54 protein-coding genes, 2 tRNA genes and 1 pseudogene (1 of these 57 running past the window's edge) are annotated in these 56,918 nt (G+C 69.7%); 25 read left to right on the forward strand and 32 right to left on the reverse strand.

What is annotated here, in order from left to right; all coding sequences use genetic code 11:
• Both G406_RS46610 and G406_RS56780 read left to right on the forward strand, forming a co-directional pair.
• Positions 1–783: HNH endonuclease signature motif containing protein (locus tag G406_RS46610; RefSeq protein WP_156934833.1), on the forward strand; the 783-nt coding region annotated here is incomplete at its 5' end.
• Between the two features lie 177 nt (positions 784–960).
• Positions 961–1,335: a hypothetical protein gene (locus tag G406_RS56780; RefSeq protein ID WP_156934834.1), complete on the forward strand. Its 375-nt coding sequence runs from the start codon at positions 961–963 to the stop codon at positions 1,333–1,335.
• A 98-nt stretch (positions 1,336–1,433) separates the two neighbouring features.
• On the opposite strand, the gene G406_RS46615 is transcribed toward G406_RS56780, so the two are convergent.
• Positions 1,434–1,670, reverse strand: coding sequence for a three-helix bundle dimerization domain-containing protein (locus tag G406_RS46615; RefSeq protein ID WP_037076449.1), 237 nt, complete (start codon positions 1,668–1,670; stop codon positions 1,434–1,436).
• Between the two features lie 202 nt (positions 1,671–1,872).
• Here G406_RS46615 and G406_RS0113150 point away from each other — a divergent pair, with 202 nt between their 5' ends.
• The 3 genes from G406_RS0113150 (at position 1,873) to G406_RS0113160 (ending at position 4,050) form a co-directional block, all read left to right on the forward strand.
• A complete protein-coding gene (locus G406_RS0113150; RefSeq protein WP_028934198.1) occupies positions 1,873–2,352 on the forward strand; it encodes a DinB family protein in 480 nt (159 codons plus the stop codon).
• A 167-nt stretch (positions 2,353–2,519) separates the two neighbouring features.
• Entirely contained in the window at positions 2,520–3,284 is a 765-nt protein-coding gene (locus G406_RS0113155) for an oxidoreductase (protein WP_028934199.1), read from the forward strand.
• Positions 3,285–3,321: 37 nt separating this feature from the next.
• Positions 3,322–4,050: an SDR family NAD(P)-dependent oxidoreductase gene (locus G406_RS0113160; protein ID WP_028934200.1), complete on the forward strand. Its 729-nt coding sequence runs from the start codon at positions 3,322–3,324 to the stop codon at positions 4,048–4,050.
• Positions 4,051–4,053: 3 nt separating this feature from the next.
• Here the strand turns inward: G406_RS0113160 and G406_RS0113165 are convergent, their stop codons facing one another.
• The 6 genes from G406_RS0113165 to G406_RS0113190 all read right to left on the reverse strand — a co-directional run bounded on the left by G406_RS0113165 (position 4,054) and on the right by G406_RS0113190 (position 9,820).
• On the reverse strand, positions 4,054–4,947 hold the full coding sequence (locus G406_RS0113165; RefSeq protein WP_028934201.1) for a LysR family transcriptional regulator: 894 nt from the start codon (positions 4,945–4,947) through the stop codon (positions 4,054–4,056).
• A gap of 120 nt (positions 4,948–5,067) precedes the next feature.
• Positions 5,068–5,152, reverse strand: a tRNA-Ser gene (locus G406_RS0113170).
• Positions 5,153–5,198: 46 nt separating this feature from the next.
• Positions 5,199–5,978, reverse strand: a complete 780-nt coding sequence (gene budC / locus G406_RS0113175; RefSeq protein WP_028934202.1) for a meso-2,3-butanediol dehydrogenase — start codon at positions 5,976–5,978, stop codon at positions 5,199–5,201.
• Between the two features lie 34 nt (positions 5,979–6,012).
• Positions 6,013–7,716, reverse strand: coding sequence for an AMP-binding protein (locus G406_RS0113180; protein ID WP_051342033.1), 1,704 nt, complete (start codon positions 7,714–7,716; stop codon positions 6,013–6,015).
• Between the two features lie 17 nt (positions 7,717–7,733).
• Positions 7,734–8,795: a DODA-type extradiol aromatic ring-opening family dioxygenase gene (locus G406_RS0113185; RefSeq protein WP_028934204.1), complete on the reverse strand. Its 1,062-nt coding sequence runs from the start codon at positions 8,793–8,795 to the stop codon at positions 7,734–7,736.
• Positions 8,792–9,820 carry an amidohydrolase family protein gene (locus G406_RS0113190; protein ID WP_028934205.1) on the reverse strand — a complete coding sequence of 343 codons (1,029 nt, stop codon included), beginning with the start codon at positions 9,818–9,820 and terminating at the stop codon, positions 8,792–8,794. Before G406_RS0113190 ends, G406_RS0113185 begins: the two co-directional genes overlap by 4 nt.
• 72 nt (positions 9,821–9,892) lie before the next feature.
• On the opposite strand from G406_RS0113190, the gene G406_RS0113195 reads away from it, so the two are divergent.
• Both G406_RS0113195 and G406_RS46620 read left to right on the forward strand, forming a co-directional pair.
• Entirely contained in the window at positions 9,893–10,609 is a 717-nt protein-coding gene (locus G406_RS0113195; RefSeq protein WP_037076481.1) for a FadR/GntR family transcriptional regulator, read from the forward strand.
• A 114-nt stretch (positions 10,610–10,723) separates the two neighbouring features.
• Positions 10,724–11,515 (forward strand): PP2C family protein-serine/threonine phosphatase, encoded by a 792-nt coding sequence (locus tag G406_RS46620; RefSeq protein WP_051342035.1) that lies wholly within the window; start codon positions 10,724–10,726, stop codon positions 11,513–11,515.
• Between the two features lie 220 nt (positions 11,516–11,735).
• Here the strand turns inward: G406_RS46620 and G406_RS46625 are convergent, their stop codons facing one another.
• The 3 genes from G406_RS46625 to G406_RS0113215 are packed head-to-tail and all read right to left on the reverse strand — an operon-like array spanning position 11,736 to position 14,022.
• Positions 11,736–13,016: a DUF2786 domain-containing protein gene (locus G406_RS46625; RefSeq protein ID WP_051342036.1), complete on the reverse strand. Its 1,281-nt coding sequence runs from the start codon at positions 13,014–13,016 to the stop codon at positions 11,736–11,738.
• Between the two features lie 5 nt (positions 13,017–13,021).
• A complete protein-coding gene (tadA, locus tag G406_RS0113210) occupies positions 13,022–13,513 on the reverse strand; it encodes a tRNA adenosine(34) deaminase TadA (RefSeq protein WP_028934207.1) in 492 nt (163 codons plus the stop codon).
• Positions 13,510–14,022 carry a tRNA adenosine deaminase-associated protein gene (locus G406_RS0113215; RefSeq protein ID WP_028934208.1) on the reverse strand — a complete coding sequence of 171 codons (513 nt, stop codon included), beginning with the start codon at positions 14,020–14,022 and terminating at the stop codon, positions 13,510–13,512. Before G406_RS0113215 ends, tadA begins: the two co-directional genes overlap by 4 nt.
• Before the next feature lie 193 nt (positions 14,023–14,215).
• Here G406_RS0113215 and G406_RS0113220 point away from each other — a divergent pair, with 193 nt between their 5' ends.
• Both G406_RS0113220 and G406_RS0113225 read left to right on the forward strand, forming a co-directional pair.
• Entirely contained in the window at positions 14,216–15,568 is a 1,353-nt protein-coding gene (locus tag G406_RS0113220) for an MFS transporter (RefSeq protein ID WP_051342037.1), read from the forward strand.
• A 43-nt stretch (positions 15,569–15,611) separates the two neighbouring features.
• Complete coding sequence (locus tag G406_RS0113225; RefSeq protein WP_028934210.1) at positions 15,612–16,835, forward strand: M20 metallopeptidase family protein; 1,224 nt, start codon at positions 15,612–15,614, stop codon at positions 16,833–16,835.
• A 579-nt stretch (positions 16,836–17,414) separates the two neighbouring features.
• Here the strand turns inward: G406_RS0113225 and G406_RS0113230 are convergent.
• Complete coding sequence (locus tag G406_RS0113230) at positions 17,415–17,618, reverse strand: hypothetical protein (RefSeq protein WP_028934211.1); 204 nt, start codon at positions 17,616–17,618, stop codon at positions 17,415–17,417.
• 431 nt (positions 17,619–18,049) lie between these two features.
• On the opposite strand from G406_RS0113230, the gene G406_RS0113235 reads away from it, so the two are divergent.
• The gene (locus G406_RS0113235) at positions 18,050–19,072 is read left to right on the forward strand and encodes a prephenate dehydrogenase (RefSeq protein ID WP_245607102.1); all 1,023 of its coding nucleotides are present in this window, start codon (positions 18,050–18,052) and stop codon (positions 19,070–19,072) included.
• Positions 19,073–19,104: 32 nt separating this feature from the next.
• On the opposite strand, the gene G406_RS0113240 is transcribed toward G406_RS0113235, so the two are convergent.
• The 3 genes from G406_RS0113240 to G406_RS0113250 form a co-directional block, all read right to left on the reverse strand.
• Positions 19,105–19,677, reverse strand: coding sequence for a putative glycolipid-binding domain-containing protein (locus G406_RS0113240; RefSeq protein WP_028934213.1), 573 nt, complete (start codon positions 19,675–19,677; stop codon positions 19,105–19,107).
• Positions 19,678–19,758: 81 nt separating this feature from the next.
• On the reverse strand, positions 19,759–19,956 hold the full coding sequence (locus G406_RS0113245; protein WP_028934214.1) for an antitoxin: 198 nt from the start codon (positions 19,954–19,956) through the stop codon (positions 19,759–19,761).
• 46 nt (positions 19,957–20,002) lie between these two features.
• Positions 20,003–20,908, reverse strand: a complete 906-nt coding sequence (locus G406_RS0113250; RefSeq protein WP_211241137.1) for an ATP-dependent DNA ligase — start codon at positions 20,906–20,908, stop codon at positions 20,003–20,005.
• Between the two features lie 51 nt (positions 20,909–20,959).
• Between G406_RS0113250 and ku the strand changes: the two genes are divergently transcribed.
• Together ku and G406_RS46630 are read left to right on the forward strand one after the other, a co-directional pair.
• A complete protein-coding gene (ku, locus tag G406_RS0113255) occupies positions 20,960–21,898 on the forward strand; it encodes a non-homologous end joining protein Ku (RefSeq protein WP_028934216.1) in 939 nt (312 codons plus the stop codon).
• A 124-nt stretch (positions 21,899–22,022) separates the two neighbouring features.
• The gene (locus tag G406_RS46630) at positions 22,023–22,796 is read left to right on the forward strand and encodes an isocitrate lyase/PEP mutase family protein (protein WP_051342039.1); all 774 of its coding nucleotides are present in this window, start codon (positions 22,023–22,025) and stop codon (positions 22,794–22,796) included.
• Positions 22,797–23,249: 453 nt separating this feature from the next.
• Here the strand turns inward: G406_RS46630 and G406_RS0113265 are convergent, their stop codons facing one another.
• The 7 genes from G406_RS0113265 to G406_RS0113295 form a co-directional block, all read right to left on the reverse strand.
• A complete protein-coding gene (locus G406_RS0113265) occupies positions 23,250–24,614 on the reverse strand; it encodes a CoA transferase (RefSeq protein WP_028934217.1) in 1,365 nt (454 codons plus the stop codon).
• A 39-nt stretch (positions 24,615–24,653) separates the two neighbouring features.
• Positions 24,654–25,913, reverse strand: coding sequence for an LCP family protein (locus G406_RS46635; protein ID WP_281172429.1), 1,260 nt, complete (start codon positions 25,911–25,913; stop codon positions 24,654–24,656).
• A 160-nt stretch (positions 25,914–26,073) separates the two neighbouring features.
• Complete coding sequence (locus tag G406_RS0113275; protein WP_028934218.1) at positions 26,074–27,036, reverse strand: pirin family protein; 963 nt, start codon at positions 27,034–27,036, stop codon at positions 26,074–26,076.
• 160 nt (positions 27,037–27,196) lie between these two features.
• Positions 27,197–28,441, reverse strand: a complete 1,245-nt coding sequence (locus G406_RS0113280; RefSeq protein WP_028934219.1) for an AGE family epimerase/isomerase — start codon at positions 28,439–28,441, stop codon at positions 27,197–27,199.
• A 75-nt stretch (positions 28,442–28,516) separates the two neighbouring features.
• Positions 28,517–28,675, reverse strand: coding sequence for a hypothetical protein (locus tag G406_RS0113285; protein WP_211241132.1), 159 nt, complete (start codon positions 28,673–28,675; stop codon positions 28,517–28,519).
• 85 nt (positions 28,676–28,760) lie between these two features.
• Positions 28,761–29,672 carry an alpha/beta hydrolase gene (locus tag G406_RS0113290; RefSeq protein WP_051342041.1) on the reverse strand — a complete coding sequence of 304 codons (912 nt, stop codon included), beginning with the start codon at positions 29,670–29,672 and terminating at the stop codon, positions 28,761–28,763.
• On the reverse strand, positions 29,669–31,210 hold the full coding sequence (locus G406_RS0113295) for a class I adenylate-forming enzyme family protein (RefSeq protein ID WP_028934222.1): 1,542 nt from the start codon (positions 31,208–31,210) through the stop codon (positions 29,669–29,671). Before G406_RS0113295 ends, G406_RS0113290 begins: the two co-directional genes overlap by 4 nt.
• Before the next feature lie 71 nt (positions 31,211–31,281).
• Between G406_RS0113295 and G406_RS0113300 the strand changes: the two genes are divergently transcribed.
• The gene (locus G406_RS0113300) at positions 31,282–31,836 is read left to right on the forward strand and encodes a TetR/AcrR family transcriptional regulator (protein ID WP_028934223.1); all 555 of its coding nucleotides are present in this window, start codon (positions 31,282–31,284) and stop codon (positions 31,834–31,836) included.
• A gap of 141 nt (positions 31,837–31,977) precedes the next feature.
• On the opposite strand, the gene G406_RS0113305 is transcribed toward G406_RS0113300, so the two are convergent.
• Positions 31,978–32,811, reverse strand: a complete 834-nt coding sequence (locus G406_RS0113305) for a crotonase/enoyl-CoA hydratase family protein (RefSeq protein ID WP_028934224.1) — start codon at positions 32,809–32,811, stop codon at positions 31,978–31,980.
• Between the two features lie 40 nt (positions 32,812–32,851).
• The gene (locus G406_RS0113310; protein ID WP_028934225.1) at positions 32,852–33,313 is read right to left on the reverse strand and encodes a hypothetical protein; all 462 of its coding nucleotides are present in this window, start codon (positions 33,311–33,313) and stop codon (positions 32,852–32,854) included.
• A gap of 284 nt (positions 33,314–33,597) precedes the next feature.
• Between G406_RS0113310 and G406_RS0113315 the strand changes: the two genes are divergently transcribed.
• Both G406_RS0113315 and G406_RS0113320 read left to right on the forward strand, forming a co-directional pair.
• Entirely contained in the window at positions 33,598–34,884 is a 1,287-nt protein-coding gene (locus G406_RS0113315) for a multidrug effflux MFS transporter (protein WP_245607103.1), read from the forward strand.
• A gap of 115 nt (positions 34,885–34,999) precedes the next feature.
• Positions 35,000–35,074 (forward strand) — tRNA-Gly (locus G406_RS0113320).
• Positions 35,075–35,090: 16 nt separating this feature from the next.
• On the opposite strand, the gene G406_RS0113325 is transcribed toward G406_RS0113320, so the two are convergent.
• Positions 35,091–35,720 (reverse strand): hypothetical protein, encoded by a 630-nt coding sequence (locus G406_RS0113325; RefSeq protein WP_156934835.1) that lies wholly within the window; start codon positions 35,718–35,720, stop codon positions 35,091–35,093.
• 494 nt (positions 35,721–36,214) lie between these two features.
• Between G406_RS0113325 and G406_RS46640 the strand changes: the two genes are divergently transcribed.
• Positions 36,215–37,039, forward strand: coding sequence for an IclR family transcriptional regulator (locus tag G406_RS46640; RefSeq protein ID WP_084216034.1), 825 nt, complete (start codon positions 36,215–36,217; stop codon positions 37,037–37,039).
• Positions 37,040–37,347: 308 nt separating this feature from the next.
• Here the strand turns inward: G406_RS46640 and G406_RS46645 are convergent, their stop codons facing one another.
• On the reverse strand, positions 37,348–37,938 hold the full coding sequence (locus G406_RS46645; protein WP_342666216.1) for a GntR family transcriptional regulator: 591 nt from the start codon (positions 37,936–37,938) through the stop codon (positions 37,348–37,350).
• Positions 37,939–38,373: 435 nt separating this feature from the next.
• Between G406_RS46645 and G406_RS58830 the strand changes: the two genes are divergently transcribed.
• Positions 38,374–38,964, forward strand: coding sequence for a COX15/CtaA family protein (locus tag G406_RS58830; protein WP_028934228.1), 591 nt, complete (start codon positions 38,374–38,376; stop codon positions 38,962–38,964).
• Positions 38,965–39,000: 36 nt separating this feature from the next.
• On the opposite strand, the pseudogene G406_RS59705 reads toward G406_RS58830, so the two are convergent.
• Positions 39,001–39,543, reverse strand: a pseudogene (locus G406_RS59705) (rhomboid-like protein); the annotation flags it as partial.
• 198 nt (positions 39,544–39,741) lie between these two features.
• Between G406_RS59705 and G406_RS0113355 the strand changes: the two are divergent.
• On the forward strand, positions 39,742–40,902 hold the full coding sequence (locus G406_RS0113355) for a CaiB/BaiF CoA transferase family protein (RefSeq protein WP_028934230.1): 1,161 nt from the start codon (positions 39,742–39,744) through the stop codon (positions 40,900–40,902).
• A gap of 344 nt (positions 40,903–41,246) precedes the next feature.
• Here the strand turns inward: G406_RS0113355 and G406_RS0113360 are convergent, their stop codons facing one another.
• Entirely contained in the window at positions 41,247–42,473 is a 1,227-nt protein-coding gene (locus G406_RS0113360; protein ID WP_051342044.1) for a S1C family serine protease, read from the reverse strand.
• Between the two features lie 244 nt (positions 42,474–42,717).
• Here G406_RS0113360 and G406_RS0113365 point away from each other — a divergent pair, with 244 nt between their 5' ends.
• A complete protein-coding gene (locus G406_RS0113365) occupies positions 42,718–43,473 on the forward strand; it encodes an HpcH/HpaI aldolase family protein (RefSeq protein ID WP_028934232.1) in 756 nt (251 codons plus the stop codon).
• Here G406_RS0113365 and G406_RS58360 read toward each other — a convergent pair.
• Positions 43,470–44,186 (reverse strand): hypothetical protein, encoded by a 717-nt coding sequence (locus G406_RS58360; RefSeq protein WP_051342045.1) that lies wholly within the window; start codon positions 44,184–44,186, stop codon positions 43,470–43,472. The genes G406_RS0113365 and G406_RS58360 overlap by 4 nt on opposite strands.
• Positions 44,187–44,474: 288 nt before the next feature.
• Between G406_RS58360 and G406_RS46655 the strand changes: the two genes are divergently transcribed.
• From G406_RS46655 to G406_RS46660, 5 genes are all read left to right on the forward strand, one after another.
• Entirely contained in the window at positions 44,475–47,432 is a 2,958-nt protein-coding gene (locus G406_RS46655) for an AMP-binding protein (protein ID WP_169736685.1), read from the forward strand.
• Between the two features lie 73 nt (positions 47,433–47,505).
• On the forward strand, positions 47,506–48,489 hold the full coding sequence (locus tag G406_RS0113380) for an esterase/lipase family protein (protein ID WP_051342068.1): 984 nt from the start codon (positions 47,506–47,508) through the stop codon (positions 48,487–48,489).
• An 89-nt stretch (positions 48,490–48,578) separates the two neighbouring features.
• Positions 48,579–49,946 (forward strand): MFS transporter, encoded by a 1,368-nt coding sequence (locus G406_RS0113385; RefSeq protein WP_245607104.1) that lies wholly within the window; start codon positions 48,579–48,581, stop codon positions 49,944–49,946.
• A 61-nt stretch (positions 49,947–50,007) separates the two neighbouring features.
• Entirely contained in the window at positions 50,008–50,526 is a 519-nt protein-coding gene (locus tag G406_RS0113390) for a hypothetical protein (RefSeq protein WP_028934235.1), read from the forward strand.
• A 53-nt stretch (positions 50,527–50,579) separates the two neighbouring features.
• The gene (locus tag G406_RS46660; RefSeq protein WP_245607105.1) at positions 50,580–51,341 is read left to right on the forward strand and encodes a class I SAM-dependent methyltransferase; all 762 of its coding nucleotides are present in this window, start codon (positions 50,580–50,582) and stop codon (positions 51,339–51,341) included.
• A gap of 14 nt (positions 51,342–51,355) precedes the next feature.
• On the opposite strand, the gene G406_RS46665 is transcribed toward G406_RS46660, so the two are convergent.
• Complete coding sequence (locus G406_RS46665; protein ID WP_156934837.1) at positions 51,356–52,513, reverse strand: phosphotransferase; 1,158 nt, start codon at positions 52,511–52,513, stop codon at positions 51,356–51,358.
• Positions 52,514–52,710: 197 nt separating this feature from the next.
• On the opposite strand from G406_RS46665, the gene G406_RS0113405 reads away from it, so the two are divergent.
• Positions 52,711–53,928 (forward strand): PucR family transcriptional regulator, encoded by a 1,218-nt coding sequence (locus tag G406_RS0113405; protein ID WP_028934236.1) that lies wholly within the window; start codon positions 52,711–52,713, stop codon positions 53,926–53,928.
• 273 nt (positions 53,929–54,201) lie between these two features.
• Here G406_RS0113405 and G406_RS0113410 read toward each other — a convergent pair whose 3' ends face one another.
• From G406_RS0113410 to G406_RS0113420, 3 genes are all read right to left on the reverse strand, one after another.
• On the reverse strand, positions 54,202–54,534 hold the full coding sequence (locus tag G406_RS0113410) for a DUF6247 family protein (protein WP_028934237.1): 333 nt from the start codon (positions 54,532–54,534) through the stop codon (positions 54,202–54,204).
• Positions 54,535–54,778: 244 nt separating this feature from the next.
• Complete coding sequence (locus G406_RS0113415) at positions 54,779–55,705, reverse strand: transketolase family protein (RefSeq protein ID WP_245607106.1); 927 nt, start codon at positions 55,703–55,705, stop codon at positions 54,779–54,781.
• 693 nt (positions 55,706–56,398) lie between these two features.
• On the reverse strand, positions 56,399–56,918 hold the 3' portion of the coding sequence (locus tag G406_RS0113420; protein ID WP_028934239.1) for a GntR family transcriptional regulator. 233 nt of this gene lie beyond the right edge of the window; 520 of the gene's 753 nt are visible here — the last part of the coding sequence; its start codon lies beyond the right edge, outside the window — the gene reads right to left on this strand; the stop codon is at positions 56,399–56,401.

Here is a 56,918-nt window from a genome sequence, read left to right on the forward strand (position 1 = left end):
GAAGCGCACTGGCTGATCAGCCACCTCGACCAAGACGGACCCGAACCCGGCGAAGACGGATGCGACGAGCTGCTCAACGAACTGTGGCTCACCCCGAACCCCGACGGCGGCGGCTGGATCAAAGGCACCCTCGACGCCGGATCCTTCGAAGAAATCAAACGCGCCGTCCTGGCCACACTCCTGCCAGAAGAAGATGAACGCAAGACCCTGCCCGAACGGCAAGCCGACGCACTCGCCGAAATCTGCTCCCACTCCCTCGACGAAGGCCGGCTACCCGCCGAAGGCGGAGTACGCCCACACGTCACCGTCATCATGACCGAACACGACCTACAGCAGAAAGCACGCGGCGCGCAGCTGGAGTTCGGCGGCAAAGCACCCGCCTCCTACCTACGCGCGATGTTGTGCGACTGCGGGATCACCCCTGTTGTGCTCGGCGGCAAAAGCCTCCCCATCGACGTCGGGTACGAGTCACGCACCGCACCCACCGGGCTCCGCAAAGCACTCTCCGTGCGAGACCGGGGCTGCGCCCACCCCGGATGCACACGGCCACCGCACTGGTGCCAGGTCCACCACGTCATCGAATGGAGCGCCGGCGGCCGGACCGACCTCGACAACTGCATGCTGCTGTGCAAACAACACCACCGCATGATCCACACCAGCGGATGGACCGTCACCATCCGAGACGGATCGCCCGAATTCATCCCACCCAAATGGCTCGACCCCACCCAAACGGCACGGCGAAGACCCACGCCACCGATGTCACTTTCAGACGCCTCCGACTAGCGAGGTTGCACCCGTTCGTACAGACCCCTGGGCGCCCGCGCAACCAATAAATAGAGCTACATCGTCGACGAGACAAATTGTGTTACATGGAGAAGCTCCCGTTTTAAAGCTTTGGCATCCAGAACCTCGGAACCTAACCTGCAAAAGCACGAACATTCTGAGATGAGGGGATGCATCATGAAACGAGGCCGCAATCTAGGACTCGCGGTACTGCTCACCAGTGGGCTCGCCGGTGCGATGGTAGCGACTGCGCCGGTCGCCTTCGCGGCGTCCGCACCTGCCGCACATACTAGCTCTGACCTGCAGCAATCAGCATTTCGCGCCGAGCCGCCGCGTGGCGACTACGCACGGGGTTACGACGACGGCCGCCAGCAGGGCGTCAAGGACGGCACCCACGACGCGAATGTCGACTGCCAGAAACAGAAGCGAGCCTCAGCTCGCGGCGCGGGTGAATACCAGCGCGGCTGGGAAGCGGGATACAACGCCGGATACGAGTTCGGGTACAACAAGACGTACAACGAGAAGTGCAAATCGGGCAAGAGCCACAAGTAATTGTCCGATGGTCGTACCGTCAATCTGACTAAAGTTGCACTCGACAGTACAAACGCCGGGCTCCCATCGTGGGGCCCGGCGTTCGTGCGGGTGAAGTCTCAGTGCCCGAGCTCACCCCGCACGGCCCGTTCGATCAGGATCGGTAAGAACGAGCGCACCGGCGCATCCGTGAACCGCTGGTACATGCGCGCGAAGGTCTCGCGCACGCGCTCCTCGGTGATCTCCCGCCTACCGGCGAGCTGCGCAATCAGACGCCCCTCGGTGTCGGCGAGCTGTTGGGCGAGCTGCCGCTCTTCCGGCGTCTCGCGGACGGGCGTCCGTTGGGCATGCGTCATCGGGAAACCTCCTGCGTGGATGAAGAGGCGACGGTGCGAGCAGTGCAGTCGTCAGCACTTACGAGCGTAGATGAAGTTGAGTGCTCAAGTAGGGCTGATGTTGTGCTTCACCTGAGAGGCCCAACCGGACAACCGCCGTCGACCGATCAGGGAGCGGTCTAAGGTCGTCGACGTCACCTTGCCGGCACTCCGGGAGACTCCGATGGGCTCGTTCGACGTGCTGCTCGACGCCGAGCGCACCCAGCTCGACGCGTTCGTCGAGGAGTATCGGAGTGCCTTCGACATGACGCTCGACGGCCTCACCGACGAGCAGGTGCGCCGCCGCCTCGTCCCGTCGGCGACGACCCTGCTCGGACTGCTCAAGCACGTGACGTGGATGCAGCGGGTGTGGTTCGAGGAGTGCGTCGGCGGCACGTCCCGCATGGAGCTCGGACTGGTGCAGAGCCCGGGTGAGTCGTTCCGGCTCACCGATGACGACACCGTCGCCTCCGTCACGGCGGCCCACCGGGAGGCCTGCGCGACGGCCAGGGCAGCGGTCGGCGACCTATCGCTGGACGCCGTCGTGACCGGTCATCGGACCGGGCCGCGCACGGTGCGCTGGGTGTACCTGCAGGTCCTGCGCGAGCTGGCCCAGCACTGCGGGCACGCCGACATCCTGCGCGAGCAGTTGCTCGCCGGCTGAGCCCTCCCGGGCCCGGTCACGGTCGCCATAGGAAACCCCTATAGGGCCCGCTCATATTTCGTCTTTGCGTACCGCTCTTTTCCGAACGTACGGTGAAAAAGTCGACGAGGCACTCACCACGAGTCGCCGAGGATTCGTCGACTCTTTTCGTCGAAAGGGCCGGTGGCATGACCACGTTCGAAAACAAGTCAGAACTCAAGGGAAAGCGGGCACTGGTCACGGGTGGTTCTCGCGGAATCGGAGCGGCCGTCGTACGCGGACTCCTGGACGCCGGTGCCGAGGTTCTCACCACCGCCAGGTCGACGACGACCGCGGCACCCGAAGGCGCCGCCTTCGTGACGGCCGACGTGCGGACGCCCGCCGGGGTGGAGGCGCTCGCCTCGGCGGCGCGGGAAGTGCTCGGCGAGGTGGACATCCTGGTCCACAACGTGGGCGGGGCGGAGCCCTACAAGGACGCATTGGCGATCCCTGACGAGGGGTGGCGGGACGCGCTCGACCTGAACTATCTCGCGTCGGTGCGGCTGGACTCCCTGCTGGCACCGGGGATGCGGGAGCGACGTTCGGGGGCGATCGTGCACGTGTCGTCGGCCGCGGTGCTCACTCCGATCGGACCGTTCCTGCACTACGTGGCGGCGAAGGCGGCACTCGAGTACTACAGCCGGGGGCTCGCCCTGGAGCTTGCGCCGCATGGGGTCCGGGTCAACGCCGTGTCTCCCGGCAGGACCGCCACCCCGGGCGGTGAGGCGACGAGAGAGCTGTGGGCGCGCCTCGACGCGGCGCCGGGCCATGGCGACGTCACGGCGCCGCCGTTGGGGCGCGAGGGCCGGCCCGAGGACATCGCCGAGGCTGTGCTGTTCCTCGTGTCCGAGCGGGCGAGCTGGTTGACCGGACGGAATCTCATCGTGGACGGCGGCGAATACCCGATGGGTTGATACCGGCTGTTCCCTCATTATGAAAGGCCGCACGACAATGGAACTACAGGGAAAAATCGCACTGGTCACCGGCGGCACTTCCGGAATCGGATTGGCGACCGCTCGATTGTTGGCCCGCGCCGGTGCCGAGGTCGTCATCACCGGCCGCGACGTCCGGCGTGGCGAGAACGCGGTGCACTCCTTACGGGAGGACGGCGTTGTCCGATTCGTTCCGGCTGACCTCGCCGACCTGGACTCGGTCACCGAACTGGCCCGCCGGAGCGGCCCGGTCGACATCCTCGTGAACAACGCGGGCGCCTATCCGACCTCGCCCACCGTCGACCAGAGCGTGGCCGACTACGAACGGACCTTCGACACCAATGTGCGCGGTGCCTACTTCCTGGTCGTCGCGCTCGCGCCGCACATGCTGGAGAGGGGCGGGGGCAGCATCGTCAACGTCACGACACTCGCGGCGGTCAAGGGCTTCCCCGGCGCTTCGGTCTACGGCGCGTCCAAGGCCGCGTTGGACTCGCTGACCCGGACCTGGGCGGCGGAGTTCGCCGATCGCGGGGTACGGGTCAACAGCGTCTCGCCCGGCCCGACCCGCACCGAAGGCGTACTGACCGAGTGGGGCGAGGGCATCGAGGACGTGGCGAAGGGTCTGGGGATCCAGCGGACGGCCGAGCCGTCCGAGATCGCCGAGGCGATCGTCTTCCTCGCGTCTCCTCGCGCCGGCTACATCACCGGCACCACTCTGCACGTCGACGCGGGTGGCACCGTCTTCTGACCCTCAGGAGGCCGGTGAGACAGCGGCCTCGGTCCACGCCTCCTGGCGCAGGAGCTCGAGCAGAGCGGTCTCCGCCGGGCCGGCTCCGTGGCGCAGCACGGCGATGACGGGCTGGGGGACGACGGGGCACACCGGTCGGACGAGGTGCTCGTAGCCCTCGGGCACCGCCGAGGCCGGAACCAGCGTCACCCCCAGCCCCTGGGCGGCCCACCGCACGGCGGTCGCGGTCTGGGACACGCGAGCGGCCGTGGTCGGGGCCAGGTCGTTGTCCCGCAGCACGGCCAGCAGCACGCCGTCGAGCGCGCTGTCCCGGTCGAACCGCACCCACGGCTCGCCCGCCAGCTCCCGCAGCTCGACCCGGCCCGAGGCGAGCAGCCGGTGCCCGGCGCCCAGCACCACGACGAACTCCTCGTCGCCGAGATGGTGGGCGTCGGCGGGGGTCCGCTCGCATGCCGCCATCAGCGCGAGATCGAGCACGCCCCGGTGGCACAGCCGTTCCAGCTCAGCGGAGCTCGGTTCCTCGAAGACGGTGACCTCCAGCCGGGGGAAGCGACGACGCAGTGCACCCAGCGCACCCGGCATCTGTCGCGTGCCGAAGCCCATCTGCGCCGCGACGACCAGCTCACCCACCAGCTCATCGGCACCGGCCCGCGCCGTCGCCCTCGCCCGCCGCGACGCACTCACCGCGACCTCGGCCTCACGCAGGAACGCACGACCGACCGCGGTGGGCACGAGCCCGCTCGGCGTCCGGTCGAACAGCTGCACCCCGAGCTCCCGCTCCAGGCCGCGAATCTGCTGCGACACCGACGGCTGAGCGACGCGCAACATCTCGGCCGCCGCCGTCACCGAACCCTTCTCGGCGATTGCCAGGGCGTACTCGTACTGACGAAGGCTCATCGACTCCCGCCCCTCCCGCTGCACTCGGCGCACTGCCCAGTGTCGCACCGCGGGGGCCGCGCGTGCGTTCCACGCAACAGAGCCCCGGTCGCCATGTTCGGCTACCGGGGCTCTGACCTGCGGTGGCGGTGGGATTTGAACCCACGGAGGCGTTAACCTCACACGCTTTCGAGGCGTGCTCCTTCGGCCGCTCGGACACGCCACCGCCGAGAACAATACCTCAGTGACCGCGGCCACCGATCACGCCCCGGCTACAGGTGCGGCTGGCCGGTGGAGGCGCTGGTCCCGCCGTCGACGGGCAGGATCGCGCCGGTCACGTAGGCGGCCGCCGAGCTGGCCAGGAACAGGACGGCGGGGGCGATGTCGGCGGGCTGGGCGACGCGGCCGAGTGCGATCCGGTTGACGAACTGCGCGTGCAGCCCGTCGTCCTCGGCGACGGCGCGGGTGATGTCGGTGACGGTGAACGCGGGGGCGACCGCGTTGAGGCGCACGCCGCGCGGGCCCCAGTCCAGGGCGAGTGAGCGGACGAAGTTGGAGACCGCCGCCTTCGTGGCGTTGTAGCCGGCCTGACCCCAGTCGCCGCGCGAACCGGACACGCTGGACACCGCGACGAGGTTGCCGCCGGACTCCGCCAGCCGGGGCAGGGCGGCCTTGGCCAGGTGGAAGAAGCCGTCGACGTTGGCCGAACGCAGCGACTCCCAGTCGGCGTCGTCCAGCTCGGTCAGCGGGCCGTTCGCGTAGCCGGCGGCATTGCTGACCACCACGTCCAGCTTGCCGAACGGGGTGATGACCTGGTCGATCAGGTCACGGACCTGCTGGCCGTCGCCGACGTCCGCCGCGACCGCCTCGGCCCGCGCCGGGTCGGCGTCCTTCAACGCCTCGTCGAGCTTGTCCTTGCGGCGCCCGGTGATGACCACGTTCGCACCGGCGGCGAGGAACGCCTGGGTGATCGCCAGTCCGATCCCGCTGCCGCCGCCGGTGATCAGCACGGTCGAGCCGGTGAAGTCGTAGGTTGTCGTGCCCTGTGTCATACCTGCTTGGACGCCACAGGGCACGGGATCATTCCTACTGGCCCTTGAGTTCGGGGAAGTCCTCCTCGCGGAACTCGCCCTCCCGCGAGCCGGTCTCCTCCTGGCCGCGCAGCTGCACGCGGCGGATCTTGCCGGAGATCGTCTTGGGCAGGTCGGCGAACTCCAGCCGGCGGATGCGCTTGTAGGGCGCCAGGTGCTCGCGGGCGTACTTGAGAATGGACAGTGCGGTCTCGCGGTCCGGAGTATGACCGGAGGTCAGCACGACATACGCCTTCGGGACGGCCAGCCGGATCTCGTCCGGCGCGGGGACCACGGCGGCCTCCGCGACGGCGTCGTGCTCGATCAGCACGCTCTCCAGCTCGAACGGTGAGATGCGGTAGTCCGACGCCTTGAACACGTCGTCCGCGCGGCCCACGTAGGTGATGTACCCGTCCTCGTCGCGGGAGGCCACGTCGCCGGTGTGGTAGAAACCGCCGGCCATCGCCTCGGCGTTGCGTTCGGCGTCGTCGCGGTAGCCGACCATCAGGCCGAGCGGGCGCTGCGCCAGGTCGAGGCAGATCTCGCCCTCCTCGGCGCGCTCACCGGACGCGACGTCGACCAGTGCCACCGCGAACCCGGGGATCGGGCGGCCCATCGAGCCGGGCTTGAGCAGCTGGCCGGGCGAGTTGCCGATCTGCACGGTCGTCTCGGTCTGGCCGAACCCGTCCCGGATGCGCACGCCCCAGGCCTTCTCGACGCGTTCGATGACCTCGGGGTTCAGCGGTTCGCCGGCGCCGACGACCTTCGCCGGTGGGTTCTTCAGCGCGGTCAGGTCGGCCTGGATCAGCATCCGCCACACGGTCGGCGGTGCGCAGAACGAGTCGACGCCACAGCGGCCGATGACCTCCAGCATGGTGGCCGCGTCGAACCGGGCGTAGTTGTAGATCAGCACGGTCGCGCCCGCGTTCCACGGTGCGTACACGTTCGACCAGGCGTGCTTGGCCCAGCCGGGCGAGGAGATGTTCAGGTGCACGTCGCCGGGTTCGAGGCCGATCCAGTACATGGTCGACAGGTGCCCGACCGGGTAGGAGGCCTGGGTGTGCTCGACGAGCTTCGGCTTCGCCGTCGTGCCGGAGGTGAAGTACAGCAGGAGGGTGTCGGAGGCCAAGGTCGCGCCGTCGGGGGTGAACTCTTCAGACTCGCCGGTGGAGGTCGCGTACTCGATCCAGCCCTCGACCTCGTCGCCGACCGCGATGCGGGTGTAGTCACCGGCGACCGCGTCCCACTTGCCGGTCTCCGCCGACGCGACGACGACGTGTTTGGCCTGGCCCCGGTCGATCCGGTCGCGCAGGTCGGACTCGGCGAGCAGTGTGGTCGCCGGGATGACCACGGCGCCGAGCTTCATCGCGGCGAGGATCATCTCCCACAGCTCGACCTGGTTGCCGAGCATCAGCACGATCCGGTCGCCCCTGCCGACGCCCTGAGCACGCAGCCAGTTGGCGACCTGCGCAGAGCGCGCGGACATCTCGGCGAACGTCCACTTCCGCTCCGAACCGTCCTGCTCGACGATCCACAACGCCGGACGGTCGGCGCTGTCCGGGGCGCTGCCCAGGTGATCGAACCAGTCGAGCGCCCAGTTGAACTCGTCCAGCTCCGGCCACCGGAAGCCCGCGTACGCGGTGTCGTAGTCCTCCCGGTTGTCCAGCAGGAACTGCCGCGCGGTCCGGAACTCGGTCAACCCAGTCTTGTCTGAGAGCACCTCAGGAACCCTAACTTTCAGCCGAAGATGGCGAAACACTTGTTCGAGTTGAATACGTCGGTCGTCACGAAGTTCGACCAGGTCAGTGGCATGCCCAGCTCCTGCATGGCGCCGGCGAGGCAGAACCAGTTGAGCATCTCGTGCTGACCGGCGTCGACGACCTGTGTGCCGGTCGTGGACGTCCAGGTGTCCCAGTCACCGGCCTCGAACGCACGGTAGAGCCGCAGGTCGGCCTCGGTGTCCGGGCGCAGGTGCCAGTCCTTGTCGTTGAGGAACGCGTGCGACCAGCTGGAGCTGGCCACCAGCGCGACCTTCTGGCCGGTGCTCGCGAACGCCCTGGCGACCGCCGCGCCCAGCTGGAAGCACCGTTTCGGTGACGGGCCGACCGGGTCGAGGCGTTCGTCGGAGATGTCCGCGAAGCGCGCCAGACCTCCTCTTCGGGCGATCGCGTGCTGGCCGTAGCAGTTCACCGTGATCGGCAGAATCTTGTACGGGAATTCGCGGCCGGCGTTGTCGTAGTCCAGGAACAGCTGTGTGTTGGCGATCGCGTGCGGGAAGTGCCCCGCCTCGCGCTTCTGATAGCTGTACGCGACGTCGAAACCGTCTTCCAGGAGGTCGTTCGCCAGCCGTCGCGCGCCGTCGGCGTCGCCGTGCAGGGTGAACGTGGTGTCCTCCGGCAGACCCCACGCGTTGGGCGCGCCCCGGTTGTACATCAGGGTGAACGGGTCGACCTCGGTCTCGCCGTAGGCGAGCACACAGAACGGCGGGACGACCTCCTCGCGGAAGTTCTCGTACTGGTCGTCGCCCCAGACCAGCACGACGTCCGGGTTGAACGCGTCCAGCGCGTGGCGACAGTTCGCCAGTCCTTCGAGCAGCTCTTTGCGGTGCCCGGCGGCCGCCACGGTGCCGCCGTCGTCCGCCCATTCGCAGCGCATCAGCTCGGGCCAGTTCGCCGGGTCCTTGTCGGCTTCCGGGATGTCCGGATCGGTGAGCGTCCACCGCAGCAGGTCGGCCATGTGCTCGTCGGTCACCGCGAGCAGCGGGTAGTGGGTGATGCCGAGCCCGAGGAACTGGTTCATCGTCGAACCTCCAACAGTGCGCGTGCGTTGTCCCGGCCGATCGCGGCCCTGAGCAGGTCGGAGAGCCCCGACTCCGACTGACCCGCTTCCGGCTGGGCCAGCACGGCCGCGGTGGGGTCTTCCTTCGCTGCGAACGGATAGTCCGTGCCCAGGTAGACATGGTCCTCGCCGAAGCGGGTCACCGCCAGCAGAAGGCTGGACACGTCGTAGGTGAGCGAGTCGCTGCACAGCCGACGGGCGAGCGCGCTGGGCAGCTGCTCGGGTGGGGTGTCCGCGTTCTTGATCAGCTCGCCCTTGTCGAGTCTGGGCAGCAGCCAGGGCAGCGTGCCGCCGCCGTGCGCGAGGCACATCCGCAGCTGCGGCCGCCTGCGCTGCAGCGCACCGCTGACCAGCAGCCCGGCCGCCGCGATGCCGGTCTCGGAGGGCATGCCGGCGCCGAACGGGATCTTCAGCCTGGCCAGTCTCGGGTCCAGCGTCACGTCCGCCGGGTGCACGAAGACCAGGGCGCCCAGCTCGGCGGCCTCGTCGAAGAACGGGTCCAGCACCGGGTCGCCCAGCTCGGTGTCGCCGATCCTGGTGCCGATCTCCACCCCGAGGAAACCCAGCTCCAGCATGCATCGACGCAGCTGCTCAATCGCCAGGCCGGTGTCCTGCATCGGGACCGCGCCGAGCGCCCGGAAGCGGTCCGGCGCGGTGGCGGTGAGCTCGGCGAGGAAGTCGTTCTGGGCGGCGGCGAGCACCGCCGCGGCGTCGGCCGGTGCGTCGTGGCAGAACGTGATCGGGGTCGGTGACACGACCTGGACGGCGACCCCGTCCGCATCCATGTCGGCGATCCGCCGAGGCGCTGACCAGCAACGATCGTCGATGTCCCGGTACGGGGCGCCGCCGAGCAGGATGCGCGCGGAGGTCTCGTCGAGCTGTTCGACGGACGGCCACCGGTAGTCGGGAGAGCTGTCGGTCAGGTCCGGCAGGCCGGGCCAGATCGCGTGCGTGTGCAGATCGATCAGCCCGTCGCGGTCGGACATGGACTACCTCCTGGCGTCGTTGCCGGAATCCTAGTACCAAGATTCAAGACTATGTGCCGTAAGATCGGTGTGGTGACCAGTACCGAGCCCGCCGCCGAGCCGGCACCGCGTGCGTCTCGCGCCCAGCAGGTCGCCGCCGAGCTAGAGGCTCAGATTCTGGCTGATCGCGCGTCAACCGGCGACCGGGTCGGCCTGCGTACCGAGCTCATCGCCCGGTTCGCGGTGAGCCCCTCGGTGATGAACGAGGCGTTGCGCATCCTGCGGGAACGCAATCTCGTCGAGGTCAAGCCCGGCCCGAACGGCGGCGTGTTCGTGGCGAACCCGCCCCCGCAGGTCCGGCTCGGCGCGATCGACGTCTGGTACCAGGGACTGACGGTCGATCCGGTGCAACTGTTCGAGGCGCGTCAGTACCTGGATGCGCTGTTCCCGACCGCCGCGATGCAACGCGCCAACCCCGACGACATCCGCGCGATGGAATGGGCGCTGGACGACATGCGCGCCGCGTCCGGCCGCGACGACGCGCGGGCGTTCCTCGACGCGAACATGCGGATGCACCTGGCGATCGCGCGCGCGTCCCGCATCGAGGTGCTGGTCGGGATGTACCAGACGATCGTCACGATGCTCACCGCCACGATCAGCCGCGCCCGGTTCATCGAGGGTTTGACCGGACCCCGGGCGCACAACCTCGAGGTGCATGCCAACCTGATCGCCGCGATCCGCGACCAGGACACCGTCCTGCTGGAGAAGACCCTGGCCCAGCACAACGAGGACATGGTCCGCGTCCGCTAAGACTTGACCTTGCTCGCGCGTGGGCAGCAGCCTGTACTTTCTCGTACAACATGTTCGCCCAGGTGTCGTTCTGGCCGCTGTCGCGTCTGGCACCTGTCCGGAAAGGGCACCACCGTGACCATCGAGGACGAGTTAGCCGGCCCGCTGACCTTGCGTTATGCCGCGCACACCGATCGGGGCCTGGTCCGGGAGCAGAACCTGGACGCCGCGTGGGCCGGGGACGGGCTGCTCGCGGTCGCCGACGGGTACGGACCGACGGACACGCCGTTGATCAGTGCGTCGGCGATCGAGGCGATGGTCGGGGCGAAGCCGTCGCCGGGTGAGCTGCTGGACAGCCTGCGCTCGGCCGCGCAGCGCGCGACCGACACGGTCCGCGAGCTGGCCGCCAGTGACGCCGCGCTGGCCAACTCGGGCACCACCCTCACCGCGCTCGCCTGGAACGACGCCGAACTGGCGCTGGTGCACGTGGGTGACTCGCGGGCCTATGTCATGCGCGACGGTCAGCTGCTGCAGCTCACCCATGACGACTCGCTCGTGCAGAGCCTCATCGACTCCGGTCAGCTGACCGAGGCCGAAGCGGAGTCGCACCCGCAGCGGGCGATCCTGATCCGCGCGTTGAGCGGCGGCGACGGCCCGCCGCCGACGATCCTGCCGCAGTACGCCCAGCCCGGCGACCGCTACCTGTTGTGCTCGGACGGGCTGCACAACGTGCTGTCCTCGCTCGACATCCGGGACACACTCGCCGAACAGCCGGAGCCGAGCGCGGCGGTCGCCGAACTGATCGAACTCGTACACAAGGCGGGCGCGCCCGACAACGTGGCCTGCGTGGTAGCCGACGTCCTGGACACCCCCACCCCCGAGTCAGCTGCCACCGAAGCCAGCAACAGCCAAGCCAGCCACGGCTAAGTTGGCTCCGCGAGTCTCCGAAGGAGTTCCGGCGAAGGCCGGCGTAGTGAATGTCCGCGACCAATGTCGCCGACTACCAGGGCGGCTCCCACGGTGAGCACAAGCGCGCGATGGGCGAGTCCTCGAGCCTTCTTTTCTGGGAGTACCCCAGCGAGCGCTCGCGCGAGCCGGGGTGGTCACAGAAAAGAGCCGCGCGGGTCAGGCCCAAGAAGACAGCGGGTCAGGCCTTTAGGGACGAGCGCACGTCCAGGTTGGCGAGGTCGGCTGCCGCTCTGCCGGCTACCCAGCCCGCTGAGCTGGAGACCGAGATCCTGCGGGTGACGATCTTCGGGAAGTACTCGGACATGCGCTCCTGGACGGCCACCTCGCGCGCGGCCAGCACCGGGAGCAGCGTGCTGTCACCGAGCGAGGCCACGACCTCCGACCGGGCGTGGTCGGACGCCTCGACCAGGCGCTCCCCGATCCGCTGCGCGTAGGAGACCAGGAACGACTGGCGGAACGACTTGGTCCGGGACCGTCCGCGCTGGTCGACCCTGGCACCGGTGGACAGCATCGCGCGGCCGGCCTGCACGAGCAGTGAGGTGGCGAGCATGTCGACGATCTCGGTGTCGGTGTCCTCGCCGACGACGGTGACGAACCCGAGCGACTGGTCGAACACGGCCTGGCAGCGGTTCGCGTTGGCCACCGCGTTGACCAGCATCGATTTGGGGCTCAGGTACGGGTTGTCCAGCCAGATGCGACGCCCACCGGTCTGGACGGCGGCGAGGCCTCGGCTGTCCTCCATCGCATCGATGACCGCGCGCTCCAGCGAGTACCGGCTCATCAGCTCCTGCGCCTTGGCGAAGAACGCGTCCGCCTCGTCCGGATAGTCGGTCGCCTCGGCCTTGGCCAGCAGCGCCCGGACCTTCGCCAGCATCTTCGGGTCCACGCCGTCGGCGGGTGGGCCCGACGGCGCCTTCGACGCGGCACCGGGACCGGTGTAGCTGCCCGGCGGCGGGATCAGCAGCGGCTGCTTCGGCAGCATGCGCAGCTGGGCGACCACCTGCAGCACCAGCTCGACCACGCCGGCCGAGGCCAGCCCGTGACGCTCGGCGTAGGCGCCCACGTACATCTCGTCCGGCCGCCACCACTGCATCGCGCCGAGCTGTGCCAGCTGGGCCTGCCAGCGCGGATGCCGGGTGGCGTCGGCGTGGCACACCGCCTCGGCGGCGATCGCGCCCACCGTGAACTCGGCGGCACGTTCGCCGATCTGGCGGCGGGTGATCTGCCAGACGTCGACCGGCTGCCATCCGTCCCGCCACAGCCCGGCCAGGCCGGTGATCAGCGTCATCCCCGAGGCCTGCGCGAACGGGGCATCCTCGACGACCTTCCCGACCAGCTCGTCGGCGACGAACGCCGCCGCCTCCGGCATGCCGTAGACCCTGCCCGAGGCCATCCAGATCGCGTCGGCCAGCGCCTCGGCGGTCACCCGGTCGCGGCGGCGGTAGCTGAAGCGGCTCATGGCGGTCAGTGTGCCGGGCGGGTACGACAGTTTCCGCGACGGCCCGCGAAGAAGTCCTCGAGCAGGCCGGCGCACTCGGACTCCAGCACCCCGCCGATCACCTCGGGCCGGTGGGTCATGCGCCGGTCGCGCAGCACGTCCCACAGCGAGCCAGCGGCGCCGGTCTTCGGTTCCCACGCGCCGAACACGACCCTGGCGACCCTGGCCAACGCGATCGCACCGGCGCACATCGTGCACGGCTCGACCGTGACGACCAGGGTCGAGCCCTCCAGACGCCAGCTGCCGAGCACGGCGGCGGCCGCGCGCAGGGCGAGGACCTCGGCGTGCGCCGTCGGGTCGGCGAGTGCCTCCCTGGCGTTGCAGGCGGCGGCCAGCTCGGTGCCGTCGGAGCCGAGAACGATGGCGCCGATCGGCACGTCGGCGGTGTCCGTCGCGGCGCGCGCCACCGTCAGCGCACGCCGCATGAGCGCCTGGTCAGCGGAGGTGACTCCGGTCAGCCGAGGACCTTGGCCATCGCGTCGGCGAAACCGCAGCGGCGGGCGATCGAGGTGAGCTGCTCGTCCGGGTAGAGCTCGAGCTCACCCGCGAGCACCTCCAGTTCGTCGGCGCCGAGACCGAAGTCCGCGACGATGCCCATGTCGCCCTCGGGCCACGGGTCGTCGTCGGCCGCGTCCTCCGGCGGCAGGTCGACCCGCAGCAGGTCGAGCACGTCGGCCGCCACGTCGTAGTCCAGCGCGGCGACCGCGTCGGACAGCATCAGCGACACCCCGCCGGGGATGGGCCTCAGCACGACGAAGAAGCAGTCGTCGACGGCGAGCAGCCCGAGCACCGCACCCGTGGAGCGCAGCTCCCGCAGCTCGGTGATCGCGGTGTCGAGGTCGGTCAACGCCTCCGGGTCCAGTTTGGTGCAGCGCCAGCGCCCTTCCTCCCGGATCGCGGCAAGCGCAAATCCGGGCAGCACCTCGTCCTGCGCCTGGGGGGCATCGCGGACAGTCTGGACGGCCATAACACCACGGTAAGCCCAGATAGGCGTGTGCTCCAAACCACATCGGAGTAAGTTGACCCATTGGTTCCGCAGTGTTCGACCAACGGCAGCCCAGCGACTCCGAACGGTGTTATTTCTGTGGCCTGACCACATATATCCGCTGGTGAGATCGCTTCGGTAAACACCGAAACAATCCGCTCCTAGGGTCGCCGGCATGGAGCTGACGACCCCTCCGCGCCAGCGGATACTCACTCTCGGCCTCGTCGCGATCTGCCTCGGCTACTTCCTGGTGATCCTCGACTCGACGATCGTGAACGTGGCGCTGCCCACACTTCGCCGAGATCTCGGCGCGGACCTGGCCGCGCTGCAGTGGGTCGTCGACGGGTATCTGCTCACGTTCGCCGCTGGACTGCTCGGCGGCGGAGCGCTCGGCGACCGCATCGGCGGGCGCCGGGTGTTCCAGCTCGGGCTCGCCGTCTTCGTCATCGCCTCGGCCGCGTGCGGTCTCGCGCCCGACGCCGCGACGCTCATCGCGGCCCGAACGGTCCAGGGCGTCGGCGCCGCGCTCGCCGTACCCACGTCGCTCGCCCTGCTACGGGCCGCCTACCCGGAGCGGACCGACCGGGCACGCGCGGTCGGGATCTGGGGCGGCGTCGCCGGGCTGGCCGCCGCGGCGGGTCCGGTCCTCGGCGGGCTGCTGGTGGACGTCCCGACGCTGGGCTGGCGGCTGGTGTTCTTCGTCAACGTTCCCCTCGGGCTGCTGGCGATGGTCCTGACCGCCCGGAGGGTGCCCGCGCCCGCCGGGAGCCCCGGTACCCGGATCGACCTGCCCGGCCAGTGCACCGGCGCACTCGCGCTGGCCGCGCTGACCTACACGCTGATCGAGGGCGACCACGGCGGGATCACCCGGGCGACCGCGGTGTCGGCCTCGGTGTTCCTCGCCGCGAGCACGGCGTTCGTTCTCCTGCAGCGCTTCCGCGCGGCACCGATGCTCGACCTGACGTTGTTCCGGTCCGCGACGTTCACCGGCGGGACGGCGGTCGGGCTGCTGATCAACCTCGGCTTCTACGGTGAGATGTTCGTGCTGAACCTCCACTTCCAGCAGACCCGCCACGAGTCGCCGCTGGTGGCCGGGCTCGCGCTGCTCCCACAGATGGGTGTGGTGGCCGTCGGCTCGGCGCTGTCCGGGCGGTTCACCGGCCGGGCGGGCGGCCCTCGGCCCACGATGATCATCGGCTTGCTCGTCGGCGCCGGTGGCCTCGCGGGGCTCGCCTGCTGCGTCGGGCTGCCCTACCCGATGCTCGTGCTGCCGCTGGTCGCCGCCGGCTTCGGCATGTCGTTCACCATGCCGGCGGCCACCAGCTCGGTCGTCGACGCGGCACCGGCGAACCGGGCGGGCGCGGCGGCAGGCGTGATCAACACGGCGCGCCAGATCGGCAGCGTCATCGGCATCGCGGTCCTCGGCGCGCTCGCCGACGGCGCGACCTCCGGACCCCGGACCGCACTGTTCGTCTCGGCCGCCGCGTTCCTGCTCGGCGCGGCGCTGGCCGTGCTCCGGTCCGCATAACCCACTCTGCCCACGGGCGTGGGACAGCTGTCACTATCTACCCATGCCCGCGCACGCCGAGCCCGACCGCCGACTGCGCGGACTGGTCGAGGCGGCGCACGCGGTCCAGCCACGCACGGTCGCGCTGCGCAGGCGGCTGCACCGGCATCCCGAGCTCGGCCTACAGCTGCCGATGACCCGCTCGGCGGTGCTCGACGAGCTCGCCGGGCTGCCGCTGCGCATCCACCCCGGCACGTCCTGCAGCTCGGTCGTCGCGGTGCTGGACGGTGAACGCCCCGGCCCGACGGTGCTGCTGCGCGGCGACATGGACGCGCTGCCGCTCACCGAGGACACCGGGCTGCCGTACGCGTCGAAGATCGAGGGCTCGATGCACGCGTGCGGCCACGACACGCACACCGCGATGCTGGCCTCCGCTGCCCGGTTGCTGTCCGAGCGCCGCGAGCTGCTGGCCGGCCGGGTCCTGCTGATGTTCCAGCCCGGTGAGGAAGGCGACCACGGCGCCAGGCAGATGATCCAGGAGGGCGTCCTGGACGCGGCCGGGCCCGCCGGGACCCCCAGCGCCGCGTATGCACTGCACATCAGCTCCACGATGCCGTCGGGCTCGGTGCAGACCCGCCCCGGCGCCATCATGGCCGCCGCCGACGTCCTGCGGGTCACCGTCCACGGGCGGGGCGGCCACGCATCGGCGCCCCACGACGCGCTCGACCCGATCCCACCGGCGGCCGCGATGGTCGGCGCACTCCAGACCATGATCACCCGCAGGGTCAGCGCGCTCGACCCCGCCGTGCTCACGATCGCCCAGATCCGCGCCGGGACCACCTCGAACGTCATCCCCGAGTCGGCGTACCTGGAAGGCACCCTGCGGACGCTGTCCGAACGCACCCGCAGACAGCTGCACGAACAACTACGTCAGGTGTGCCAGTACACGGCGGCCACCTACGGCTGCACCGCCCACGTGGAGATCGACTCCGGCTACCCCATCGTGGTCAACGACCCGGACGCCGCCGCCCGGGTGGACCAGCTGTCCAACGAGGTACTGGGCCGAGGCCGCTCGACCCCCATGGACAGCCCCATCCTGGGCGCCGAGGACTTCGCCTACGTCCTGAACCGGGTTCCCGGAGCACTGGCCTTCCTCGGCGGCTGTCCACCCCACCTGAGCCCCGAGTCAGCACCCCCGAACCACTCGAACAAGGTCATCTTCGACGAGTCGGCGATGGTCGACGGCGTAGCCCTGTACACAGCCTTCGCCCTGGATGCTCTCTCCTAGGGCCTGTTCCGCGCGGAGTTTTTCCGTGACCACCCCCTCGCTTCGCTTCGGGGGTACTCCCGGAAAAACAAGCCGACTTCGTCGGCCAAGCGCGCGCTTGTCTGGTCGCCTTCTGCCTCGCCCGTTGCGTTCTTTGCAGTGCTTCGCACTGAACCCCCTGCGGGGAGACTCGCGGGAGCGAACCGAGCCGTCTTCGCCGACCTCGCAGACCTTCCATCACACTTTGCACACCTTCATGCCGCGTCGCAGATGTTGGAACGTCTGCGACGCGACATCAAGGTGCGCAAAGTGCAGCCACAGTGATCAACACGGTCACGGGAGCGGGCCGCAGGCGCGAGGGCGCAGCCCGATGCGGAACAGGCGCGATCGGTTCGCAAGCACGTAGGGGGTGCACGCACACCTGCCCCGTCCCCGCGATCCTGGCCCGCACTTGGCGTGGTCGGGCGGGGTCAACCTGGAACCCTCGCCCCCGAACCCGTCCAACCAGGAGCGGGTGCGAGGCCGGCGAAGCCGGGGGTTGACGCCGCCCGACCACGCCAAGACACTGACCGGCCAGCGGGGACACCCTCTGATCCAGGGTCAGCCGCGATAGCCCAACCCCCGGCACAGCCGCGCGTGCGGCATGAACCCGAGATCCCCACGCCGATGCGCGGCCGAGGCCTCCCGGTGCGAGAGAACCTGAACGATCCGCGCCTGACTTCCGTTGATGATCAGCTCACCGCCGGGTACGGCGACAGGGTGGACCGGGATCAGCTGTCCGGCGGAGTCGCGGCAGCCGATCACGACTTCGCCGCAGCGTTGGCAACGGCCGTATTCCGGCCGGGTGATGGGCTGGGTGGGGTGTTCCTGTCCTCCTGGCGGTCGCGTCGGCTGAGGTACCGGGTGGGAATGTTGCGGCGGGGAGCCTTCCCGGTGGGGAGCGGGTGCAGGATGTCGCACCGCGGAACGGGGATTAGCCGCTGCCTGCATCAAAGCCTTCTCGTATCAATCGAGCCGCCTGACGTGACCGGTCCGGCTTGATCCGGTCACGCCCCCCGAGCTCGAAGGAGCGACGTTACCCAGTCGTGTCGCATCGGAAACGCGACCGAAGAGCGCAATCACGACAAGCGGTCAGCCACACGGGTTGAGTGGTTGCTTTGGTGCGGCGAGTGGAAAGATCGGCCACCCCCAGGCGCCTCACCCGTCAAGCGAGAGACGCCGTAGGCTGCCTCGCCGTGACCTCCGCACGCGACGCAGCACCCACGCCGACACCCGACGGCGACGCCCGGCCGATCTGTGTCATCGGGCTCGGACTCATCGGCGGCTCCCTGGTGCGCGCCTCGGTCGCCTCCGGCCGCACGGTGTGGTCGGCGACCGCGTCCGCCTCGACCGCCTCGGCCGCCCGCGCCGACGGCTACGACGTCGCCCAGAGCACCGACGAGGCACTGGCGAGGGCCGCCGAGGCGGACGCGCTGGTGGTGCTGGCGACACCGCTGACCGCGATCACCGAGGTGCTGCGCCGGGTCGATGCGATCGCGCCGCGCTGTCGCCTCACGGACGTGGTGAGCGTGCAGGTTGCCATGCGTGACCTGGTGGAGGAGCACGCCCCGACGACGCGCTACGTCGGCGGCCATCCGATGGCGGGCACCGCCGAGTCCGGCTGGGCCGCCGGGTCGGCGACGTTGTTCGACGGCGCGAACTGGGTGGTCGAGACCGACGACGGTGTCGACACCGGCGCGGGCAGCGTGTGGGCCGACGTCGCCGAGCTCGCCTGGGCGTGCGGCTCGCGGGTCGTCCCGGCCGGTTCCGAAGAGCACGACGCGGCGGTGGCGAGGATTTCGCACCTGCCGCACATCCTGGCCGCCGTGCTCGCGGCCGTCGCCGCCTCGGACGTCACCCACCCCGGGCGGGGCTTCGGCGTGGACCTCGGCGGTCTGCCCCTGACGCTGGCCGCCGGGTCCTTCGCCGACGGCACCCGGGTCATGGACACCCGGCCCGAGCTCGTCGTGGCCATGTGCGAGGGCAACCGGTCGGCGCTGCTGGCCGCCGTGGACGACGCACTGGGCCGGCTCGGTGCCGCGCGCGGCTCACTCGCCTCGACCGGTGGCCTCGCCGCCACGGTGAACGCCGGTCACACCGGGCGGCAGCACTGGCAGTCCGCGCGCACCGCGCCCGAGGTCCGCATCCCGACCGGCCTCAAGCCCGCCGAGCTGCGCGACCTCGGCCGCGAGGGCAAGGTCCTCACCGGCTGGTCGTGAGTGTTGAGTGTGGCTATCACCACACTCAACACTCACGAGACGCGGGTGGCCAGGTCCGGGTACTCGACGACCATGCCGTCGCCGTCGACCGTGATGTCCTTCGAGAAGTCGTTCGAGCTGAAGTTGATCGTCGACCGGCTGCCCGACGTGGACAGCGTGCGGTAACGCTGGCTGACCAGCACCACCTCGAGCGTCGGCAACGTCACGAAGACCATCGGCAACACCTGGTCACCGGACTGGCGGTGCAGACCGAGGCGCCGAATGGGCAACGCGTTGAACAGCGGGGAGAACTTCAGGTCGACGTCCACCGCACCGTCGAACTCGGCACGCGAACCGCCACCACCCGCCGAACCGGTGTCCAGCAGCCAGTAGCCGTCCTCGGTGTGGTTGAGCGTCAGGTTGCGTTCCCGCTCAGCGGTCGCGCTAGTGACCGACAGCCGGGACAGCACCCCGGCCTCGTCCACGAAGAGCCGGTACGACGCGGTGAACGCAGGGGTGTCCCGCGTTGCGCGCACCATCCGGCCCAGCGCCCTTAAGCCGGTACCGCCGAGCAGTACCCGCACGCTCTCCAGCGCGCACCCGTTCTCGCCCTGCCAGGTGAACATCGAGGTCACCGGCGTCAAGATAGCCGTAAGGCGGCGAGTGGACCGGCTAGGGGATCACTCGCCGCCTCATCGGCGCATGTGTCAGGCTGGTTCCGGCCTGTTCTCGCTGCCGCCGAAGTCGTAGTTCTGGCCCATCTCGACGACCTTGTCGATCTGCGCGTCGTGACCTTCGAACTTGCTCTTGGCGAACTCGCCCGCCTTCTCCAGTGCCTGGTCAACCTTGTCGTCGTGCTCGCCGAGCATCTCCTTGGCCTTGCCGGCCAACGATCCGAAGTCCATTCCGGGTCCTCTCCCCAGCAACAATCGAACCGCTGAATAATGCCAGCTACCGGTCGGTGCGCAATCGTGACAACACGGGAAGTCTCAGGCGGTGCCCTTCGGTCCATCCGCTGTGCGCGACCTCCACCATCAGGGTCGGTTCGCACCAGCGGGCGCCCAGCCGGTCCTCCCGGGGGAGGTCGTCGAGGAACGGCGACTCGTCCGACGGCCGCAGCGCCGCGCGGAGCGCCCGCTGGGTCTTCTCGCCCGCGACACCCGAGCCGACCCGGCCGGCGAACCGCAACCGTCCCGAACCGTCCGGATCGGGCACTCCCAGCAGCAGGCCGCCGATGCGCGACGGGTTGGTTCGCTCCGGTCGCCACGCGCCGACCAGACAGTCCTGGGTCTTGCGGTGCGGCACCTTCACCCAGCTCTGCGCGCGCTGTCCCGGCCGGTACACCGAGTCGCGACGCTTCGCCACGACGCCTTCCAGTCCCTGCGCCGCCGTTGCGGCCAGCAGCGCAGGCCCGTCGTCGTAGACCGGGGAGAGCTGCACCTGGTTCACCGGGCCGAAGTCGAGCCGCTCGAGCGTCGCGCGGCGTTCGGACAGCGGCCGTTCCAGCAGCGGGACGCCGTAGAGGCGCAGGACGTCGAACACCATGAAGATCACCGGCCGCGCCGCGACCTCGGCCGGCGAGGGGATCCGGTGGAACCGGTCGGCCAGCGTGGCGAACGAGGGCACCCCACCGGACAACGCGACGACCTCACCATCCAGCAACACATCCGGGGCGAGCTCGGTCAGGCCGGCCAGCTCGGGGAAGTGCCGGGTCATGTCGCGGTCGGTGCGACTGGCGAGCTTCATCGCCACCTGGTCGTTCGCGGTGCTCACGTCGGCGAGCAGCCGCATGCCGTCCCATTTGACCTCGAACGACCAGTCCGGGCCGGTCGGAAGGGCGCCAGGGGTGGCGAGCATGGGGTCCACGGCCTCATGCTGTCAGGTAACCAACGCGGGGAGGGAGACACCATGCGCGCGATGTGGAGCGGCGCGGTGTCGTTCGGTCTGGTCAGCGTGTCGGTGAAGATGTACTCGGCGACGGAGAACCACGACATCCGGTTCCATCAGGTGCACGGCGCCGACGGCGGCCGCATCCGGTACAAGCGGACCTGCACGGTGTGCGGCAACGAGGTCGAGTACGCCGACATCGTCAAGGGCTACGAGACCGAGGACGGCGAGCTGATCACGCTCGACGAGGCCGACCTGGAGGCGCTGCCCGCCGCGAGCGGCAACCGGGAGATCGACGTCGTCGAGTTCGTGCCCTCCGACCAGGTCGACCCGCTGCTGCTGGACCGCAGCTACTACCTGGAACCGGAGACGAAGGCCGTCAAGCCGTACATCCTGCTGCGGGAGGCGCTGCGCGAGACCGACCGGATGGCGCTGGTGAAGGTCGCGATCCGGACCAGGGAGACGTTGGCGCTGCTGCGCGTGCGTGACCGCACGATCGTGCTGCAGACCATGCTGTGGCCCGACGAGGTGCGTACCCCGTCGTTCGACATTCTCGACACCGAGGTCGAGCTGCGGCCGCAGGAGACGGCGATGGCGGCGTCGCTGGTGGACAGCCTCGGCGCCGACTTCGACCCGACCCGGTTCGACGACGAGTACCGCGATGCCATGGTCGAGATGATCGAGCGCAAGCGCTCGTCCGGTGACACGCGTGAGGCCCCGGAGCCCGCCGCCGCTGGTGCGAGCGGGGCGGACGGTATGACGGACCTGCTCACCGCGTTGCAGCGCAGTGTCGAGGCGGCGAAGGCCGGAGCGTCTCCCGAGGTGCCCGCGCAGCGTTCGAGCTCGCCGGAGGACACGCCGTCCGAGCCCGAGCCGTCGGCGAAACCGAAGCCGAAGGCCAAGGCGGCGAGCAAGTCCGCAACGAAGACACCGGCGAAGCGGACGCGCCGCACGGCGTAGCCCCACCCACCCGCGAGTCGGGCGCGTCAGCACCACGAGTCGGGAATCTTGGTGCAAGTGGTCTGGCGGAACCGTGCGGCGTTGGCCCTCCAGCCGGAGATCGTCTCGTCCTACCCTCCGGCGGGTGAGCACTCTGACCGAGCGCGCCGAACGGCTGCGCGCACTGCACCAGCCCGGTAAGCCTCTCGTACTGGCCAACGCCTGGGACCCGGTGACGGCCGCTGCCGTGGTCGACGCCGGTTTCGAGGTCGTGGCCACCACCAGTCACGCGGTCGCCGCGACGCTCGGCCATGCCGACGGCGGGCACACTCCGCCGGAAGAGATGTTCGCTGCGATCAGCCGCATCGCGGCGGTCGCGGGCGATCTGCCGGTGACGGCCGACATCGAAGCCGGCTACGGGCTGGACCCGAAGGACATCGTCGCCGAGCTGCTCGCGGCGGGGGCGGTCGGCTGCAACCTCGAGGACTCCGACGCCGCCGTCCGGAAGGTCGTCGACGTCGAGCAGCAGGCGGACCGGCTGGCTGCGGTGCGCGCGGCCGCCGATGCCGCCGGTGTACCGATCGTGATCAACGCGCGGGTGGACGTGATGCTGCCCGGTTACGGTCCGAGCGACGACCCCGCCGAGCTGCTCGCCGACGCGATCGCGCGGGGGCGGCGCTATCGGGAGGCGGGCGCGGACTGCGTGTTCCCCATCCCGATCTCGGACCCGGCGACGATCCGCGCGCTGGTCGAGGGCATCGGCGGAGCGGTCAACATGATGATGTTCCCCGGGGTGCCGAGCGTCGCGGAGCTGGCCGATCTCGGTGTCGCCCGGGTCTCCTACGGCGCGCTGCTGCACCACGAGCTGATGACGGCGCACCGCGCACGTCTGACGGAGATCGCTCCTCGGCGTCCCTGATCCCGAGGGAGCACCGGGCCTCAGGCCGTCCACCCGGACCGCGCACGGTCCACTCACCCCGCGCACCGTCCGGCGACACCGCGCGCCGCGCACACCGCGCGGTGTGGACGTCAGGTGCGCGGCGTGGGCGCCAAGTGCGCGCCGTGGGCGCCAGGTGCGCGCCGTGGGCGCCAGGTGCGCGGTGTGAGCGCCAGGTGCGCGGTGTGAGCGCCAGGTGCGCGGTGTGAGCGCTAGGTGCGCGGTGTGGCGTCCAGCCGCGTATCTGGCGCAGCCACAGGCCCGGCGACCTCAGCCCGGCCGGCGCGGCGAGGGTGGACGCCAGCAGGGCGACACCGCGCACGTCGCGTCCACACCGCGCGGTGTGCACCGTGCGCGGTGTGACTGCGAGATGCGCGGTGTCACGGCTCAGGCCGACCAGCGGCGGGGTGGCGAGGCCGGGGTGCGTTGGCCTGGTCAGCGGGGGCGCCAGGTGCCGGGGTCGGCGCCGTAGGCGATGCGGAGCGGGGGCCAGGCGAGTGGGGTGCCGTCCAGGGAACCCGGGGGCGTGACCGTCGTGACGTCGCCGTCTTCCCCGGGCAGGGTGGTCAGCCAGTCTCCTTCGGATCGCTCCCCCTCGGGGCGGGACGTCGCCGGTTGGCCGAGCAACCAGTGTGCCGTGCGCGCCAGGGAGAGCTCACGCAGCTGGGTGCCGCCGTGCACGGACTGTTCGCGGAGCGCGGTGAGGGCCGCGGCCGCGCACAGGTAGCCGGTGCCGTGGTCGAGCAGCTGGCACGGCAGTGCGCCGGGGCGCAGGCCGTCGGGGGATTCGCGCACCGCGATGCCGGTGGCGACCTGCACGATGCTGTCGAAACCGCGACGGTCGCCCCACGGTCCCTCGCTGCCCCAGGCCGACAGCGACACCACGACCAGCCCGGGGTGACGCTCGGCGAGCGCGTGGCCGTCCAGTCCGAACCGGCTGAGCGCCCCGGGGCGGTAGCCGTGGACCAGCACGTCGGCGCCGTCGAGGAGCTCGTGCAGGTGGCGCTCGCCTTCCGGGGTCGTGGCGTCGAGGAGGGCGCTGCGTTTGCCGGGCAGTCCGTCGTAGCGATGGATGGGCAGCTCGGGGCGGTGCGGTGGGTCGAGCCGTAGGACGTCCGCGCCGAGCGCCCCCAGGTAGCGGGTGCACACCGGGCCGGCGATCACCCTGGTCAGATCGAGTACCCGCACACCGGAGGCCGGCAACGGGCCGGGTCGCCGCCCTCGCGGTGCGCCGGGAGCGAGCCGCGTCGCGGTGATCAATGGCTGGGTGGCGACGACCCGGCCGTGCGGGTGCACCGACCACTGCTCGGGGGTGCGCATCGCCACGGCGATCCCGCCCGCCTCGACGACACGGTTCTCGACATCGGCCGAGGTGCTCGCCGCGATGGCCGCCGCCACGTCGTCGTCGCCGGTGACGCCCAGCGCGGTGAGCAGCGCGTCGCGGTGCCACGGGTAGTTGGCGTGGGTGCGGACCCAGCCGTCGGCGGTGTCCCAGAACCTGGACAGCGGCGCGAACCCCGGGCCGACCGGCGCGCCGTCGACCCGCAGACGACCCTCGCTGCGCACGGCGGTGGCGAGGTGCGCGGCATCCACTGCCGCGGCCCGGTGCCCTCCCGCCTGGGCGGCCGCGAGCAACGCCGCCCCGACGCAGGCCACCGCGGTGTCCGCGACCGGCAGGGCCGAGGGCAACGCGGCGTGCGGCGAGGGGCCGTTCAGAGAGAACCGGGCTGGCATCTCGGCGTCGCCGGACACCGCTCGCCAGGCATCGGCGAGCAGTCCCGGCCACGATTCGGCGGTCATGCCCTCGATCCTGACACCGTTGACCCGAGCCGGGAGCGGTCAGTTCTCAGCGGACTTCGGGATCGCCTCGTCGTTGGCCAGCGCGGTGAAGAACTGCTTGGCCTTCGTCGTGTCCCAGCGCACCACCGACGAGCCGCCGGAGGTACCGAGGCTGCCGATCGGGACCGTGGTCGTCTTGCCGTCAGGGCCGGACAGCTGGCGCATGGCCAGGGCCAGCCAGGCGAGGTTCCACACGTGGTCCTCGGTGCCGACGGTGAGCGCGCCCGGGATGGACTGCACGAGCGGCACCAGGCGGAACGGGTTGACCAGCGTCGCTGGGCTCAGGACCCTGGCCATCAGCGCGGACAGGAACTCGCGCTGGTGCTGCATCCGGTCCAGGTCGGCGCGCGGTGTCGCGCGGGTGCGCACGTAGCCGAGCGCGGTCTGCCCGTCCAGCTCCTGGCAGCCCGCCTTGACGTTCAGCCCGGCCTTCGGGTCCTTCATCGCGGACGGGATGCACATGTCGACCCCGCCGACCGCGTCCACGACACCGACGAACCCGCCGAAGCCGATCTCGGCGTAGTGGTCGATCCGCAGGCCTGTCGCCTGCTCGACGGTCTTGACCAGCAGTTTCGACCCGCCGAACGCGTACGCGGCGTTCAGCTTGTTGCGGCCGTGGCCGGGGATCGAGAGGAACGAGTCGCGGGGCAGCGAGACGAGCGTGGTGCCCGCGCTGCCGGTGTGCAGGAGCATGATCGTGTCGGTGCGCTGACCGGCGGCGTTCCCGGTGGTCAGCTGCTGTTCCTGCTGCTCGGTCAGGTCGGCGCGGCTGTCCGAGCCGACGATCAGCCAGTTCGTCCCCGAGCTCTCCGGCCTGCCCTGGTAGTCGGACTGAGCGGCGGTGCGGGTCAGCCTCGTGTCGAGGTAGCCGCCGATTCCGATGACCGCCACCAGCAGCACCAGCAGGGCGATGAACAGCCGCCTGCCCCAGTTCGGCCGGGGCCGGGGCGGTGCGGGCGGTCGGCCTGCCGGGCGGGCCGCCGGGTCGGGCATGACGGCGGTGCGTCTCGGTGGCTGGCGACCGTACTGGCCACCGGGCGGGGGCGCCCCGTACGGGGCCGGGGGCGGCGGCGGTTGCGGAGGGCGTCCGGTCAGCCCGTTGCGCCGGTAGTTCCCCGGCTGCCTCGGACGGCCCGGAGGCGGCGGCCGGCCGGACAGCGGCGGGCGCGGCGGTGGCCCGCCCCGGCCGGGCGGCGGGACCGAGCTGCCCGAACGTGGCCTGCCCCACGACCCCTTGTCCCGGTCGCGTGCCCAGTCCACCGCGTCAACCCCGCCTTCCCACGTCATCGCCCGGCCGATCCCACCGGGTCGATGTCACCCGGTTCGGCCGCCCGCCACGATACGCATTGTCGCCATCCGCCCTCGCGCGCCGCTTTCTCTTTGCGAGACGTAGTGGACGCCGTTACGGATCCATGAATCTTTATACGGTTCCATGGATAGCCGGAATCTGCCCGAAACGACCAGCCTCGAAGTCCTCGAACGCGGTCAGCACCTCGGCCTTGGTGTTCATCACGAACGGGCCCGCCCAGGCGACCGGCTCACGGATCGGCACACCGCCCAGTACGACGACGTCAAGCGCCGGGTAGCGGGACTCCTGGTGATCGGCGCCGGCGACCGTGATGACGTCGCCCGGCCCGAACACGGCCAGCTGCCCGGTCTGGATCGGCCGACGCTCGGCGCCGACCGAACCGGCACCGGACATGACGTAGACCAGCGCGTTGAAGTCCTTGCGCCACGGCAGCCGCAGCTGTGCGCCGGGGCTGATGGTCGCGTGCATCATCGCCATCGGCGTGTACGTCGATCCCGGCCCGGACACCTCGCCCAGGTCGCCCGCGATGATCCGGACCAGCGCGCCACCGTCGCGGCTGCTCACCAGAGCGGTCTGCGCGGCACGCAGGTCCTGGTAGCGCGGCGCGGTCTTCTTCAGCGAACGTGGCAGGTTCACCCAGAGCTGCAGCCCGTGGAACAGACCGCCGCTGACGACCAGCGCCTCCGGCGGCTTCTCGATGTGCAGGATGCCACCGCCTGCGGTCATCCACTGGGTGTCGCCGTCGGTGATCGTGCCGCCGCCGCCGTGCGAGTCGGCGTGCTCGAACGTCCCGTCGATGATGTAGGTGACGGTCTCGAACCCTCGGTGCGGGTGCCACGGCGTGCCCTTGGGCTCACCGGGTGCGTACTCGACCTCGCCCATCTGGTCCATGTGGATGAACGGGTCCAGCTCGGTCTGGCTCACCCCGGCGAACGCCCGGCGCACCGGGAAGCCTTCGCCCTCGTAGCCGGTCGGCGCGTCGGTCACCGACTTCACGCCGCGTTCCACGGCGTCCGGAGCGACCTCCGGGATACGAGGCAGGGTGGTGATGTCGGAAACGGTCACGGCCGGCATGTTCGGCTCCTCAGTTAGTCAAACTTTCAACTGATTCACTGAACATACCGCGGCCCACCGACATTCCCGTCTCATCTACGACCACGTTCCCCTCGTCGGGGCATGACGGATTCCGCGACTCACCCTGACGAAATCCCCGACTCGCGGGGCGGTGTGCGGGCTAGCTGGCCGCGATGCCGTCGCGCAGTGCCGCGGCGACCGAGGCGCGCAACGGCAGCTGGGGCAGCAGCGTCGCCTGCACCGCGTGGTAGGCGTCGGCCTTGCCCGGCCACACGGTCGCGGCCGGATGGTTGCCCGGGTCGAGTTCGTGGTGCCAGGAGCCGTTCTCGCGGTCGATCAGGTAGCGCTCGGCGTAGTCCCACCACGTCTGGTACCGCTGCCGGTAGGTCTCCTCACCGGTCACCGAGTACAGGGCCGCGGCCGCCGCGATGGCCTCGGCGAGGACCCAGTGCATGCGCTGGCGCACGACCGGCCTGCCGTCCCAGTCGACGGTGTAGACGAACCCGTCGGCCCCGTCGACGGCCCACCCGTCGCCCACGGCCCGCTCGAACAGGTCCCGGGCGTGGGTGACCAGCCAGTGCGGTGCCTTCTCGCCGAGCGAGGCGTGCAGGTGCAGGCACAGTCGGGACCATTCGAGGCCGTGTCCGACGGTCGAGCCGTAGGGCCGGAACGGATCGTCGGGCCGGTCTTTGTTGTACTCGGGGCGCGGGTTCCAGTCCGAGTCGAAATGCTCAGGGATCCGCCAGCCGTTGGGTGCGGCGAAGTCCCGCACGACCCGTCCGGTCATCTGCAGCGCGCGGTCGCGCCACACTTCCGCGCCGGTCGCGTCATAGGCCGCGAGGAACGCCTCGACGCCGTGCATCGTGGCGTTGACCCCGCGATAGGGCTCCAGGTCGGTGAACGTCTCGTCCCAGGTCTCGTAGACCATGGCGTCGTCACGGGACCAGAAGCGCCGGTCGATCAGTTCCAGGGACTCGTCGAGCAGGCCGCGTGCGCTCCGGTGACCGGCGATCACCGAGCTCGCGGCGGCCAGCACGACGAATGCGTGCTGGTAGAACTCCTTGTCGGTGCGCACCGGCCCACCCGAGTCGACCTCGGGGTACCAGCCGCCGTGCTCGTCGTCGTGCAACCGGCCGTGCAGCGCACCGAGACCGTGCACGACCAGCTCGGACGCACCGGGGTGACCGAGCTGCTCACCGAGCGCGTACACGTGCGTCATCCGACCGGTGATCCACAACTCCGCCGGGGTACCGGGGGCGCGGATGCCGATGTCGTCCTGCCGCCCGTAACCGCCGAGCGGGTCCCACGAGCCTTCCGCGAAGTCCAGCAGCCGGGCCGTCTCCGCGATGAGCCAGCCTGCCTGCCCCGGAGCGTCACCGGGCTGCGCGCCAAGAAGATCCGCCACGATTACTCAGCGTACCCGGGCACGGGTCTCGTGAGTGGTACGGGCACCCCGGGGCGCCCGTACCACTCACGAGTCTTACTGCAGGTCGAGCGGGGTTGCGGCGCCCTCGGGGGTACGACTCGATTCGGGTTGCTCGACGGCGGTGCCCTCGGGGTCCGGCCACTGTTCGGCACGTACCGGCGGGTTGCCGCGTACCGCCTCGGCGATCTCGCGCTCCAGTTCGTCGTCCTTCACGGGTCCGTGTTTGTCGCTGCCACGTTCCATGCGGTCGGGTAACCAGTGACCCGGACCACGAAACACCGAACCCGGATTACCTCGACTACCGGCCGAGGTGACGGTCCAGGAAGCCGGTCATCCGCCGGTACGCGTCCGGGGCGGTGCGTTCGAGGTTGATGTCGTGCCCGGTGCCGGGGACCACCATCGCCTCGACGGTCGCCGCCGGACCGTAGAAGCGGCGCTCGAAGTCGGCGAGCGCGGCGTCGGAGGAGCAGTCCGGGGTTCCCCATCCACGAGCGAATATCGTGTCCTGGTCGCCGATCACGGTCAGCACGGGGATGTTCGTCGTCCGTGACACGCCGTTGACCAGGTAGGGCAGCGCGCTGGGAATCTCGAACATGCCCGCGGTCTGCTTCAGCTGCTCGTCGAGCGCGATGACGGCCGGGTCGGCGTTCGGGACGTGGTAGAGGAAACCCCGCCAGCCGCGCCGTGTCGTGGTGTACAGCGGGCCGGGCCCGACCGGCGGCGAGTTCAGCAGCAGCTGGGAGATGCGCGCCATGTTCACCCGGTGCGCGGCGCCGGTGATGACCAACGCGTCGACGCCGGGATGGCGGCCCGCGACGAGGTAGCTGGTGACCGAACCGAAGCTGTGGCCGACCAGCGCGACCTGGTCGAACCGGGTCCCGAGGCTGCCGTCCCGCAGCGCGCTGACCACCTGCGCCACGGTCAGTGCGGCGTTGCCCCAGGTGAGCCGTCGTCCGGCGGGACGGGTGGAGCGGCCGTCGCCGAGCCGGTCGATCGCCAGGGTCGCATAGCCGGCGCGGTCGGCCGCGCGGACGTAGGAGTAGGTGTCCGGCTGGTACGGGAAGTCCCAGTAGTACCGGTCGTAGCTGTAGCCGTGCACGAGCAGCTGCACGGTCCGCGCGCCACCCGGCGGCACGGTCAGCGTGCCGGCGATGTGCCCGGAGCCGCCCTTGAACCGGACCGGGACCGCGACGTCGGTGACCGTGCTCATGGCTGGTCCCGCCACAGCGGCTCGCGCAGCGCCCTGCGCAGGATCTTGCCCACCGGGGACTTCGGTATCTCCTCGACGATCTCGATCCGTTTGGGCACCTTGTACCCGGCCAGCCGGTCCCGGACGGAACCGAGCAGCTCCTCGTCGGTGACGCTGGCCCCGGGGCGCAGCGACACGAACGCGGTGACCGCCTCGACCCAGGTCGGGTCCGGCGCGCCGACGACCGCGCACTCCGCGACGGCCGGATGGACCGACAGCGCGTCCTCCACCTCACGCGGGTAGACGTTGTACCCGCCGGTGATGATCATGTCGCTCGCGCGGTCGACCAGGTGGACGTAGCCGCGGTCGTCGGCGCGCGCCATGTCCCTGGTCCGAATCCAGCCGCCCGGGGTGATGGTCTGTGCGTTCAGCTCGGGCGCGTTGAAGTAGCCGGCCATGGCGAACGGGGCCCGCACCCGAAGCTCCCCGATCTCACCCGGTGGGACGGGATCGCCCTGCTCGTCGGCGATGACGATCTCGGCGTCCACCGCCGGATGCCCGCACGAGCCGAGCAGCGTCGGGTCGGTGTGGTCGACCTTGTCCAGCACGGTCTGGCACAGCGGCGCCTCGGTCTGGCCGTAGTACTGCACGAACCTCGGGCCGAACCGCTCCAGCCCGCGCTCCAGCATCGGCCGGGGCATCGGGCTCGCCCCGTAGATGATCGTGTCCAGGCTGCTCGCGCGCTTCGGATCGTCCAGCGCGCCGGAGGAGAACAGCAGGCCGAGCATGGTCGGCACCAGGTTGACCGTGGTGATCCGCTGGTCGTCGATGACGTCGAGGTACCGCTCCGGGTCGAAACCGGGGAGGACCACGGCGCGGCCGCCGCGCAGCCAGTAGGGCAGCAGGAACGTTCCGCTCGCGTGGACGAGCGACGCGGCGTGCAACATGGCCGAGTCGCGGCCGGGGTCGACCAGGTTCGCCAGGATGTTCGCGGTGATCGCGGAGATGCTGGCCTGGGTGTGTTGCGCCGCCTTGAGCGTGCCGCTCGTCCCCGAGGTGAACAGCACGACCGTGCGGTCGTCGGGGGCCAGCAGCACGGCCGGGTCGGTCGCGCTCGCCGCGTCCGCCTCGGCGATGAGGTTGACGTCGTCGGCGCGCTCGCGTACTCCGAGACCGGCAAGCCGAAGCCCCTCGCAGCGCAGCACCAGCTCGTGCGCGCGGTCGGTGAGCTCCTCGCTGTGGACCAGCAGCCGCACGTCGGTCTCGTTGAGCATCCTGGCCTGCTCGGTCACCGACAATCGCGCGTTCAACGGAACCCTGGCGACGCCGGCCTTGAGGCACGCGAACTCCAGCGGGACCGACCAGACGCCGTTGTCGGCCAGCAGTCCGACCCGCTGCCGGGGCCGTCCCGCGCCGTAGCCGAGCGACAGGAACACGTTGGCCAGCCGGTTCGCCCGCTCGTCCACCTCGGCGTAGGTCATCTCGCGGTCGCCGACCACCACCGCGACCCGGTTCGCGTACCGCCGGGCACCACGTCTCACCAGCTCAGCAGCCAACATGCGCCCACAGTAGTGGTTGACAGTCCAACCTGACTGTTATCTCACGGGCGTGCGCCGCCTAATCTGCTCCGATGGCCGCCACCACCCGCCGCGAGCAACGCGACCGCACCCGCACCCACCTGCTGGAGACCACGGTCGACTGCCTCGTCGAGCTCGGGTACGCCGGCACGTCGACCCAACGCATCCAGGAACGGGCCGGGGTGTCCCGGGGCGCGCTGCTGCACCACTTCCCGTCCAAGGCGGAGCTCCTCGCCGCCGCTGTCGAGTACGTGGCGCGGCTGCAGCTCGACGAGATCCGGGCCGCGGCGCCGGACACCGCGCAAGGACGGCTGGCCGCGGTGCGCGCGGCGATGTCCGGGCCCGCATTCCAGGCCGCGCTGGAACTGTGGATGGCCTCGCGGACCGATCCCGCGCTGCGTGAGGCGTTGCTGCCATCGCAGCGGGAGATCGGTCACGCGGTGCAGTCGCTGCTGGCTCCGGACTTCGCCTCCCAGTCGCCTGCGGAGGCGCGGGTGTCGCTCGAATCGCTGCTCATGTTGCTGCGTGGGTTGGCGTTGACCAGCACGTTGCGGGACGATCCTGAGCTGGCCGATGCAGTCCTTGCTCGGTGGAGTTCCGCTCAGTAGGTGGTCGGCTCAGGTGCACCCGTGAGTGGCAAGTGGTCCTATAGCGCCACTCGGCACTCACGACGGAAAAGCTGTCGTGAGTGCCGAGTGGTGCTACGCCTTCGGCGCCGCTTCGCGGTAGGGCCACTTGCCACTCACGGGTCAGGGGATCCAGCGGCCTGAGTCGCGCCAGCGGACCGCCTCGGGAAAGCCCTCGCGCTCGGCCAGGTCCTGGAACCAGCGGCCCTCCGGGGAGTGTCGTGCGATGCCGTCGAACAGGGTCGCGAGCAGCTGAGTGCCGGACATACCCATGTTGTCGTACGCCTGGTTGATCATGATCTTCTGCATGGCCAGCTGGTTGACCGGCACACCGGCGATCCGGTCGGCCAGGCCTTCGACCGCGGTGTCCAGCTCGTCGGCGGGCACCGCCTCCAGGACCAGGCCCCACTCGGCGGCCGTGGCGCCGTCGATCGTGTCGCCGGTGAACAGCATCCGCTTGGCCCGTTCCGCGCCGAGCCGGTACACCCACATCGCCGTGGTCGGGCAGCCCCAGACCCGCGCGGGCATGTAGCCGATGCGCGCGTCGTTCGCCATGACAACGAGGTCGCAGCACAGCGCGATGTCGCTGCCACCGGCCACCGCGTAGCCGTGCACCTTGGCGATGGTCGGCTTGAGCGAGCGCCACAGGCTGGTGAAGTCGTCGGTGTTGCGCTTCATCAGCGCGTAGTCCTTGATCGGGTCCCACACCGGCGGCTGGAACGCCTCGCCCTGCTCCGCGTAGCGCTTCAGGTCGTATCCGGCGGAGAACGCGCGGCCCTCACCGGCGAGGACGATCACGTGGACGTCCGGGTCCTGGTTGGCGCGGTCCACAGTGGCGGCCAGCTCGCGCGCCATCTCGGCGGTGATCGCGTTGAGCCGATCCGGCCGGTTCAGCGTGACGTAGGCCTTGCGGTCGGCGACCCGGTAGCGCAGTGTCTCGTACTCGTCATCGGACATGCGCCGATACTTTCACAGTCAGACCTGACGGTGAAGCGTTCTAGCGACGGTGCGCACCACCGGACGAGGCGGTCGGGCTCGAACCCGGTTCGTCCGAGCTCGGCTCGTCCTCGTGCTGGTCGAGTTCCGGTTCGGGCTCCGGCTGCTTTGCGCGCTTCGACTTGGGCTCCGGCCTCGGCTTCGGCGTGCTCGGCGCGGACGAACCACCCGCCAGCGTCACCGCCAGCCCGAGGACACCCAGCGCGGTCAGGCCCCAGGAGGCGTAACGCCGCACACCGACGGCGTCGGAACAGTGGTCCGCGTAGGTCTGCCTCGGCAGGAACACGTCGCGCTCGCTGGGCAACGCGACGAGGTCACCGGGCAGCACCGGTGGGGTGGTCAGCAGGAAGCCGTTGCCACACTCAGCCGTCAGCAGCCGCAACTGCGGCTTGACCTGCGTAATGGACGCCGTCACCGGCAACAGTCCCATCACCACGCCAGCCACCAGCACCAGGGCAGACACCGCGATAGTGATAACCCTGCGGGAAACCTTCATATGGTCACTATCGCCTGCGCTCTCGGAACAGCTACCGGCACCCCCCATTCGAGTGAGGAGGGTGCGCTCACGACCGCCCCATGGTGGGCACCACACCGCGCCGATGGCAAAGCATTTGGCCGGATTTTGGGGAATGTCACCACTCCGCGGGATCCGGAACAAACCCGGGCACGGATCGCTTGTCCTCCTCGGGCACCAGGACGAAGAAGTCAGCTGTGCCGTCCCTGTAGTGCCGTAGACGAGGAGTATCCGTGACCATCGCCGCAGACCGTGCGGAGTCACCTCCCACCACCCGCGCCGCGACGGCGGGCGAGCTGTACACCGCTCGCGAACGTCGCAGGCTGATCCTCGCGCTGGGTGCACTCATCGCGCTCGGCCCGTTCTCCATCGACATGTACCTGCCGGCGCTGCCGAAGATCGCGCTGGACCTGCACACCACCGAGTCGGCCATCCAGCTCACCCTGACCGGCACGCTGCTCGGCCTGGGGTTCGGCCAGCTGCTGGTCGGCCCGCTGTCCGACGCGGTCGGGCGACGCAAGCCGTTGATCATCGGCAGCATCGTGCACGTCGTCGCGTCGCTGCTGTGCCTGGTCGCACCGAACGTCGTACTGCTCGACATCGCCAGGGTCCTGCAGGGTTTCGGCGCGTCGGCGGGCGCCGTGCTCGCGGTCGCCGTCGCCAGGGACCTGTTCAACGGCAGGGCGGCCGCGACGCTGCTGTCCCGCCTGATGCTGCTGCTCGGGGTGTCCCCGGTGCTTGCGCCGACGATCGGCGGCGAGCTGCTGCGCTGGACACACTGGCGTGGTGTGTTCGCCATGCTGGCGCTGCTCGGGCTGCTGACCATGATCCTCACCGCGCTGACCCTCCCGGAGACGCTGCCCGTCGACCGCCGTCAGCCGCTGAAGCTGCGGAGCACGCTGCGCACCTACGGCGGCCTGTTGAGCAACGCGACGTTCATGGGCCTGGTGGTGGTCGCCGGGCTGGCGATGACCGGGGTGTTCGGCTACGTCTCCGGCGCGAGCTTCGTGTTCCAGCAGCAGTACGGCATGACCCAGCAGCAGTTCGGCCTGTTCTTCGGGCTGAGCGCGATCTGGCTGATCGGGGCCACCCAGCTCAACGCGCGACTGCTGCGCCGGTTCGAGCCGCACCAGGTGCTGGTGGTCGCCGGCATCCTGGCCACGGTGTCCGGCGGAGTGCTGTTCGCTGCCGCGGCGACCGGGTTCGGCGGACTGCCGGGGCTGGTCGGGCCGCTGTGGGCGGTGCTGTTCTTCAGCGGGCTGATGATGCCGAACGCGCCCGCGGTGGCGTTGTCACAGCACGGCGAGTCGGCCGGTACGGCGGCCGCGCTGCTCGGTGCGATGCAGTTCGGCATCGGGGCGATCGCCTCACCGCTGGTCGGGGTGTTCGGCAACAACGCACCCGCCATGGCCGGCGTCATGGCGAGCGGCGTACTGCTGGCGACGATCGTGCTGGTCACGGTGGCCAGGCCGTGGCGGCTGGAGGTCCCCCGGGACGCCGACGTGGTGGTCGTTCACTAAGTAAGTGTTAAAAAAGTCTTGGTCCGCTGCCCCATTGGGACCAAAATCAGCTGCAGGTGGAAAGGGGGGTACCTGACTCCGGGGAGGCGTTAGGGTCTACTCTTTCTACCTGCAGAGGGGTGTAGCTCAACTGGTAGAGCGGCCGGATTCCACTCCGGTCAGATGCCGCGTTCGAATCCGGCCGCCCCTGCTCTCTCAGTGTATTATCAGTGCCCGGCTTGCGCCGGTCCCAGCGTCGGTAGTACGCGCTGTGCGAGATCGGCCAGCACCGGCTCCGCCGCGTCGTCCGGCACCAGCCCGAGGGTGAGGCCCTCGGTCAGGGTGAAGCGGTCGTGCGCGACCATCAGCAGCCTGCGGTCCGCCTGGGTCAGCAGCGTCGCGCTCGCGGTGCCGAGCGGTGTGGTCCGCACGCCGCGGGTGTCGGCCTTCTCCGCCGCGATGTTGCGGTCCCGCTGCACCGCCGCCGAGGCCGCATCGGTGAACGCGGTCAGTGTCATCACCAGCGCCGGGCCGGGCCGGCCAGGAGCCTGGTAGTTGCACGTGACCCGCTCCAGCTGCCCCACCTGCGGTGACGGCACGCCCAGCACGGTGCGCACCCCCACGCTGCCGGTCGGCTTGCCGAGCAACGCGGCCATGTCGGTGGAGCCCGGCAACAGCTCGGCACAGTCCGTCGGCAGCAGCGTCGCTCGCGGCGGCACCGCGGCCGACTGGGTCACATCGGTCGAGCCGAACGTCGGCACCGGCACGGCGACCACGTCACTCGACGCGTCGCCGCCCGAGCCACCCGCCCAGGCGAAGCCGAACCCCGCGAACATCAACAACGCAACTGCGGCCACCGCCGCGACCCGAGCCCCCACCCGTCCTACTCAAACACCCTTCAACATCACTCCGCGACGAACTACATCAGACCGTGACCAGTCACCACCGGAACGGCGCAATGTCCAGCTTTCAACAACTGGGGCTATCACGGTGCGATTGCGCAACGTCTCACATCCAGAGACGCTGGTTGCACGTTCACAGATCTTGCGCGAGGCTCCGAACTGCGGAAAAAGAAATGGGCATACTCTTTAATGCCTATGGATATGTTAGGTCTTGAGCGGCGCTTGTTGAGTTTCCGCTGGATCCTGCCCTATTCTGCGGTTTCCATGTCTGTCTCCGGAGGTGCCGCGGCCGCAGGTCCTGTCCTGGGCTCGAGCCGCGTGCTGCCTGCGGAATCCATCGGCCGGCTGTATCCCGTATATCGCTACTGCGAGTACACGCGCGATCGCCATGATGCAACAATTAGTCGGCCGGCTTCCGCCGGGTACATGTCCGGGGGGACAAAAAATCGATGTTGAACACGATACGAAGAGCCGGCAGTGTGCTCACCTTGTTCACCGAGGAGCGCCCTGACTGGGGCGTTCGCGAAATGGCGGCCGAGCTCGGCATTCCACGGTCGAACGCACACGAGCTGCTGTCCAGCCTCGCCACCATCGGCCTGCTGCAGCGCACACCCGACGCGCGCTATCGATTGGGTTGGCGGTTACTCACGCTCTCCGGCCATCTGGTGAACAGCACCGATGTCGCCCGGATCGGTTCGTCCGTACTGAGCCAGCTCGCGCACCAGCACGGCCAGACCGCTGGGCTCGCCACGTTGGACAACGGCCACATCCTGTCCATCGGACAGGTGGAGCCACACGGTTCGGCACCGGTCGCCAGGGTCGGCGACCGGCTGCCCGCGCACTCGACCGCGTCCGGCAAGATCCTGCTCTCGCACCTCGATCTCGACCCCGGTGACAACCTCGAGCAACTCACCCCGAAGACCATCACCGACGGTGAGGTACTGCGCCGCCAGCTGGCGGTCGTTCGGCGCAACGGCGTCGCGTTCGATCTGCAGGAAACCGACATGTCGATCAGCTGCGTGGCCGCCCCGATCAGGGACGGTCGCTCCGGAGCGGTCATCGCGGCCCTGACCCTGTGCGTCTCACCGGAGAAGTTCTCCCGCGACCGTGAGCGCTACATCCGCTCCACGGTAGGCGCGGCCCGCCGCGTCTCGTACCTGCTGACCCCCGACGCCCTGGCAACGGAGCGTGCGAAGGACAGCACGAACGTCGCCCGGGTAGCGCACGTGAACAAGGTCTTTGGCAAAGACAAGCCCGACGCAGCCAGCGCCTGACAGCTCACACAGACCGCTCACATGCCGCACAGAGGCCCAGCCTCTGTGCGGCATACGCAACCTCTGCGCGAGATGCACGTCCTGAGCGTGGACGTTGCCCAAGCCGGCTCCGCGAGTCTCCGAAGGAGTTCCGGCGAAGGCCGGCGTAGTGAATGTCCGCAACCAACCTCGCCAACCCCAGCGGCGGCTCCCAGGGCGACGACAAGCGCGCGCTCGGCCGACGAAGTCGGCTTGTTTTCCCGGGAGTACCCCAGCGAGCGCTCGCGCGAGCCGGGGTGGTCACGGGAAAACTCCGCGCGGAACAGGCCCTACAGACCGAGCTTGCCGATTGTTTCGTCCTGGTCCAGCTGGCGCTCGGTTTCCGCTCGCGCCTCGTCGGCGTCCCTGGCTCGGAACGCGGCGATGAGGTTGCGCTGCTGCTGCTCCGGGGAGGTGTAGACGTCCCAGGTGTCGCCGACGGCGTTGTAGCCGGGGTAGAGGTAGCGTGCGGCGCCCTGCCACAGACGGTCCAGGATCTTGAGGTCCCAGTTGGTGGCCGCGGGGCGCAGGAGCTCCGCACGGAACTCGATGTGCGCCTGCAGCATCTCCTCACGGGAGCACTGCGGCGGGTTGATGCTCGAAATCTTGGCCTCGAGGCGGTCGAGCTCGCCGGCACGCATCCGCATGCAGGCGTTCGCACACAGCTCCGGCTCGATGAGCTTGCGCAACCGGGTGATGCCCAGCAGCCCGTCCTCGTCGAGCGGTGCCACGACCGCGCTTCGTCCTCGCCGGGTGTGCAGCAGGCCGTCCGCCTCGAGCGTGCGCAGCGCCTCGCGTACCGGGATGAAGCTGATCCCCAGCTGGCCGGCGATCTGGCGCAGGGAGAACTCCTGGCCAGGCTGCATGGCGCCGGTGATGATCGCTCAACGGAGTTCAGCCGTGACCCGATCGACGACGGAAAACGCCTCGATCCGCCGCACGGATGCTGGCTCGCTCATCACGTCTCCCCGCAGAGTCGACCTACAACAGCGTTATCTAATGTCTCATCTAAGTTGTAGCAGCGTCTGTTACAACGAGTACACCGTATTATCCATTATGCCGAACGAACGTCCAGTCACCAAGTCGGACTCGCTACTCCAGTGGGTGGAGTCATCCGGCGACTCGACCGCGATCCCGCAGCCTGAGAACACCCCGCCCGTGACGAGAAACCCCAGGCGGTGCGGCACTTTTCGCGGACAGACGACGTTGTCGATTATGGACTATAGACCGACTGATCACCAGAGCGGACGGAGAGGCTTGTGTCTGCAACCATCTCTCATCGTCCGGGCGGACCCACGCCGCCCGGACGACACCGGATGGCGCGGCACCTGCCGCCCCTGCTGTACCTCACCGCTCTCGGCTTCGTCGCCGCGGCAGTGGCCCTGGCAACCCATCTGGCCAGGCACGACGCCCTGTCCGGCGGGCTCGCCGCACGCGAGGCACGGCTGCGCGGCTGGTCGCATTTCCTGGCCAACGGCATCTCCATCGCGGGCGGCCCGTTCATCGCCACACTCGGCCTGCTGGTGACCGCGGCAGTCATCGCCCGCCGGGCCGACCGCTGGGCACCGCTACGCGACGCCCTCGCCGCGGTCGCGGTCACCTGGGTCGTGGTCGCCGTGGGCAAGCTGGCGCTGGGCTGGCTCGGCATCTCCGGACCTGGAACCACGATCGTGGTCGTCTGCTGCGTCGGCTGGTGGTTGTTGCGCCGGCATCTCGAACGCGGCGCCCGCACCGCGCTGGGCTGGCTGGGCGGCGCGATCGTGCTCGCCGTCGGGGTCGCGCAGCTCTACCTCGGCCACAGCTTCGTGGCGATGGTCGTCAGCTGGCTGCTCGGCGCGGCGACCGTCGGCCTGCTCGCCTGGCTCAAGCATCGACTGCGGCAGCGAGCTCCTGGTCAGCGCCCGTAACGCCAGGCCGATCAGGAACGCGCTCAGGTGCCCGAGGTCGGCCACCTCGTGATGCAACACCAGTGCGGTGACCAGCCCCAGCAGCAACACCGCGAGCCAGGTCGTCGCCGCGGCACGGGTACCGAAGCGATAGGTGAGCACGCCGGCGGCCGCGAACAACGCATAGCTGACCCCGACATCCGAGGCCTGCGCGACCGCCGACCCGACCATTCCGTGGCTCAATGCATAAGCGGTTGCCAGTAATGTGACGAGCGTCGCACCCAGATGGCCCACCACGACCGTCGCCAGCCAGCGCCACGTACCGAGCCAGCGCTCGACCGGCACCATCACCCCCAGCAGCGCGAGCAGCCCGAGGCAGGTCAGCAGCGGCGAGGTGTCGGTCCAGAACGCCGAGCCGATCAGCACCTGCACCGGGGAACGGGTCATGTTGTGCAGGTTCGTCGACTCGCTGAGCAGCAGCCTGCGGCCGATCCGGTCGTCCACCGTGTTCAACGTCAGCTGGGTGACGAGCAGGGTGAACAGATAGATCAGCGTGCCCGGGGCACCGCGCAGCCGTGGGGCAATCGATCTGAACGCCACTGAAGAAATCTAGTGCGTCGACCGCCGATGTTCGCCGGATCATCGGCGGATCCAGGTTTCCGCTGGGCGTGCCGGCGAACGGCCCTCGTACCGGGCGTACTCGGGTCGTTCGCCGGTGCGTCCAGCGGGAAGCTGGGCCGTCGAGGGCCGGTGAAGGTCAGTGGTCGGCGCACTGCGCCGAGGTTAAGGTTGAACCCGATGACAGAACAGCGTGGTCCACTGTCCGGGGTGCTCGTCGCCGACTTCTCCCGCATCCTGGCCGGGCCGTACGCCACCATGATGCTCGCGGACCTCGGCGCCGACGTGATCAAGGTCGAGAGTCCCGAAGGGGACGACACCCGCACCTGGACACCGCCGACCCGCGAGGTCGACGGTACCGACGTGGCGACCTACTACCTCAGCATCAACCGGGGTAAACGGTCCATCGCCCTGGACCTGCGCAAGCCGGAGGACAACGCGCTGGCGCGCGAGCTGGCCCGGCGCGCCGACGTCGTCATCGAGAACTTCAAATCCGGCGGACTGGCCCGCTTCGGGCTGGACTACGACACCGTCCGCGGCGACAACCCCTCGGTCATCTACACCTCCATCACCGGGTTCGGCTCGGGCGCCGGGGCGCACGTGGCCGGCTACGACCTCATGGTGCAGGCCATGTCCGGGCTGATGAGCATGACCGGCGATCCGGAAGGGCCGCCGACCCGCACCGGAATCTCGGTCATCGACGTGTTCGCCGGCAACCACGCTGCGATCGGCATCCTCGCGGCCCTGCGCCACCGGGACCACACCGGCGAGGGTCAGCGCGTCGAGGTCAACCTGCTGTCCTCCGCGCTGGCCGGGATGGTGAACCAGAGCTCCGCGTACGTGGCGGCCGACGTCGTGCCGTACCGGATGGGCAACGCGCATCCCAGCGTCTACCCGTACGAACCGTTCCCGACCGCCGACAACGACATGATCATCGCGGTGGCGAACGACAGTCAGTTCCGACGGCTCACCGCGCTGCTCGGCGTGCCGGAGCTGGCCGACGATCCCCGCTTCCTGCGCAACGGTGACCGAACGGTCAACCGGGTCGAGCTGCGGGCTCTGCTCATCGAGCGGCTCGCGCTCAAGGGCGCTCAGGAGTGGTTCGAGCAGCTCGTCGACATCGGGGTGCCGTGCGGTCCGATCAACACGATCGACGGCGGGTTCGCCATGGCGGAACGGTTCGAGCTGGACCCGGTGGTGGAGGTCGGCACGGGTTCTCGCGCGGTGCCCACTACGCGCAACCCGCTCCGCCTGTCCGCAACCCCCGTCCAGTACCGCCTACCGCCTCCCCAGCTGAACGAGCACGGCCCCGAACTACGCACCTGGCTCACCCCCTCGTGAGTGATGAGGGCGTCTACCGCGAAGCGGCGCGAAGCGTAGCCGGTCTACGCACTCACGACAGCTTTACCGTCGTGAGTGCGTAGACCGGCTATAGGCGCCCTCAGCACTCACGAGGACCCCGAGGCCGTGCACTCGGTGCACGCGGTCGGGACCACGGCCCCCGAGACAGCGCACTCCTACTACGTGCAGCCCGTGGTTGCGACCAAGGCATCTCGGCTTCGCCGTCGACTCGTGAGTGGCAAGGGCGCCTATAGACGCCCGGATCACTCACGACGGAAAAACTGTCGTGAGTGCTCCGAGCGCCTACGCCTTCGGCGCCCCTCCGGGGTAGACGCCCTTGCCACTCACGATGGGGGGCCCTGGGCCAGGGAGACTGTTGCTTGTTGCTGTTGGCCTGAGGTGTGGTCCTGCCAGATCAGCTGGATCTGGTCTCCGGGACGGTGCTGGCCCACCAGGCTGGTCAGGGTGTTCGCCGAGTCGACCCTGGTGCCGTCGAAGGACACGATCACGTCACCCCGGGACAGGCCGGCCTTCCCAGCAGGTGAGTTGCCGATGACACTGGCCACGGGTGCGCCGGAGTCGGTGTCGCCGTCCAGGCCTCGGCGGGACCGGGAGCTGGACAGGACCGTCACGCCCAGCATGGCGGTCGGGCCGACGTGCACCGTCTCGGACACGGAACCCGCGCGGATCTGGCGGGCGATGTCCATCGCGTCGTTGATCGGGATGGCGTAGCCCTTGCCGCCGGGGGTCTGGGTGCGGAAGTTGACCGACGCCGCCGTGGTCACACCGATGACCTGACCGTTCGCGTTGACCAGCGGACCGCCGGAGTCGCCGGGTTCGACGACGGCGGCGACCTCGATCAGGTTGGTGAGCCGCTCGGTGCTGCCGCTCAGCTCGTCGCTCGTGGTGATGGACTTGCCGAGTGAGACGACCTGGCCGGGGGCGATCTTCGGCTTGCCGCCGGCGCCGCCCGCGTTGCCGATCGCGGCGATCGGGTCGCCAACGCTGACCGCGTCGGAGTTGCCGATCGTGGCGGTGCGCAGCCTCGGGGCGCCCTTGATCTGCAGTACCGCGATGTCGTGCGACCGGTCGTAGCCGACGACGCTCGCGGGGTAGCTGCGCCCGTTCGCCTTGCTGGTCACCTTGATCGCGGTGGCGCCGTTGATGACGTGGTTGTTCGTGAGGACCTCGCCGGTGCCGCTGAGCACGATCCCGGTGCCCGCGCCCTCGGCGCCCTGCAGGCCCAGCTGCACGTTGACGTCGACCAGGGTGGGGCTCACCTTGCTCGCCAGCGACGAGATCTCCGGGTCGGTCAACGGGCCGCGGACCGGCAGCGCGGGCGCGCTCATGCCGTCGGCCGTGTAGGACTGCTCGACCGGGTCGCTCAGCGACAGCGCGTTGCGGATACCGCCCTGCGCGTGGCCGACGCCGAGGGCGACGGTGGCCAGCAACGCGAGCACGAGCATGGCGACGAACGCGCCGAGCGGGTTGTGCTCCTTCGGCGGCTGCAACATGCGGTCGGGTAACTCGACGGGCAGGCGGTGACGGTGCGGCGGACCGATCTCGCTCACCGGTCGCTCCTCTCGGCACCCGAAACGGGTTCCCTCTCAGGTGCCCGGGAGGACACTGTGACACATCGGTCGAGCTACTGCGTAGACCAAATTACCGGGCCAGCTGGACTACTGTGCGTGCCAAGATCGGCATTGAGACACCATTATCACCCACACGAGTGTCCTTCGGCCGGGCAAGCATGGTTACTGAGCCGAGGCGTCGTCGAACGAGCGGAGCGACGCGGCGTGCGGCAGAGTTGCCGACATGGCAGCCGGTGGTGACCGTGCACGAAGCCTGGGTGAGCGGCTGGGTGACGACGTCGTGGGTGGCTGGTGCCAGCTGCCCTCGGCGAGCACGGCCGAGGTCATGGGTTCGGTCGGCTGGGACTTCGTGTGCGTCGACACCCAGCACGGCCTGATCGGCGACGACACGCTCCTGCCGATCCTGCGCGCCCTCGACGCGACCGGAACTCCGACGCTGGTCCGGGTGGCCACTAACGCACCGGAGCCGATCGGGCGCGCGCTGGACCGGGGTGCCGACGGGGTCATCGTCCCGCTGGTCGACTCCGCGGAGCAGGCGCGCGCCGCGGTGAACGCCTGCCACCATCCGCCGCGCGGGACGCGCAGCTACGGACCCACCCGGGTGGGCTGGCGGGCCGCGGCGACCGGAGCGGCGCCGGTGTGTGTGGTCATGATCGAGACGCGTGCGGGGGTGGCGGCGCTCGGCGAGATCGTCGCGGTGGAGGGGCTGGACGCGGTGTTCGTCGGCCCGTCCGATCTGGCGCTCGCGGTGGGCAAGCCCCTCGACGCGCAGCACGGTTCGGACCCGGAGTACGACACGCTCCTGGGTTCGATCGCCTCACGTTGTCGGGAAGCCGGCCTGCCGGCCGGTATCTACAGTGCCTCGCCCGCGCACGTGCAGCGCTACCGCAGGCTCGGGTTCACGTTCTTCGCGGTGATGTCCGACGTGTCGCTGCTGCGGGCGGCCGCCGCCGCCCGGCTCGCGGAGAGCCGCGGCTAGTTGGCCTTGCTCCCGGCGGGAATCCGGCAGCCGCCCTTGGAGTAGATCGGACCCGACATCACCGTGCGCCCCGGCGGCGGGTTGACCTCGGCGGGCACCGTGCCGGTGATCCGGTTCATGCACTTCTCGACCGCCGAGGCGGACCCGTCGCGGCCGTCGACCCACATGTCCAGGTGCGTGTCGGTGCCCGAGGACGCCGAGCTGGCCCCGGTGTCCTCGATGATCACGTAACGCTGGACGCTCGGGATGTAGAACTTCGTGCCGGGCTTGTACTTGGTCTTCGGCACCGCGACCGTGATCGGGTCCGTGTAGGTGCCCTGCCCGCCAGCGCTCTTGTGGACGATCGGGTTGCTCACCTCGGCCGAACCGGCCGGGGTGTTGTCGTGCCACGAGTAGCCGGTGAGGTCGATGCGGATCTGCTTACCGGCAGCCTGCTTCGCCGCTTGTTTCGCCGACGTCTTGTCCGGGGTCGCGGGCTTGTCCGGCTTCTTCGGCGGCGCGGGCTTGGGTTTCGCCGACGGCGTGACGACCGGGGCGGGCGGCACAACCTCGGGAGCCGGCACCACCTCGGGGGCGGGCGCCTCGGCCGGCAGCTGACCCTCGGCGGCGACGTTCGCGGCCGGCATCGAGTCGGGCCCGGTCGCCATCGGCACGATCGCGTAGGCGCCGGCGATGAGGATCGCGGCGGTACCGACGGCGGCGGCCCCGGTCACCAGCGCACGTCTGCCTGATGAAGAGGACCGTCGATGCGACGAACGGCGCTCCGAACTTGGTGTGCGTGCAGACACCAGCGGTTCCCTTCTCCGGGCAGAATTGCGTGGGTCGCGCGGCGGACCGGCCTGCGTGCTGGGGAGCGGAGGCAGGGGGAGTGCCGGACTTGCAGCGCTCTCAGCAGCGTAGTTACCGGATCGTGATCCGACACGCCCGGAGAGAGCAACGGCCGTTGTCCAGCGGTGAAAGGTTTGCTTGCCCTAGCGAGTAGTTGGCGGGAGAGTTCAGCGGTGGCGATCAACGAACACGAGGGCCTGCTCGACGGCCTGATCAGTACCCCGGTCCGATACCTGCGTCGCGCGGTCGCCACCACCCGCAACGCCGCCGAGGTCGCCCGGTTCGGCGGTCTGGACACCGGTGAGCAGCCCTCGCCGTTCACCGTCGCCGCCGCGCAGTCGACCTACCGGCTGCGGCACTACTTCCCGGACGCCACGCCCACCGGCGCCACCCCGGTCCTGCTGGTCCCGCCGCTGATGATGACCGCCGAGGTGTGGGACGTCTCGCCGAGCACGTCCGCCGTGGCCAGCCTGCACGCCGAGGGCATCGACCCGTGGGTGGTCGACTTCGGCGATCCGGGCAACGAACCGGGCGGGCTGCAGCGCACCCTGACCGACCACGTGCTCGCGGTCAGCGATGCCGTGGACCGGGTGCACGCCGCGACCGGGCGCTCGGTGATCCTCGGCGGCTACTCCCAGGGCGGCATGTTCGCCTACCAGGTGACCGCGCTGCGCCGGGGCCGCGACATCGACTCGCTGGTCACGTTCGGTTCGCCGGTCGACACGACGGCGCCGCTGCCGATCCCGCTGCCGCCGGACATGGTGGCGCAGCTGGCGAACAGCCTGGTGCACAGCGGGCTGCTGCGCCGGGTGTCGTTGCCCAGCTGGGCGACGCGGCTCGGGTTCAACCTGTTGTCGCCGGTCAAGACGGTGCAGGGGCGTATCCAGTTCCTGCTGGAGCTGCACGACCGGGAGGCGCTGCTGCCCCGCGAGCGCCAGCGCCGCTACCTGGACTCGGAAGGCTGGACGGCCTACTCCGGTCCGGCGATCGCCGAGCTGCTGGAGCAGTTCGTGGCACACAACCGCATGGTCGAGGGCGGTTTTGTCATCGACGACCGGCTCGTCACGCTCGCCGACATCAACGTGCCGGTGCTGACCACCGTCGGCACGACCGACACGATCGGCCACCCCGACTCGGTGCGGGCGATCCGGCGGGCGGCTCCGCTGGCCGACGTCTACGAGCTGACCCTGCGTTCCGGGCACTTCGGGCTGGTCGTGGGCTCCAAGGCCAGCGAGAACACCTGGCCCGCTGTCATCGCGTGGACCCGGTGGCGCAACGGCACCGCCGAGCTGCCGGACAACATCGTGCCCGCCGACCAGGTCCCGTCCCGCCCGCTGCTGCGCGACGCCCCGCCGGACGCGGCGGCCGCGGCGCTCGGGTACGCGACCGACCTGGGGATCGGGGCGACCCGGATCGGGCTCGGCACCGCACGGTGGGCGACCCGGTTGGTGCGCGGTGTCCTGACCGACGCGCCCGCGCTGCTGCCCAGGCTCGCGCGGATCGAGCACCTCGACCCGAGCACCCGCATCTCGCTGGGACTGCTGCTCGACGAGCAGGCCAGGAAGATCCCGAACGACATCAGCTTCCTGTTCAACGACCGCGGCTACCGGCAGCGCGACCTGAAGTACCGGGTCGACAGCGTGGTGAAGGGCCTGATCAGTGTCGGCGTCCGGCAGGGCCAGTCGGTCGGGGTGCTGATGGGGACCCGGCCGAGCGCGATCAGCGTGGTTGCGGCGCTGAGCCGGATCGGCGCGACGTCGGTACTGCTGCGCCCGGACGGCGACCTGCGGACCGAGGCCACGCTCGGCGGGGTCACCCACATGATCTCCGACCCGGAGCATGCGACCCGTCGTCCCACGCTGCCCGACCTGCCGTGGTGTGTGCTCGGTGGCGGCGACGGGCTCGTCGAGGGTCAGCGGCGCGAGCTGCCGGGCGACGTGCTGGACATGGAACGGATCGACCCGAACGAGGTCGAGCTGCCTGCCTGGTACCGGCCGAATCCGCATCGGGCCGCGGACATCGCGTTCGTGCTGTTCACCGGCGAGGGTGAGACGACCCGGCCGATGCGGATCAGCAACCGCCGGTGGGCGATGTCCGCGCTGGGCACCGCGTCGGCCGCCGCGTTGCGCACCGGCGACACGATCTACTGCGTGACACCGCTGCACCACAGCTCGGCGCTGCTCATGGCGGTCGGCGGCGCGATCGCCGGTGGCGCCCGGTTCGCCATGGCCAGCGCGCGGGACCCGGAGACGTTCTGGTCCGAGGTCCGGCGCTACGGCGCCACGCACATCTCCTACACCTGGACGTCGCTGCGGGACATCGCGCTCGCGCCCGCCAACCCGGCCGAGCAGCACCATCCGATCCGGATGTTCATGGGGTCGGGTATGCCGCGCAACCTGTGGCGGCGGGTGACCGAGCGGTTCCCGACGGCCCGGGTGCTGGAGTTCTACGCCTCGGCCGAGGGCGAGGCGATCCTGGCCAACCTGACCGGGATGCCGATCGGGTCGATGGGGCACGCGCTGCCCGGGACACCCGAGGTGCGGGTCGCGGCGTTCGACGTCGAGACCCGGAGCCTGGAGCTGGGCGAGGACGGGTTCGGCCGCGAGTGCGACACCGGTGAGGCCGGGTTGTTGCTGGCCAGGGTCGCGCACCCGGAGTCGCGCAGCGGCGTGCAGCTGCGCGGGGTGTTCGAACCGGACGACGCGTGGAGCTCGACCGGCGACCTGTTCCGCCGTGACGACTCCGACAACCTGTGGCGGGTCGAGTCGGTGTCCGCGCTGGTCCGGACCGCGAAGGCGACCGTGGCGCCGGCACCGGTCCGGATCGCGCTGGGTTCGATCGCGACCGTCGACCTGTGCGTCGCGTACGGCGTGCCGGAGGGCGACGCGCAGGTGCTGGTCGCGGCGTTGACGCTGCGTCCGGGCGCGTCGCTGAGCTCGGCCGACCTGGATCGTGCGCTGGACGGGCTGCCGGTCGAGCAGCGGCCTGCGTACGTGCGGGTGGTTCCGTCGATCCCGGTCACGACCTGGCACCGTCCGTTGTGGCGGACGCTGCAGCAGGAGGGCGTCCCTCAGCCGAGCGAGTCCTCGCCCGTCTGGCACCTGACCAGCACCGGCACGTACGAGCCGTGAGTGATTTGGGCTGCTGGAGCAGCCCAAATCACTCACGGGTCGTTCGGTCGTTTCACGGGGTATGCGCAGCACGATGAAGTGGGCGACTGCTCTCGCGGTCGCGGCGGTGACGGCCCTGGTGGGGACCCCGATCGCGTCCGCGTCCCCGGGCTCCGGCCCTGAGCTGCGGGTCTCCGTGGATCGGCTGGACGACAGCCTGCGCTGTCACGGCGATCTCGGCGGCGGTTCCGGGGCGCCGGTGCTGCTCATCCCGGGCACGACGTTGAGCGCGAAGACCAACTTCGACTGGAACTACGAGCCCGCGCTGCGCGACCTCGGGCGCTCGTACTGCGCGGTGAACCTGCCGGGCAACGCGATGGGCGACATCCAGATCGCGGCCGAGTACGTGGTGAACGCGCTGCGCACCATGCACGACCGGGCGCACCGGCGGATCGACGTCGTCGGGTTCAGCCAGGGCGGCATGATCAGCCGCTGGGCGTTGAAGTTCTGGCCGGACACCCGGGACGCGGTGGAGGACCTGGTCGGCATCGACCCGTCCAATCACGGCACGCTCGACGCCTACCCGATCTGCGCGCCCGGTTGCGCACCGTCGATCTGGCAGCAGCGGACCGGCTCGCATTTCCTGGCCGCGCTCAACGCAGGCCAGGAGACCTACCCCGGCATCGACTACACGCAGATGTACACGCTGACCGACGAGGTCGTGTTCCCGAACCTGCCGCCGGAGCCCAGCTCCGCGCTGCGCACCGACGGCCCCGGGCGGGTGCGCAACATCGCGGTACAGAGCATCTGCCCCGTCCACGTGGCCGAGCACCTGAGCATGGGCAGCATCGATCCGGTCGCGTACGCGCTGGTCGAGGACGCGATCACGCACGAGGGCCCGGCCGACCCGTCCCGCGTCGACCGCGCCGTGTGCACCCGGGCGCTGATGCCCGGCGTCACCCCGCTGACGCTGCCGGTCAACGAGGCGCGCTACACCACCGAGGTGGCAACAACACTCGCCACCTACCCGCACGTCACCTCCGAGCCGAAGCTCGCCCCCTACGCCACCCGCGACTGACACGAATGTGGCTTTAGGGACGTTGAACGTCCCTAAAGCCACATTCGTGCCGTGGTTGGCGAGCAAAGCAATGTGGTTACATTGGTTTGGTGAAGGGTTGGGTTGTTGTCGGCGTGGCCTGCCTGGGGCAGTTCATGGTCGTGCTGGACGTGTCCGTGGTGAACGTTGCGCTGCCGACCATCCAGAGCGCGCTGGGGTTCAGCCGGACCGGCCTGCCGTGGGTGGTCAACGGTTACGTGCTCACGTTCGCCGGGTTCCTGCTGCTCGGCGGCAGGCTCGCGGATCTCTACGGCCGTAAGCGGGTCTTCCTGTGCGGGCTCGCGCTGTTCACCGCCGCGAGCCTGGTGGGCGGCCTCGCCGACACACCCGGCCTGTTGATCGCCGCGCGAGCCCTGCAAGGGCTCGGTGCCTCGGTGCTCGCCCCGGCCACCATCACGATGCTCACCGTCACCTTCCCGGAGGGCCCGGCGCGCATCCGCGCGCTCGCCACCTGGACGGCGGTCGCCGCGGCGGGCGGAACGGCGGGCAACCTGATCGGCGGAGCGATCACCGAGTTCCTGTCCTGGCGCTGGATCCTGCTGATCAACGTCCCGCTCGGCGCCGCGCTGGGAGCGCTGACGGTGCTGTGCCTCGCGCCTGACCAGCGCACGGACGAGTCCGTCCGGCTCGACGTTCCCGGCGCGCTACTGGCGACCACCGGGCTCGGGGCCCTCACCTACGGCATCACCCTGACCCGTTCCGACAGCTGGGCCGCACCGAGCACCATTACCGCGCTGGCACTCGGCGTGGCGGCGCTCGGCGCGTTCGTGCTGGTCGAGGGACGGTTCGCGCGGGCGCCACTGCTGCCGCTGCGATTGCTGAGCATCCGGACGGTCTCGGTCGGGAACGTGCTCATGCTGCTGGGCGGCGTCAGTTTCACCGCGATGTGGTACTTCCTGTCGCTGTTCATGCAGGACGTCCTGCACTACAGCGCCTGGCAGACCGGGCTCGGGTTCCTTCCGCACACGCTGGTCTCGGTGGTGATCGGCATGCACACCGCGCCGTGGCTGCTGCACCGCCTCGACGGCCGGACCGTCATCGTGATCGGCGCGGTGCTGGCGGGCGCCGGGTTCGCCTGGCAGAGCCTCGCCGGTCCGGACAGCACCTACCTGGTCGGCATCCTCGGTCCCGGGGTGATCATGTCGTTGGGCGGTGGCCTGCTGAACACACCGATCACCAACACCGTCACCTCCGGGGTGCGCTCACCCGACGCGGGTGCGGCGTCCGGGCTGATGAACACCAGCAAGCAGGTCGGCGGCGCGCTCGGCCTGACCGTGCTGGTGGTGCTGACCGTGCCGTCCGTTCCCGCACTCGACGCGCTCGACGCCGGCTACTCGCTGGCATTCGGGATCGTCGCCGCCGTGCTGGTCGGGATGGCGGTGCTCGCCACCGCGCTACCGGGGCGCCAGGCCCGATGACCCGGCCCACCATCGTGGGGGAACGGTCCTGCGCCACCACTGGAGCTGCAGACTGTTCGTCATGCTCGTACCCACCCGACTGTTGGCCCTCGGCGCCCTCACCATCGGCCTGACCGCCTGCGGTGCCCCGGCCGCGCCGCCGACCCCGCCGGCTCCCCCTGCCGCGCCGGCGAACCCGCTCGCCGGAGTGGACTGGGCCACGGCGACCACGTTCACCTGCCCGCTGCCCGAGCAGAAGGTCGAGGTCGTGGGGACCGAGTACGGCGACGTCACCGGCGACGGCGTTCCCGACGCCGTCGTGTCGCTGACCTGTTCGACCACGACGTCGAGCAACCCGATCCAGGTGGAGGCGTTCGACGGCGTCTCCGACCGTGCCCACCCCCGTTCCCTCGGGGTCCTGATCGAGGCGGCCGACCCGATGTACGTCGAGAAGGCTGAGATCACGATCGCCCGTTCCGAGGTCACCGTGGTCGGCCATGCGGTCGGGGAGAACGAGGCGCTGGCCGCGGGCCCGCAGGTTCGGTTCACCCAGACGTTCACCTTCCGCGACGGGACGCTGCACGCGGGCCCGCGACGCTGAGAAGGATCGCTAATGCCCCGGCGATCCGGTGGCAGGCTTCCTAGGATCGCGGGGTGAGCGCTGACGAGATGCACCTCGACCGGGCCAGGGCCGAATCGTTCGGCTCGGTGGCGACCGACTACGAGCGCTACCGGCCGGGCTATCCCGATGCGCTGTACGACGACCTGCTCGAGCCGCGGCCACAGCGGGTACTCGACGTCGGTTGCGGCACCGGGAAGTTCACGGTCGGGCTCGTCGAACGCGGAGTCACGCCGCTCGGGGTGGAGCTGGACCCGAGGATGGCCGAGATCGCGCGCGGCCACGACATCCCGGTCGAGATCTCCGCCTTCGAGACCTGGGACGTGGCCGACCGCCGGTTCGACCTGATCACCTGCGCCCAGGCCTGGCACTGGATCGACCCTGGGCGCGGCGTGGCGAAAGCCGCCGAGGCACTGCGCCCCGGCGGCACGATCGCCCGCTTCTGGAATCACAACGAGGTGGACGAACCGCTGGTCAGCGCGCTGGACACGGTGTATGCCGAGCATGCGCCCGACGCCCACCCGCACGGCCGCGCTCCCGCCGAGGACACCGGCTACGTCGACCCGTTCGGCGCGAGCGACGCGTTCACCGACCTGGAGGTTCGGACCTACCGGGTCGAGCGGATGCTGAGCGCCGACGAATGGGTCGGCATGGCGTCGACGTTCAGCGACCACCAGCGGCTGGGCCCGGAGCGCCTCGCCCGGCTCGGCCGTGCGGTCCGGGCGACGATCGACGCGCACGGCGGCACCGTCCGTGCCCAGTGCCGCACACTCGCCGTCTTCGCTCGCCGCGGCTGACACTCACGGGGTGGTCAGAAGGAGTCCAGCGAGTCGAGGTCGTCGATGGCGTGCGACATGCGCCGGATGAACTCGATCGAGCTCTCCCTCGGCTGCATCTTCGGCGCCTCGGGCGGCTGGCCCAGTGTCCCGGTCCACCAGGCGAGCGCATTGAACAGCTGCTGACGGTAGATGCGCCACGCCTCGTCGAACTCGACCTTCGGAGCACCGGCCGCGTGCAGCTGCTCGACGTAGTAGGCGACCAGGTCGCGCTCCCACAGCCTGCGGTTCTCCACCGACAGCGCCGTGGAGATCGAGTAGGCGAGGTCCCGACCCCAGCTGCCCTTGCACGAGCACTGCCAGTCGTTGAGCCCCATCTCACCGTCGGCGTCGATGTACCAGTTCTTCAGGTGCACGTCGGAGTGGATCAGCGTGCGCGGCAGTCGGCCGCTGTCCTCGACCGACCGCAACGTCGCGGGCCAGATCTCGTCGGCGCGGGCGAACAGCCGGGGCGGGATGACCTCCTCGGCCTCGGCGAACCCGCGTGCACAGGCCGGTCCGAACCCGGCGGCATCCACCGTGATGGCGAAGTAGCGCTCCCAGGTGTTGAACTCGCTCAGCGTCGTGTCCAGCTCGGGGCTCTCGTAGTACCGCGCGTGCAGTGAGGCGAGCAGCCGAAGCTGGCTGCGGACCTGGTCCTGGGTCAGGTCGATCGAGTGCGAACCGAACCGCACCTGGTCGGTCATGTCCCGCATGATGATGATCGAGTTGAACGTGTCGGGGTCGTACGCGGCGAACAACGCGTGCGGCGCGCGGACGTCCAGGGTCGGCAGCACCGTGTTGTAGAAGACGGCCTCGGCGGCGATGCCACCGTTCATGCCGAGCAGGTATCGGCTTTCCAGCGTCATCGTGCCCTTGCTGAACACGCTGGTCGGCAGCCCTGCCTGGGTACCGGCGTCGTTCCAGGTCAGGAAGATCCGGCGCCTGCTGGACGTGCCCTCGTCCTCGTCACCGAGGCGATGCGACACGACCTCGGCGCCGGGTGTGCCGTCGCTCAGCACGGCGGTCAGCCATGCCGGGGTGAGCTCGTCGTAGCTGAGCGGCAGCTCGTCGCGCGAGGACAACGTCCGGCCCTGTGCCCGTTCCACCTCTGCCGCGTACTGCTTCTTGATCTGGTCGAAGGTGACGTCCACCCGGACCACTCCCTTGTGATCGCCCGTTGATGGGTCACGAGTGTGGCGGGTGGGGCGGCAACCCAGCTACGACCAGCCGGCCAGAGCCGATGACCCCGGCTCTACTGTTTTCGTTAATCGACGCGCCTCCGAATGACAGTTATGCACAAAGTTATCCACTACTGTGCACACGTCCTATCCATACGGGAAGAAGCCTGATGACCCCGGCAGCCAATGACAACGTTCGCCGCGTCGCGCGCGAACTACTGCCGCGCGTCCTCGACATCTCCGCCCAGGTCACCGAACGCGTGCTGAGCTCCGTGCCCGAACTGGCACCCGCCGACATCCCCGACTCGGTTCGGGTGGTGCGGGAGAGCACCGACCAGAACATCGGCGCGATGCTGTCCACCCTCGCCTTCGGCATCACCGCCAGCAGCATCGAACCCCCCTCGGGCACCCAGGAGCTGCTGCGCAACCTCGTCGCGGGCGGCGGGAACCTCACCCACCTGCTGCGCGCCTACCGGGTCGGGCACGAGCTGCTGTGGCAGCTGTGGAGCGAACACGTACACAGCAGCACCACCTCGGCCGACGACCTGCACGCCATCCTGCGGATCTCCTCCGCCCACCTGTTCGACTTCATCGACCGCGCCTGCCAGCGCATCGTCGAGGAGAACCCCGAAGCACTCGGAACCACCCAGCGGACGACCACCCAGCCGACCAACCGGATCGAGCTGGTCCACGCCCTGCTCGGCTCGGACCCGCTCGACCTGCACGCCGCGACCGCCACCCTGGGCTACGACCTCGAACGCCACCACGTCGCACTGGTCGCGGTGGGACTCAGCGAACCCGCCGACGTCCGACACGAGCTGGAACAGGTCCAGCTCGCCGCCGGCGTCCGCGCACTGGCCATCCCCGCCGACGGCGGCATCTGGTGGGGCTGGCTCGGCTGGGCCACCACCCCCACCGACACCGAACTGACCGGTCTCGCCACCGTCGAAGTCCACAACGTGCTCATCGGAATGGGCGAACCCGGCCGAGGCCGAGACGGTCTGCGCAGGTCACACGCCCAAGCACGAGAGGCCGAACGCGCCGGCCGCCTCGCCGGAGGTCATACCGCCTCGGTCATCCGGCACCGCGACATCGAGATCGCGGCGCTGCTGTGCACCGACCCGGACCGAGCCCGCCGCCTCGCCGCCGAACGACTCGGCCCGCTCGCCACCCGCGACGACACCAGCCAGCGACTCCGCACCACCTTGCGTGCGCTGTTCGCCCACGGCCACAACCGAGGCCAGGCCGCCGCCGCGCTGACCGTCCACCACAAGACGGTCGCCTACCGCATCGCCCAGGCGGAAGAGCTCCTCGGTCGTTCCCTGGCGGACAACACCTTCGACCTGGAAACCGCCCTGCTCATCGACCACACCCTCCACGGCGAGTAGAGCCGGCGTCAACAGCCGCCATCCCAGCCACTGGACCAGCAGAAGATGCACGTCAGCACGATCTTCGTCGATCAGATACACCAACTGACCGGCACTTCCAGGGCCGAACGTCCAGCGCCGAACCGCGCCCTCAGGGTTGTTCTCATGCTGGGGAAGCCCTGTCCAAGGGATCAGCTGAACGACCTCCAGCGCTTCGGCGTAGTTGTTCAGCGCCTCAGTCGGTAGCGCTTCGACCTGCGCGATGATGGCTGGGTCGGGAACGATCCGGTACAACTACGGAGCGGTCCGGCGACGGATCACGGCCTGCATGTCCTCAACAGGCACCGCGTCAGGGTTCGCGCCCGCTCGTATGATCTGTTCGGCCTTGGCCAGCATCCGGTAGTAGGCCCCGGGGTCGCACATCTCCTGGTAGGCGATATGACGCCACTTGTTCAGCAGGTGGTGCAGGTCGGCGAGTTCTTGGGTTTCGCGGACCCGATCGAGCACTGTTCGCCACTCATGGTCGAACTCGGCAGCCAACGTCGAGGTCAAACAAGCGCGGATTGCTCGCGGCTCGGCCGGTGGCGCGGCCGGCGTGGGTTCGGGCAGCACGCCTGCAACAGACATACCGAAACGATAGCCCCAGACGACCGTCGAAGCTCGCACAGATCGTCCGCTCTTCGAGAAGCGATCATCGGGCTACACCCGACCAGGCTGCGCCGTTGGCCTCGGCTCCAGCGTGCGGTGTAACACCCAGATATGCAAAAGCGGTGGTTGGCACGGAAGACTACTAGTTTTCGCTAAGTATTACTGCTACTTTTCCACCCTTGTGCACAGACTTATCCACAAATGTGCATACCTTCTATCCCTTCTAGAAGAAGGATCGAGCTGCTCGGGCGAGGCTTGCCGGGTCCAGCCCGTGGGCTCGGTCGTGATCGGTGACGCTGCCGTAGCCGCGCACCTCACGGTCACGGCTGACGCCCAGCGCGGCGAGCCGGTGGGGACGATCCCGCAGCGCGTCGCTGATCACGTGGCTGGACGTGCCGGCCAGGTACGGCTCCACCACCATGACGTCGGCGCGGTCGTCGGGCAGGGCGGCGCGCAGCATCGCGGTGTCCAGCGGGCGCACCGTCGGCGTGTACAGCACCGTGACGTCCAGTCCCTCGGTGGCGGCGAGCACCCGGTCGGCGATCGGGCCGACCGCGAGCACCACACCCCGCCGCCCCTCGCGCAGCCGGGTCATCTCGCCGGCACGGGAGTAGGCGACGCCGTTCGGTTCTTCCCTCAGTCGCAGGTAGACCCGGTCGTCGCCGGCGGCAGCGGCGCGCAGCAGCGGGCCGACCTCGTCCGGATGACCCGGCACCTGGATGGTCCAGCCCGGCAGCGTGTCGATCAGCGCCACGTCGCCGGGGCTCATGTGGGTGCGTCCGGCGAACGGGTAGTCGTAGGACGCGCCCGAACTGACCAGGACGGCACCGAGATCCTGGTGCCCGAGGTCCAGCTTGATCTGCTCGAACGGCCGCTCCACGAGGAACGACGCGAACGTGTGCGCGATCGGACGCATACCGGCGAGTGCCAGACCACCCGCGGTGGTGACCAGCAGCTGCTCCCGGATGCCGACGTCGATGACCCGATCCGGGTGCCGCCGGGCGGCGTCGGCGAACCGGTCCAGGGTGATCACCGCAAGGACGACCGCGACGCGTGGATCGGTGTCGATCAGCTCGGTCGCGGTGGCGACGAACGTGTCGCGCATGCCGAGGGACTGGACTCCGTAGTCCCGGGCTACCGCTGTGGACATGATCAGTGCTCCTTCGGCTCGACGAGTCCCGGCCTGTTCCGCGCGCCAACGTTCCCGGCGGACCCTACGTTCGCTAACGCTCTCTCCGGGCGCCACCGCGAACGTTCAAGGCGCCTCCGGCGACGCGCGCGCTTGCTGCCGCGGCTCGGGAGCCGCCACTCATGCACTACCCGCCTGCGGCGGAACGGCCTTCGGCCCGCTTTGCGAGACCCGTTGTGACATGCAGCGTCACCACACGCTCGGCGCAGGGTGGAGGTGCTCACGCCGCAATGCGCCTCCCACGACGAAGGGCCACAACAGCACCAGCGGGTCATCAAACCCAGCAACACACACCATGCAGCCGCACCACCATCGGCCCGCAGCCACAAACCTGCGTCCGGCTGCGCGCCCAGCAGTTCAAGGTGCGGCTCTACATGTCGTCTCCCACGCGGGCTCCGCGAGTCCGGAGGAGGAGTTCCGGCGAAGACTCAACGCAGCACCGGCAAAGTCGGCTCCGCGAGTCTCCGAAGGAGTTCCGGCGAAGGCCGGAGTAGTGAATGTCAGCGACCAAATAGCCCAGCTGCCGGGGCGGCTCCCCAGGTAGGCACAAGCGCGCGCCCGGCGACGAAGGAGCTTGTTTTTCTGGGAGTACCCCAGCGAGCGTTTACGCGAGCCGGGGTGGTCACAGAAAAACTCCGCGCGGAACAGGCCCAACTAGGGAGCCCTCCAGTGCACCGAGACCGAGCGTTCGGCTCTTCTGGTCCGGATCTCGACGAACTCGCCCAGGATCGTGGCCCGGTCGAACACCGCGACCGACTCGTCGATGCCGTAGGTGACCCGGTCGCTCAGGAACACCGGGGTGCCGGGTGGCTGTTCGAGTCGCTCGGCCAGCTCGTCGCCGAGGGCCCCGGGGCGTAGTCGTTCGTCGGCTCTGCTCACCACGACCCCCAGGTCGGCGAGTGCGCCGTAGAGCGAGGTCTGGGTGAAGTCCACTTGTCCCAGCTCGGTGGAGTAGCGGCTGGGCAGCCAGGATTCCTGGTGGATCGCGGGGATGTCGGAGAGCCACCGGAGCCGTTCGATCCGGTACGCGACCGCCCCGGGTTCGAGGCCCAGCTGTTCGGTGACGAGCTTCGGTGCGCGGACCTTCGTTCGGCCGAGCAGCTCGGTCTGCACCGTGCGGCCCTGCTCCCGCAGGTCGTCGGCGAGGCTCTGCATCGAGCCGAGGTTGTAGCTG

Source organism: Actinospineispora spinosispora DSM 44797 (genome assembly GCF_000429025.1).
In the GTDB taxonomy this organism is placed as follows: domain Bacteria; phylum Actinomycetota; class Actinomycetes; order Mycobacteriales; family Pseudonocardiaceae; genus Pseudonocardia; species Pseudonocardia spinosispora.

Excerpts from the sequence above, each read along its gene's own strand:
- G406_RS56780 (WP_156934834.1), top strand. The coding sequence starts at position 961 with ATGAAACGAGGCCGCAATCTAGGACTCGCGGTACTGCTCACCAGTGGG.
- G406_RS46615 (WP_037076449.1), bottom strand. The coding sequence starts at position 1,670 with ATGACGCATGCCCAACGGACGCCCGTCCGCGAGACGCCGGAAGAGCGG.
- G406_RS0113150 (WP_028934198.1), top strand. The coding sequence starts at position 1,873 with ATGGGCTCGTTCGACGTGCTGCTCGACGCCGAGCGCACCCAGCTCGAC.
- G406_RS0113155 (WP_028934199.1), top strand. The coding sequence starts at position 2,520 with ATGACCACGTTCGAAAACAAGTCAGAACTCAAGGGAAAGCGGGCACTG.
- G406_RS0113160 (WP_028934200.1), top strand. The coding sequence starts at position 3,322 with ATGGAACTACAGGGAAAAATCGCACTGGTCACCGGCGGCACTTCCGGA.
- G406_RS0113165 (WP_028934201.1), bottom strand. The coding sequence starts at position 4,947 with ATGAGCCTTCGTCAGTACGAGTACGCCCTGGCAATCGCCGAGAAGGGT.
- budC (WP_028934202.1), bottom strand. The coding sequence starts at position 5,978 with ATGACACAGGGCACGACAACCTACGACTTCACCGGCTCGACCGTGCTG.
- G406_RS0113185 (WP_028934204.1), bottom strand. The coding sequence starts at position 8,795 with ATGAACCAGTTCCTCGGGCTCGGCATCACCCACTACCCGCTGCTCGCG.
- G406_RS0113190 (WP_028934205.1), bottom strand. The coding sequence starts at position 9,820 with ATGTCCGACCGCGACGGGCTGATCGATCTGCACACGCACGCGATCTGG.
- G406_RS46625 (WP_051342036.1), bottom strand. The coding sequence starts at position 13,016 with ATGAGCCGCTTCAGCTACCGCCGCCGCGACCGGGTGACCGCCGAGGCG.
- G406_RS0113215 (WP_028934208.1), bottom strand. The coding sequence starts at position 14,022 with ATGGCCGTCCAGACTGTCCGCGATGCCCCCCAGGCGCAGGACGAGGTG.
- G406_RS0113220 (WP_051342037.1), top strand. The coding sequence starts at position 14,216 with ATGGAGCTGACGACCCCTCCGCGCCAGCGGATACTCACTCTCGGCCTC.
- G406_RS0113225 (WP_028934210.1), top strand. The coding sequence starts at position 15,612 with ATGCCCGCGCACGCCGAGCCCGACCGCCGACTGCGCGGACTGGTCGAG.
- G406_RS0113240 (WP_028934213.1), bottom strand. The coding sequence starts at position 19,677 with ATGTTCACCTGGCAGGGCGAGAACGGGTGCGCGCTGGAGAGCGTGCGG.
- G406_RS0113245 (WP_028934214.1), bottom strand. The coding sequence starts at position 19,956 with ATGGACTTCGGATCGTTGGCCGGCAAGGCCAAGGAGATGCTCGGCGAG.
- G406_RS0113250 (WP_211241137.1), bottom strand. The coding sequence starts at position 20,908 with ATGCTCGCCACCCCTGGCGCCCTTCCGACCGGCCCGGACTGGTCGTTC.
- ku (WP_028934216.1), top strand. The coding sequence starts at position 20,960 with ATGCGCGCGATGTGGAGCGGCGCGGTGTCGTTCGGTCTGGTCAGCGTG.
- G406_RS0113265 (WP_028934217.1), bottom strand. The coding sequence starts at position 24,614 with ATGACCGCCGAATCGTGGCCGGGACTGCTCGCCGATGCCTGGCGAGCG.
- G406_RS0113275 (WP_028934218.1), bottom strand. The coding sequence starts at position 27,036 with ATGCCGGCCGTGACCGTTTCCGACATCACCACCCTGCCTCGTATCCCG.
- G406_RS0113290 (WP_051342041.1), bottom strand. The coding sequence starts at position 29,672 with ATGAGCACGGTCACCGACGTCGCGGTCCCGGTCCGGTTCAAGGGCGGC.
- G406_RS0113295 (WP_028934222.1), bottom strand. The coding sequence starts at position 31,210 with ATGTTGGCTGCTGAGCTGGTGAGACGTGGTGCCCGGCGGTACGCGAAC.
- G406_RS0113300 (WP_028934223.1), top strand. The coding sequence starts at position 31,282 with ATGGCCGCCACCACCCGCCGCGAGCAACGCGACCGCACCCGCACCCAC.
- G406_RS0113305 (WP_028934224.1), bottom strand. The coding sequence starts at position 32,811 with ATGTCCGATGACGAGTACGAGACACTGCGCTACCGGGTCGCCGACCGC.
- G406_RS46640 (WP_084216034.1), top strand. The coding sequence starts at position 36,215 with ATGTTGAACACGATACGAAGAGCCGGCAGTGTGCTCACCTTGTTCACC.
- G406_RS58830 (WP_028934228.1), top strand. The coding sequence starts at position 38,374 with ATGGCGCGGCACCTGCCGCCCCTGCTGTACCTCACCGCTCTCGGCTTC.
- G406_RS0113355 (WP_028934230.1), top strand. The coding sequence starts at position 39,742 with ATGACAGAACAGCGTGGTCCACTGTCCGGGGTGCTCGTCGCCGACTTC.
- G406_RS0113365 (WP_028934232.1), top strand. The coding sequence starts at position 42,718 with ATGGCAGCCGGTGGTGACCGTGCACGAAGCCTGGGTGAGCGGCTGGGT.
- G406_RS0113380 (WP_051342068.1), top strand. The coding sequence starts at position 47,506 with ATGAAGTGGGCGACTGCTCTCGCGGTCGCGGCGGTGACGGCCCTGGTG.
- G406_RS0113390 (WP_028934235.1), top strand. The coding sequence starts at position 50,008 with ATGCTCGTACCCACCCGACTGTTGGCCCTCGGCGCCCTCACCATCGGC.
- G406_RS0113405 (WP_028934236.1), top strand. The coding sequence starts at position 52,711 with ATGACCCCGGCAGCCAATGACAACGTTCGCCGCGTCGCGCGCGAACTA.
- G406_RS0113410 (WP_028934237.1), bottom strand. The coding sequence starts at position 54,534 with ATGTCTGTTGCAGGCGTGCTGCCCGAACCCACGCCGGCCGCGCCACCG.
- G406_RS0113415 (WP_245607106.1), bottom strand. The coding sequence starts at position 55,705 with ATGTCCACAGCGGTAGCCCGGGACTACGGAGTCCAGTCCCTCGGCATG.